At 62.5% G+C, this 57093-nt stretch carries 53 protein-coding genes and 1 tRNA gene; 17 read left to right on the forward strand and 37 right to left on the reverse strand.

The features are described 5' to 3' along the window. On the forward strand, positions 1-98 hold a 98-nt coding region (locus tag IB235_RS13455; RefSeq protein WP_192337168.1), incomplete at its 5' end, for a transposase domain-containing protein. Here IB235_RS13455 and IB235_RS13460 read toward each other — a convergent pair. The 5 genes from IB235_RS13460 to IB235_RS13480 all read right to left on the reverse strand — a co-directional run bounded on the left by IB235_RS13460 (position 90) and on the right by IB235_RS13480 (position 6944). Then, entirely contained in the window at positions 90-1607 is a 1518-nt protein-coding gene (locus IB235_RS13460; protein ID WP_225612307.1) for a restriction endonuclease, read from the reverse strand. The genes IB235_RS13455 and IB235_RS13460 overlap by 9 nt on opposite strands. Next, positions 1604-3652 (reverse strand): AAA family ATPase, encoded by a 2049-nt coding sequence (locus tag IB235_RS13465; protein WP_192337169.1) that lies wholly within the window; start codon positions 3650-3652, stop codon positions 1604-1606. Before IB235_RS13465 ends, IB235_RS13460 begins: the two co-directional genes overlap by 4 nt. Further along, positions 3649-4179 carry a hypothetical protein gene (locus IB235_RS13470; protein WP_192337170.1) on the reverse strand — a complete coding sequence of 177 codons (531 nt, stop codon included), beginning with the start codon at positions 4177-4179 and terminating at the stop codon, positions 3649-3651. Before IB235_RS13470 ends, IB235_RS13465 begins: the two co-directional genes overlap by 4 nt. Next, entirely contained in the window at positions 4179-5498 is a 1320-nt protein-coding gene (locus IB235_RS13475) for a hypothetical protein (protein WP_225612308.1), read from the reverse strand. The genes IB235_RS13470 and IB235_RS13475 overlap by 1 nt, the downstream gene beginning before the upstream one ends. A 546-nt stretch (positions 5499-6044) precedes the next feature. After that, complete coding sequence (locus tag IB235_RS13480) at positions 6045-6944, reverse strand: AraC family transcriptional regulator (RefSeq protein ID WP_192337171.1); 900 nt, start codon at positions 6942-6944, stop codon at positions 6045-6047. A gap of 174 nt (positions 6945-7118) precedes the next feature. Here IB235_RS13480 and IB235_RS13485 point away from each other — a divergent pair, with 174 nt between their 5' ends. Then, positions 7119-8147 carry an aldo/keto reductase gene (locus tag IB235_RS13485; RefSeq protein WP_192337172.1) on the forward strand — a complete coding sequence of 343 codons (1029 nt, stop codon included), beginning with the start codon at positions 7119-7121 and terminating at the stop codon, positions 8145-8147. Positions 8148-9262: 1115 nt separating this feature from the next. Beyond that, positions 9263-9586: a helix-turn-helix transcriptional regulator gene (locus IB235_RS13490; protein ID WP_192337173.1), complete on the forward strand. Its 324-nt coding sequence runs from the start codon at positions 9263-9265 to the stop codon at positions 9584-9586. Positions 9587-9784: 198 nt separating this feature from the next. Here IB235_RS13490 and IB235_RS13495 read toward each other — a convergent pair whose 3' ends face one another. The 8 genes from IB235_RS13495 to IB235_RS13530 form a co-directional block, all read right to left on the reverse strand. Further along, positions 9785-10951, reverse strand: a complete 1167-nt coding sequence (locus IB235_RS13495; RefSeq protein WP_192337174.1) for a serine hydrolase — start codon at positions 10949-10951, stop codon at positions 9785-9787. Between the two features lie 82 nt (positions 10952-11033). Further along, positions 11034-11288, reverse strand: a complete 255-nt coding sequence (locus IB235_RS13500) for a hypothetical protein (RefSeq protein WP_192337175.1) — start codon at positions 11286-11288, stop codon at positions 11034-11036. A 29-nt stretch (positions 11289-11317) separates the two neighbouring features. Beyond that, a complete protein-coding gene (locus tag IB235_RS13505) occupies positions 11318-11653 on the reverse strand; it encodes a hypothetical protein (protein WP_192337176.1) in 336 nt (111 codons plus the stop codon). Then, on the reverse strand, positions 11650-12195 hold the full coding sequence (locus tag IB235_RS13510) for a hypothetical protein (RefSeq protein WP_192337177.1): 546 nt from the start codon (positions 12193-12195) through the stop codon (positions 11650-11652). The genes IB235_RS13505 and IB235_RS13510 overlap by 4 nt, the downstream gene beginning before the upstream one ends. Continuing rightward, positions 12192-12581: a hypothetical protein gene (locus tag IB235_RS13515; RefSeq protein WP_192337178.1), complete on the reverse strand. Its 390-nt coding sequence runs from the start codon at positions 12579-12581 to the stop codon at positions 12192-12194. The genes IB235_RS13510 and IB235_RS13515 overlap by 4 nt, the downstream gene beginning before the upstream one ends. After that, positions 12578-13303: a hypothetical protein gene (locus IB235_RS13520; protein ID WP_192337179.1), complete on the reverse strand. Its 726-nt coding sequence runs from the start codon at positions 13301-13303 to the stop codon at positions 12578-12580. Before IB235_RS13520 ends, IB235_RS13515 begins: the two co-directional genes overlap by 4 nt. A gap of 306 nt (positions 13304-13609) precedes the next feature. Beyond that, positions 13610-14092 (reverse strand): hypothetical protein, encoded by a 483-nt coding sequence (locus IB235_RS13525; protein WP_192337180.1) that lies wholly within the window; start codon positions 14090-14092, stop codon positions 13610-13612. Then, positions 14089-14529, reverse strand: a complete 441-nt coding sequence (locus tag IB235_RS13530; protein WP_192337181.1) for a hypothetical protein — start codon at positions 14527-14529, stop codon at positions 14089-14091. The genes IB235_RS13525 and IB235_RS13530 overlap by 4 nt, the downstream gene beginning before the upstream one ends. 653 nt (positions 14530-15182) lie before the next feature. On the opposite strand from IB235_RS13530, the gene IB235_RS13535 reads away from it, so the two are divergent. Then, positions 15183-16322: a Hint domain-containing protein gene (locus IB235_RS13535; protein ID WP_192337182.1), complete on the forward strand. Its 1140-nt coding sequence runs from the start codon at positions 15183-15185 to the stop codon at positions 16320-16322. A 264-nt stretch (positions 16323-16586) separates the two neighbouring features. Here the strand turns inward: IB235_RS13535 and IB235_RS13540 are convergent, their stop codons facing one another. The 9 genes from IB235_RS13540 to IB235_RS13580 all read right to left on the reverse strand — a co-directional run bounded on the left by IB235_RS13540 (position 16587) and on the right by IB235_RS13580 (position 24562). Beyond that, entirely contained in the window at positions 16587-17225 is a 639-nt protein-coding gene (locus IB235_RS13540) for a Hint domain-containing protein (protein WP_225612310.1), read from the reverse strand. A 100-nt stretch (positions 17226-17325) separates the two neighbouring features. After that, positions 17326-17694: a hypothetical protein gene (locus IB235_RS13545; protein ID WP_192337184.1), complete on the reverse strand. Its 369-nt coding sequence runs from the start codon at positions 17692-17694 to the stop codon at positions 17326-17328. 94 nt (positions 17695-17788) lie between these two features. Next, positions 17789-18154 (reverse strand): hypothetical protein, encoded by a 366-nt coding sequence (locus IB235_RS13550; RefSeq protein WP_192337185.1) that lies wholly within the window; start codon positions 18152-18154, stop codon positions 17789-17791. Between the two features lie 342 nt (positions 18155-18496). Continuing rightward, positions 18497-21265 carry a DUF3987 domain-containing protein gene (locus IB235_RS13555; RefSeq protein ID WP_192337186.1) on the reverse strand — a complete coding sequence of 923 codons (2769 nt, stop codon included), beginning with the start codon at positions 21263-21265 and terminating at the stop codon, positions 18497-18499. Positions 21266-21443: 178 nt separating this feature from the next. After that, entirely contained in the window at positions 21444-21734 is a 291-nt protein-coding gene (locus IB235_RS13560) for a hypothetical protein (RefSeq protein WP_192337187.1), read from the reverse strand. Further along, positions 21731-22087: a hypothetical protein gene (locus IB235_RS13565; protein WP_192337188.1), complete on the reverse strand. Its 357-nt coding sequence runs from the start codon at positions 22085-22087 to the stop codon at positions 21731-21733. Before IB235_RS13565 ends, IB235_RS13560 begins: the two co-directional genes overlap by 4 nt. 377 nt (positions 22088-22464) lie before the next feature. Next, positions 22465-23451 (reverse strand): hypothetical protein, encoded by a 987-nt coding sequence (locus tag IB235_RS13570; protein WP_192337189.1) that lies wholly within the window; start codon positions 23449-23451, stop codon positions 22465-22467. Positions 23452-23453: 2 nt separating this feature from the next. Next, on the reverse strand, positions 23454-23594 hold the full coding sequence (locus IB235_RS13575; protein ID WP_192337190.1) for a hypothetical protein: 141 nt from the start codon (positions 23592-23594) through the stop codon (positions 23454-23456). Positions 23595-23923: 329 nt separating this feature from the next. Further along, positions 23924-24562, reverse strand: coding sequence for a helix-turn-helix domain-containing protein (locus IB235_RS13580; protein ID WP_225612312.1), 639 nt, complete (start codon positions 24560-24562; stop codon positions 23924-23926). 143 nt (positions 24563-24705) lie between these two features. On the opposite strand from IB235_RS13580, the gene IB235_RS13585 reads away from it, so the two are divergent. After that, positions 24706-24855 (forward strand): hypothetical protein, encoded by a 150-nt coding sequence (locus IB235_RS13585; protein ID WP_192337192.1) that lies wholly within the window; start codon positions 24706-24708, stop codon positions 24853-24855. A 38-nt stretch (positions 24856-24893) separates the two neighbouring features. On the opposite strand, the gene IB235_RS13590 is transcribed toward IB235_RS13585, so the two are convergent. From IB235_RS13590 to IB235_RS13625, 8 genes are all read right to left on the reverse strand, one after another. Next, positions 24894-25112, reverse strand: a complete 219-nt coding sequence (locus tag IB235_RS13590; RefSeq protein WP_192337193.1) for an AlpA family transcriptional regulator — start codon at positions 25110-25112, stop codon at positions 24894-24896. Positions 25113-25273: 161 nt separating this feature from the next. Then, positions 25274-26635: a tyrosine-type recombinase/integrase gene (locus IB235_RS13595; RefSeq protein ID WP_370576895.1), complete on the reverse strand. Its 1362-nt coding sequence runs from the start codon at positions 26633-26635 to the stop codon at positions 25274-25276. Further along, a tRNA-Ser gene (locus IB235_RS13600) sits at positions 26591-26680 on the reverse strand. The genes IB235_RS13595 and IB235_RS13600 overlap by 45 nt, the downstream gene beginning before the upstream one ends. Positions 26681-26744: 64 nt before the next feature. Beyond that, a complete protein-coding gene (preA, locus tag IB235_RS13605) occupies positions 26745-28043 on the reverse strand; it encodes an NAD-dependent dihydropyrimidine dehydrogenase subunit PreA (RefSeq protein WP_192337195.1) in 1299 nt (432 codons plus the stop codon). Next, the gene (locus IB235_RS13610; RefSeq protein WP_192337196.1) at positions 28036-29382 is read right to left on the reverse strand and encodes an NAD(P)-dependent oxidoreductase; all 1347 of its coding nucleotides are present in this window, start codon (positions 29380-29382) and stop codon (positions 28036-28038) included. Before IB235_RS13610 ends, preA begins: the two co-directional genes overlap by 8 nt. 113 nt (positions 29383-29495) lie before the next feature. Then, on the reverse strand, positions 29496-30809 hold the full coding sequence (locus IB235_RS13615; protein WP_225612313.1) for a sensor histidine kinase: 1314 nt from the start codon (positions 30807-30809) through the stop codon (positions 29496-29498). Beyond that, positions 30806-31468, reverse strand: a complete 663-nt coding sequence (locus tag IB235_RS13620; protein ID WP_155039918.1) for a response regulator transcription factor — start codon at positions 31466-31468, stop codon at positions 30806-30808. Before IB235_RS13620 ends, IB235_RS13615 begins: the two co-directional genes overlap by 4 nt. Beyond that, positions 31465-31893 (reverse strand): PepSY domain-containing protein, encoded by a 429-nt coding sequence (locus IB235_RS13625; RefSeq protein WP_155039917.1) that lies wholly within the window; start codon positions 31891-31893, stop codon positions 31465-31467. Before IB235_RS13625 ends, IB235_RS13620 begins: the two co-directional genes overlap by 4 nt. 134 nt (positions 31894-32027) lie before the next feature. Here IB235_RS13625 and IB235_RS13630 point away from each other — a divergent pair, with 134 nt between their 5' ends. The 7 genes from IB235_RS13630 to dacB all read left to right on the forward strand — a co-directional run bounded on the left by IB235_RS13630 (position 32028) and on the right by dacB (position 41702). Beyond that, positions 32028-32852 carry a hypothetical protein gene (locus tag IB235_RS13630; protein ID WP_192337197.1) on the forward strand — a complete coding sequence of 275 codons (825 nt, stop codon included), beginning with the start codon at positions 32028-32030 and terminating at the stop codon, positions 32850-32852. Between the two features lie 223 nt (positions 32853-33075). Then, entirely contained in the window at positions 33076-34650 is a 1575-nt protein-coding gene (locus IB235_RS13635) for a glucan biosynthesis protein (RefSeq protein WP_192337198.1), read from the forward strand. 4 nt (positions 34651-34654) lie between these two features. After that, positions 34655-36826, forward strand: coding sequence for a glucans biosynthesis glucosyltransferase MdoH (gene mdoH / locus IB235_RS13640; RefSeq protein WP_370576892.1), 2172 nt, complete (start codon positions 34655-34657; stop codon positions 36824-36826). After that, positions 36823-37953, forward strand: coding sequence for an OpgC domain-containing protein (locus IB235_RS13645; protein WP_155039914.1), 1131 nt, complete (start codon positions 36823-36825; stop codon positions 37951-37953). The genes mdoH and IB235_RS13645 overlap by 4 nt, the downstream gene beginning before the upstream one ends. 15 nt (positions 37954-37968) lie before the next feature. Next, complete coding sequence (locus IB235_RS13650; RefSeq protein ID WP_155039913.1) at positions 37969-39639, forward strand: formate--tetrahydrofolate ligase; 1671 nt, start codon at positions 37969-37971, stop codon at positions 39637-39639. 3 nt (positions 39640-39642) lie between these two features. Next, positions 39643-40248, forward strand: a complete 606-nt coding sequence (locus IB235_RS13655; RefSeq protein WP_155039912.1) for a nicotinate-nucleotide adenylyltransferase — start codon at positions 39643-39645, stop codon at positions 40246-40248. Next, positions 40245-41702 (forward strand): D-alanyl-D-alanine carboxypeptidase/D-alanyl-D-alanine-endopeptidase, encoded by a 1458-nt coding sequence (gene dacB / locus IB235_RS13660; protein ID WP_192337199.1) that lies wholly within the window; start codon positions 40245-40247, stop codon positions 41700-41702. Before IB235_RS13655 ends, dacB begins: the two co-directional genes overlap by 4 nt. 3 nt (positions 41703-41705) lie before the next feature. Here dacB and IB235_RS13665 read toward each other — a convergent pair whose 3' ends face one another. Beyond that, a complete protein-coding gene (locus IB235_RS13665; RefSeq protein ID WP_155039910.1) occupies positions 41706-42128 on the reverse strand; it encodes a tellurite resistance TerB family protein in 423 nt (140 codons plus the stop codon). Between the two features lie 86 nt (positions 42129-42214). Between IB235_RS13665 and IB235_RS13670 the strand changes: the two genes are divergently transcribed. Next, on the forward strand, positions 42215-43807 hold the full coding sequence (locus tag IB235_RS13670; protein ID WP_192337200.1) for a lysine--tRNA ligase: 1593 nt from the start codon (positions 42215-42217) through the stop codon (positions 43805-43807). Positions 43808-43946: 139 nt separating this feature from the next. After that, a complete protein-coding gene (locus tag IB235_RS13675) occupies positions 43947-46238 on the forward strand; it encodes a glycosyl hydrolase family 28-related protein (RefSeq protein WP_192337201.1) in 2292 nt (763 codons plus the stop codon). Positions 46239-46274: 36 nt separating this feature from the next. Here the strand turns inward: IB235_RS13675 and IB235_RS13680 are convergent, their stop codons facing one another. After that, positions 46275-46763 (reverse strand): HugZ family protein, encoded by a 489-nt coding sequence (locus tag IB235_RS13680; protein WP_192337202.1) that lies wholly within the window; start codon positions 46761-46763, stop codon positions 46275-46277. Between the two features lie 235 nt (positions 46764-46998). Here IB235_RS13680 and acs point away from each other — a divergent pair, with 235 nt between their 5' ends. From acs to IB235_RS13695, 3 genes are all read left to right on the forward strand, one after another. Further along, positions 46999-48954, forward strand: coding sequence for an acetate--CoA ligase (gene acs, locus IB235_RS13685; protein WP_155039906.1), 1956 nt, complete (start codon positions 46999-47001; stop codon positions 48952-48954). 272 nt (positions 48955-49226) lie between these two features. Continuing rightward, entirely contained in the window at positions 49227-51014 is a 1788-nt protein-coding gene (locus tag IB235_RS13690) for an MFS transporter (protein ID WP_211595045.1), read from the forward strand. A 59-nt stretch (positions 51015-51073) separates the two neighbouring features. Then, the gene (locus IB235_RS13695) at positions 51074-51436 is read left to right on the forward strand and encodes a response regulator transcription factor (protein WP_155039905.1); all 363 of its coding nucleotides are present in this window, start codon (positions 51074-51076) and stop codon (positions 51434-51436) included. A gap of 52 nt (positions 51437-51488) precedes the next feature. Here IB235_RS13695 and IB235_RS13700 read toward each other — a convergent pair whose 3' ends face one another. The 5 genes from IB235_RS13700 to IB235_RS13720 form a co-directional block, all read right to left on the reverse strand. Beyond that, the gene (locus tag IB235_RS13700) at positions 51489-52499 is read right to left on the reverse strand and encodes an oligopeptide/dipeptide ABC transporter ATP-binding protein (protein WP_192337203.1); all 1011 of its coding nucleotides are present in this window, start codon (positions 52497-52499) and stop codon (positions 51489-51491) included. Continuing rightward, complete coding sequence (locus IB235_RS13705; RefSeq protein ID WP_192337204.1) at positions 52489-53538, reverse strand: oligopeptide/dipeptide ABC transporter ATP-binding protein; 1050 nt, start codon at positions 53536-53538, stop codon at positions 52489-52491. The genes IB235_RS13700 and IB235_RS13705 overlap by 11 nt, the downstream gene beginning before the upstream one ends. Position 53539: 1 nt before the next feature. After that, the gene (locus IB235_RS13710; protein WP_192337205.1) at positions 53540-54463 is read right to left on the reverse strand and encodes an ABC transporter permease subunit; all 924 of its coding nucleotides are present in this window, start codon (positions 54461-54463) and stop codon (positions 53540-53542) included. 3 nt (positions 54464-54466) lie between these two features. Then, the gene (gene oppB / locus IB235_RS13715; protein WP_155039901.1) at positions 54467-55384 is read right to left on the reverse strand and encodes an oligopeptide ABC transporter permease OppB; all 918 of its coding nucleotides are present in this window, start codon (positions 55382-55384) and stop codon (positions 54467-54469) included. A gap of 72 nt (positions 55385-55456) precedes the next feature. Next, the gene (locus IB235_RS13720; protein WP_192337206.1) at positions 55457-57061 is read right to left on the reverse strand and encodes a peptide ABC transporter substrate-binding protein; all 1605 of its coding nucleotides are present in this window, start codon (positions 57059-57061) and stop codon (positions 55457-55459) included. Between the last annotated feature and the right edge of the window lie 32 nt (positions 57062-57093).

Here is a 57093-nt window from a genome sequence, read left to right on the forward strand (position 1 = left end):
TCGCCTACCTTAAGGCCACGCTCACCGCCATCGCCAACGGTCATCCGCAAAGCCGCCTCGACGACCTGCTGCCATGGAGCTTCAAGCCGTCAAGCTAAGACGACCGTGATGACCTGCGAACGCTTACGGATCTCCGTCAAGGCGTCGGAGATTGTCGGATGAGCGAATGTCCATTTGCTCCCGGAGAGCTTCAGGAACGAACCCTTCAGTTCGGCGAAACAATCCTGGATGCGCGTCAGGGTGAAGCCCGTCAGCTCGGCGACGGCTTGCGCGGCTGATGGATCATGATCGTTCGGGACAAAGCCCGCTTGATGCACATAGACGAGGATGAGAGCAGCCTGGAGGTGGTCGTCCAACGCGTTGACGGTGTCGACGAGATGCTCGCGCGGTTCCTTCATGAACTGGACGAGCGCGCTTTCGCGGGGCGCCAGGCTTTTCGTGAAGTTTGGATCCCCCATGCGTTCGGCGATGCCCGGAAGGAACCCGGGTACGGCGGCGACCGCCTCGAGATGAGGCTTCACGCTCGACCGCCAACTCTGGGTCTGGGTGCCGAAGTTCACGTGATTATAAAGGATTTGCGTCTTCTCATCGATCGTCAGTTCACCGACATCGACCACCGCGCTTTCGTCGGCAAACTGCGGAAGGTTTCGCTGTCCTAACCGCCGCCGCGCCGCTTCGTAGATGTGCTTGCGCGAGGTGAGAAGAAAGCGGTTTCCGTGCGCGACGGCCGCGCGGAGCTTTGAAAAGGCGGATGCCCAGTCTTGGACATAATCGTCGCGCAAGACGTTCGAGCCGAACGCGTCGTCTATCCAGAAGAAGCGACCAGGATCGTTGGGATTCCATCCGGCTTCGAAGTCACGGGGGCTGGTCAGAGCAAGGACGGTATTGTCAGCATTTTCCGAGGCGATCGTTGAAACGATAGCGCCTATTGCCGACTTTCCGCTCGATGGATTTCCAAGCAGCAGCACCACGCCATGTTTCGATATGGCATGCACAGCGTCGCGATGGGCTTTGGTCGGGACATAGGTGCGTAGTTTTGGAATCCAGCTATCCAGCAGCGCACGGGACTGTTCACTGAGGCGTTCATCAACGATCGCCGTGAGATCCCCCAGGCCATACACCTGTGGAACCAATGCACGGAGGCGCGCGCTGCTCCTGATGACCCGAACGATATGCTGCCGGCCAAAAATATGCGCTTTGCGCACGCCGAGCGTCCGCAGCTTGGCACGCGCGGCGACCGCCACTGGCGCATCCACGCTCATGTTGGTCATGAAGATGTATGTGTCGGCCTGACCCGCTTTGACCAATTCCTCGACGTTTTCCAGCTCAGCGGTCAGATCCGAAACTTTCAGCGCCTTGCCGGCGTCCGACGTATGTTTGCATTGGACCGTGCCGATCGGCGAGGCCGTGGGCTCGGAGGGGATGAGAAACACGGCGTCCTGTCCGCCATCATTGGCTTCCCGGAAGATCTCAACAGGCCGGCCAAGCACGACCTCGCAAACTTGCGAGCAGAGATCCTGGAATGCGCGCCATCCGATTGTGTGGAGCGCCAGATCGCTCCAGGGACCATGTGCCCGACGCCCGTTCAACTCGGTCTCAGCGCTCATGCAGAATTCACGCCTCGCAGAACACCGACAGGCATCGGGTAGATCTCTCGCTCCATGACGACGCTCGTCGCCCCCAAAGGTCCGAGCTCGATATCCACACGGCGGCCGCCTTGCGTGGCGGTGCTGATCAAGCGTCGGCTCAGAAGATCGGCAAGAGCGGGATCCTCGACGGCACAAATGATCTGGCGCCCATCGGAACGCAGGGCAGCAAGCACCTCGACGAGATGAAGCGCCCTGAAATCATCGATGTGTTGAACGGGATCGTCCAGCAGGAGCGATCGCAGCGGCGTCCATGCGCGAGCCAAGTGGACAGACAGCAGAAACGCAAGACCGGCCGCGCGGCGCTGGCCACTGCTGAAAACAAACTGGGGATTCAGGCCGTCACCCACCTTCAGGCTTAGAAACCGGCGAACATCACCGCGAATGCTGTAGTCGATCGTGCGCCAGTCGGCGTGCGGACGCAGGCGCTGATACAGTTCGTTGAGCAAGGGGCTGATCTGAGCAAGCCGCTCATCAATGATCTCTGCGCTCACACGCCTGACTGACCGCTCGATTTCCCGGGCCGCAGTGACGGCACTCTGCGACTGGCCAACCGCCCGCGCCAGTTTCTCGATGTCATCACGCAGTACCGCGATATTGCTTTCGACCGATGACATCCGGGAAACCGCCTGCGACGCCTCCAGCACGAGCAGCGCTCGCTCAAGGTCGATCAGCCGGTCTCGTTCAGACGCTACGGCCAGCTCAAGGCCCTCGGGGTCTTGGATATAGGCGCGATCGAGCTTCCAATGGTCGTAGAACTCGACATGCGCCGCTTCCTGTGCCCGCAGACTTCGCAAATCGTCCGAATGGGCCTGAACCGTGGCGGCGGTCTTTTGCAGCATGAGCCCCGGCTCGCGTGCATTCGCCGTTGTACTCGCGAGGTTATTGCGGGCAGCCTGAACGCCCGACGAGAGCGACGCCACCCTCTTGCGTGCTATCGCGAGACCGGCCGCAAATTCCTCGGAAGTACGATTAGCCGCACACAGCGGGCAGTGATCGTCATGCAGACCCAAGCTCTCGCCGTGCTCGACCAGAAGTGCGAGCGAGGCCGCGACCGCATCCATTTCTTCTTCACGTGCGAGGCGTTGCTCGGCGTCCGAGACTGCTTTTTGTGCCGCTTCATTGTCTCGCTGCGCCGCCTCATGGGCGGCGGCCGCCGCTGCGCGGGCGGCAACGGCATCCGGATTGTTATAGACGTCCTGTGCGGCTGCCATATCCCGACCGAGTTGGACGGCCTCGCTCATGCGCCCCAACCTGGCGCGCCCGTTCGCGAGAACAGCCCGCGCGGCAGATAGTTGTGCGGTCAGCTCGGGCGGCGCACTCGGCGCTGCCGCAGCGACGACTTGCAGGGCCGAGGAAACGTCGCCAGATCGGGTCAGGGCAGTCTGTAGCTCCGACTGCTGTGTGAGCCGATCGGCAAGGCGCGCGCGAGCCGTCTCATAGGCCGTTTCATCCTTGGTGTGATTGGCTTCGGCAGCGGCGACAACCTCCTTTGCCCTGCTACCGGCTTCGGAGCCTTCCATCGCACCAAGCGCAGCACGGACGAGGTCGAAACGCTCTGTTTCGGTAAGGTCCAAACTAAGTGCAGCAATCCACTCGTCGCGGATGATTGACGTGCGGGTGAGCTGCTTGAGTGCGTCATCAGGCACTGGCCCGCTACACAGCGCAGCTTCAATATCTTCAGGAGATCGATCGCACCCGGATTCCCTAGTCCGCGTGATCGTGAATGGCTTGCCGTCGTCATCGACGAAAGAGGCTATAACGTAGTGCGCTTCGGGCACACCTTCGCCGCGCCACCACAAATAATCGCTCAGGCTTTCCTTTGCGGCTTTCTCAACAGAATATTTGTCGATGGAGCCCGTTATGGCGAACTCTACAGCGTCACAGACCGTGCTCTTGCCCACGCCGTTGCGGCCCGTGATGACCGTGAAGCCGCGACCAAAGGTTATCCGGGCGACATCCCTGAACCCGCGGAAACCACATATCTCGACGAAATCCAGCCTCATGATTTCGCTCCCAAGATGCGAGCGACGTCTGCCGGCGTAGCTTCATTGAGGAAGGCTGTAACACCATCGGGAGAGATTTCTTTGAGCCTGGTGCGCAGTCTCGTTTCAAAGTTGGCGGCGCCGAGCAGTGGTTTTGATCGAATGGATAGCAGCGGCAGCAAAGCCATCTCGATGTCATCGGCCGTCCTGATCGAGGCTCGCGCTATCTTTCGGGTCAGCGAGAAGTCTTCTTCTATGCGCTCAATCTCACGGCCCCTGCGCGCATCTGAATCGTCGGTCAGGAAGAGTGAGTAGACGTTCCAGGCCTTGGCGCCGGCGCTGCGCAGGAATGTCGCGTGTCGAGCCAGCGCGAGCTTCTGCCGTTCTTCCCAGGAACCAAGGAGCGCATCTGCCGTGGCGAAGACATGCAGAAAACCCATTAGCGCGGCGTTTTCAAAGCATGTTACCGGCCCTGACGGCCCGGTCCATGTCCAGGTGTCATATTGTGCATCGCGAAGAAGGATTTCAGATTGGATGTAGATGTCCATCATATGCCCAACGCAGCTCTTGCCCCAGCGAGGTCGTACCATTCGCCACCCGCATCTGGGCGGATGAGATCGCCCGCCCGTCCGCTACGAATGACATTGTCGGGCACACCCAAATCCGTCGCGCCGACGGCGACGACGATGTCGGCTTCCATTGCTGCCGGCGGCTCGACAAACCGACCGCGCAGTGTGCCCAGCACTGTTTGCGCTCCATTGACGACGCGAATGCTCCGGCCATTGAAGTCGTAGCCGCCCGCGCTTTGCACTGCCCCAGCCTGACGTAGCAACAAGTGGAAGAAGCCAAGCGCCTCCGGATTCGCAGGACGCAGGAGCGTCGCAGGGTCCGCCGCCGAGACGCCTTCGGCATCCCGCCGCAGCCCGTACAAAACCTCGCTATCGAAAGCCGCGACTTCGAGCCAAGCAGCGTCACATTGAACGCCGGTGGCCTGCTCGAAGACGGCCCGTCCGGCATCCAGCACCTGGCGAAGATAATTGGATGAAAATGCCCGTCGCAACTCGTCGAGCGCAGCAGCGCCGGACTCCTGAACGTGTTCGAAAGTCACGTTCTGAGCGTGGGCGATTTGCCAGAGCTGTGGCGCCTTTTGCTCAAGGGAGTCTGTGGGCGACAGGTCGATCACGGTGACGGACAGCGGCTGAACATCGATCAGGGCCTCACCTATAACCGCGTTGAGGTATTCCCAATCCGACCAGAATCCGACGACGAGGACATCCTTTTGTCGGATGTTGGCAGCCATCCAAACCTTGCTACGGGCGATGCGTGCTGAAATCGTCGGATCGTCGAGCTGTGACGGAGCCCAGACCGTGGAGGGACGATCTCGGTGGGCGCAGCCATGAAACTTCAGCAACGGTGCCTGTCGAACGGTGTCGGCATTGGCTTCGTCCCCATTGAGCGAGCCACGAAAGTCGGCACCATAGTCCCAAGCACGTCTCTCAATCAGCGTGTCGTAGTTGCTCGATATGCCGGCTACGGCGGCGCGTGTTATGAGGAAATCAGCGATAGCGGCATGCCCCGTGTTAGAAGGCCGAACAAAAGACGACCCCGGAACGAGGTGCTCGATGAAGACAGATTGCAGGGTGTTGAGGCCAGCGAAGTGCTCTGCCAGCGCCTCTAGGTTTTCGCGCAGTCCGGCGTCGCAATTGGGATCTGACTCAAGTCGGTATTTGTCGAAACAACGCTCCGCTACTGCTCGTGCGGATGGAAGGCTGCTTGGGGGAGCCATGGAAAGGCCGGCACCGCAGACCACCAACAGACGACCTGCGTTCATCGATGCCAATAGCCGAGCGACTGTTTGCGGCGTCAAGCAACCCTCCCTCTTTCATCAATTTGCCCCGTATAGGTGTTAGTTGAACGCATTGACGCCTGACAAGTGCAAGGGACGGGAAGCGATTCAAGGTATCCCGTGAGATCGTTGGTCCGTTGCAGATCAATGACAAGTATCGAGGTGGCCTCCTCGGTGTAGTTGCCGCGCTATGTGCTCAATTTATCTTATGTGATCGCGACCACCGTAAGTATCCCTCCGAACAGAGTCGGCGATTTGTCGAACATCATCGGGGCCATGTGTCGGCAATCGGCCCGCAAAATCTTTGATGCGCGCCTCATTAGGCAGGAGCTTCAAAGCTCCTGGCCGCGCAGTATCGTAGGTGGGGTGAAAACGAGTGCCCGACTTCCGAGATTGCTGCGATTGCCATGCCGCAGAGCCGAGAGGCCAAATTCTGCCCGTTACGGGTGGCACGGCAGGGTAATCGCTGCACCGTGAACGAACGACCGCTTTCCTAGGCTCGCCGCGACCGCAATACCGCGCTGCCGTCAGACCGCTCTCTGCCCAAAATGTCGATGTCGTGCCAGCTCAGACATCCACCTGCGGTGTGAGAACTCTGCGGATTTGCTGCCCGTCCCGCCCGGGAGGCGATCCGAACAGACGACGATATTCTCTGCTGAACTGTGACGGGCTTTCATAGCCGATCTCGTAGCCGATCAGCGCGACATCGGCATTGTCGGAAAGCAGCAGGCGGCGCGCCTCCTGCAATCGAAGCTGCTTCTGGTACTGCACCGGCGTCATCGCCGTTACTGCTTTGAAGTGGCGGTGGAAGGTGGCAGGGCTCATGCCTGCGACATCGGCAAGCTGCCGTACATTCAACTGATCGGCGAAGCTTTCGCGGATGCAGGCGAGGGCCCGGCCGATCCGCGCCATGTGGCTGCCTGCAAGGCCGATCTGGCGCAGCGCCGGCCCCATCGGGCCATTCAGCAGAAGCCAGGTGATTTCCCGCCGGATCAACGGCGCGAGGATCGTGATGTCGCGCGGTCGCTCGCACAGAGCCAACAACCGGCAGAGAGGATCGGCAAGCTCCGGCCCAAGGGCATGTACCGCCAGTGCCGCACCAGTGGGGGCGTCGTCAATTCCATCCAGTTCCAGCAGCAGATCGGCGATCGTCGCGGGGTCCAGAGCAAGACTGAAGGCCAGATAGGGTTGGTCAGGCGTAGCGCGCGTGATCTGTGCCCGGATCGGCACCTCCATCGAGGCGATCAGGCATTTCCCTGCGTCATAGCGATAGGCGCGATCGCCAAGCATGCTGGTCTTGGCACCCTGCGCCACGACGCAGAGCGACGGGCGGTAAACGGCATGGATAGGACCGGTCGGCGCCGTGACCGAGGTCAAAAACAGCCCATCGATCGGGGTTTCCCGGCCATGCGCCTGCCATAGGCGGGCCAACAGCTCTTTGAGCGGGGCGAGATGATCGTTTTCCATGCCTCGCAATCTAGGGTCTGTGCACGTTGTTCATAGCCCAGAATCGATGCGAATGAGAGGATCGTGCAAGGATTTGCGAGGATCGGCGTGGCGAGCCAAAGTGCGGCAACCCTATCTTTGCCCTAACCCGGCGGCATTCCGCCCTGGCGCCCACCCGGCATAAAGGAACATTCCATGCGTTACCGCACTCTCGGCCCGAGTGGCCTCCTCGTCTCCGAACTTTGCCTCGGCACGATGACCTTCGGCGGTTCGGAAGGCATGTGGAGCCAGATCGGCCAGCTGCGTCAGGAAGAAGCCGACACGCTGATCAAGACGGCCGTCGACGCCGGCATCAACTTCATCGACACCGCCAATGTCTATGCGGGAGGCGAGAGCGAGCGGATCCTCGGTCACGCCATCCGCAACCTCGGCATCCCACGCGACGACGTGGTGATCGCGACCAAGGTTCTTGGGCCGATGGGCGAGGGCCCGAACGCTCGCGGTGCCTCGCGCGCCCATGTTTTGGCGCAGGCCAAGGCCAGCTTGCAACGGCTGCAAATGGATCACATCGACCTTTACCAGATTCACGGCTTTGATCCGCTGACCCCGATCACCGAAACGCTCGAATCGCTCGATACGCTCGTGCGGCAGGGATATGTGCGCTACATCGGCCTGTCGAACTGGGCGGCCTGGCAGATCGTCAAGGCGGTCGGTATCACTGACGCAAGAAAGCTCGCGCCGATCCTTTCCCTGCAGGCCTATTACACGCTGGTCGGCCGCGATCTCGAACGCGAGATCGTGCCGATGCTGCAAGCCGAAGGCATCGGCCTGATGGTCTGGAGCCCGCTGGCGGGTGGTTTCCTCTCGGGTAAGTATAGCGACGGCAGCACCGCGGAAGACAGCCGCCGGGCAAGTTTCAACTTTCCGCCGGTCGATCTGGAGCGCGGCGATGCCGCCATTGCGGTGATGCGCGAAATCGCATCGGCCAAAGGGTGCACCGTGGCGCAGGTGGCGCTCGCCTGGCTTCTGCATCAGCCGGTGGTGACCAGCGTGATCGTCGGCGCCAAGCGGATCGATCAGCTGCAGGACAACATCCGCTCGACAGAGGTGGCCTTGTCGGCCGAGGAGTTGCTGGCGCTCGACACGGTGACGAAGCTACCCGCCGAATATCCGGGCTGGATGCTGGAACGTCAGTCGCAATATCGCGCGCCGTTCGCCTCATAGAGGGGCGGACATCCCTGCGGTGCCCCACCCAAATTTATGGGCGGGGCCGATGACGCCAGTGCTAAGCACCGACCTAGGCTTTGCTGCGCGCAGGGGTGGTGATGCCTCGGGAAGCTGGTGCGCGTATTGGGGGGCTGGCGCAGGGTGGCATTGCTACGGTGGGGCAGCTGCAAGTGTAGCGGCTCGTCATCGGTCTGCCGGTTGCAGCGACGCTGCTGCACCAGCTTTATTCGCCCGCAGATGGCTGCTGGTGACCCTTGCCGTGATCGGCTGCATACTCGGCGTGCGGCGCTTCGCACGCTAGCCTTCGTCAATAATTCTCGCGATCCCGCCGTCCACGACCAACAACGAGCTTCCGGAATGCCCAGCTCCGGGTTGGCGGCCTTCTGGCCATCGGATGGGGCAATTGCCACTATCGCCGAATAGCGGCGCGGTCGCGGCTCATTGGGTTCGACCCTTACCGAACAGCGAATGTTCGATTTCGGTACCTTCGCACTGACCGCGCCTGAAATCGAACCGGGTAAATGTCGCAATATTTTTAATAATAATAACAATTAAATAACGTCGTTTCACCGAAATCAGCAGAGTCAACAGCTTCGGAGAAAATGGCGCCTAGAGAACGCTTTTGGGGTTCGTGACGGCAAAACAGGTGTAACGCCGCACACGCATAACCCTCGAAAACAACGATAAAATATCGCCGTCTCTAGCCCTGGAGAATTGTTTTGCTAAGCCAAGTGGCGGAGGAGGTGTCTTACACTGGCATTGATAATACTAGGTAAATCGTCAGAGCCACGTCCCGGCCCACGCTGGCAGGGCATTCGGGCGGGGTCAAGTGGCCCCATGCCACGGCTTTCGGTTCGATTCCTAATCAATCCGCCATGCCCGTAAACTGACCCGCCCCGTGTTGACCCTTGGCTCTTAATGCGTTGCGGGTGGCGTCCTGCGGCACCGTCAAACGGTGGAACAATTATCAGAATGCGCGGCAGTCAGTTGAGGCAACAGAACCGGATGCGGCAGAAACCTGCTCATGCCCCGGCCCTGCCACTTTCGGCACATTGACCCTGCACCGATCCACTTAGATCATTTAGAGGAATTCGTTCTCATAAGGCGCGCGCATGACATATTCCGAATCCGAAGATGGACGACCCCTCGGTATTTCGGAATGTCTCGGGATATTGGCGCGCATCTGGTCAGGTGAGGATGGAGTCGCCCCCAGCCCCTTGGCAGAGCGGCTGCTGAATGGGGAGTCGCCGCTGCTGGCCTTTCGTGACCATTGCGGCCTGACACGCGAGGAAGTGGCAACGCGGGCCGGTATCGGTCACGATCAGGTCGCGGCAATCGAAACCGGCGTTGATTACGTCCCCGCCGATGTACTGCGCAGGATGGCCGTCGCTTTGGGCCTGCTGCCAAGTGATCACGAGGCCATGCCCCGAACTTAACGCGATAGCTGCCCCGCTGCCTGCCCCTCGCCCCTTCCCTGCCACTACCTAGTGTTCCACACCTGACGTAAGGTTCCCGCCCTTCCTAAGGTGCGCCCTTGGCTGCCGAGGCGAAGGTCCGGGGTCAGCTATGCGGCCCTTCCGGCTGCCAGGTTGTCAGCGGAAACCTATGCTTCCACAAACTCCTTCGTCCCTTTGTTAGGCGTCGACCGACGCGAGCGCGAGGTCGTTGATGCGTTGCACACGTTCGATATGGCGCAGCCCTTCAATGAAGCCGGCAGACAGGAAGATGACCGTGAGATCACGCTCGGGGTCGATCATCCATGCCGTGGAGGCACCACCGACCGCCGCGATACTTTGCGGTGATGCCGTGTGCCCGGTCGCGTTCAGGATGTGCCCCCTCCCGCGGACATAACCACCGAGCAAGGTGAAGTGCGCCGGGAAATCGTCGAGGCCGCGCTCTTCGACCTCGAAGACGGTCGCATCGTTAATCAAGCCCGTTGCGTGGTCTTGCCGGGCGTAGTCGAAGAGCGCGGGCGAGAGAACGCGCTGACCGTGCGCCGTCCCGCGACCGCGGAAGACTTCTGTGAATCGAAAGACATCATTGATCGTAGAATACGCATTTCCGCTCGGCATTTCCGCTTCGCCGTCAAGGAATTCGTTAAAAAAACGCAGAAGCATCGGTGTGGTAGGTCCCACATTCGCTTCAGTAAACGACACTGGAACTCGCCGAGGATCGTCGATCGCGCACGCGAAGCTGCTGTCCGCCATGCCCAACGGTGCAAACAAATCCTCTTGGGCAATGTGATTGAAGCCGCGCTTTTTCGGATCGGTATTGACGAGGATCTGGCCCAGCAGATCGTAGCCCAAGCCGGAGGTATAGAGGCATCTGGTGCCGGGACTGTAGACCGCAGGCAATGCGCACATCGCGGCGGCTTTGACGGCGAGGTTGCCGACCTTGTCTAGGCCCAACGGAGGGGGGACGAGACCGAACGGCAGCCCCGCGGTGTGCGCCAGCAACTGTCGCAGGGTCGCCCGCTGCTTGCCCAGTGCGCCAAAGCCGGGAACGAGGTCCGCGATGCGTGTATCGAGGCCGAAACGGCCTTCATCAATTGCTTTGAGGACGAGCGTTGCGGTGTATGCCTTCGACATCGACATGAGCAGGTATCGGTCGTCACCTGATGGAGCGCGACCCGGGGCCACCTTTCCGAAGCTCGCTTGATAAGCCACATGACCGTGACGAGCGACAAGGATCGAAGCACCAAAGTGCTTCCCGCTGTCGATGTCGGCCTGAATAGAGGCACCAAGCCGGGCGAGCGCATCCTTATTCAAACCAACCGAGGATGGAGTGGGATCGGGGTTCATTAAGGTGCCTACCTTTGATTATTGCAGGCCATAACTGTTGATTTCACCCAGAACTGAGCCACCTCTGATCATAAATTTTGTCTCATGTTGAGGTCAAGGCTGGGTTTGTCTCCTTCTTTTTCTTGGCTGCGGATGCCACCCCAGAACTTGCCTTGAAGCGGAAGCACGCGGCTTCAATCTGTGTAGGGGTCGCGTTCTCTGCCCGCAGGCCGGGCAATCGCTCCTGACGAAAGGCGCGGGCCACACGCAGGTAATCGGTCTTGGTGGCTCGAAACCTGCCGCTGGTCGGGTCACGGGTTTCGTGGGTGGCCCGTTGCGGGCTTCGGTCGTCCAGCATGGGCGGGCTCCCAGATCGGCTCGCGTCGGTCAGCGCGCCAGTTGCGACCGCACGTCGGCCAAGATCGGCAATACCTGCGCTAGATCATATTCTGTGATTTCAATCCGTCCGTGGCCTTCCATCGCCGCAATGATGCCTTCCAGCGCCTGCGCGACAGAATCCTCAAGGTGCTCATGCAGGTCGGCGGCGGTGGGTGCCTTGCCTGCGGTCAGGTCGCGGGCCATGCGGGCCAAGGCCCCGGACGGGTGCCCGTAATGGGCCTGCAATGCGGCCCGAATGAACGGCTCGGGGGGCACACGGCGCAGGATCGCGACTGCACGCCCGATCAGGGCGCGGTCACTGATGGGGATGTTGATTTGCGTCATGCTGATTTCCTCGCGTGTAGGTTCAAGCGGGCCTTGGTCAGAGCCTGCGATGCGGCGTCAAAGGGAACGAAAAACTTCAGGCGCGGCAACTGGTCGAGGTCTGCGGCGTCGATCTTCCGGACCAGTTGGCAAAGCCGCGCGACACGCGCCAGCCCGATCCCGGATTCGAGGCACTGCACGGCCCGGACAATGACAGCAGGGGTCGCAGGGGGCCCGTTCCAGCGGGCCGCTAGGTCGAGGTCTTCGGCGCTTAAGGCCGCGTCCCGGAAGACGGCGGAGCGTGCGTGCGCATTGTCCGACAGCAAGACCGGCACGGCCCGCTCTAATGCAGCGCAGGGGCCAACGGCCATCAATTCCGAAGCCTGCGCCCTGACGTGCTCGGGCAGGCCATCCGGGGATAAACCAAATTCGCCGTAGGCCGATGCAACGTGAAAATGGCACTTCACCTGATCGTAGGTCTGGCGGTCGATCCCCAATGCGACCAGCGCGACCCCGCAGGCCAGCCCGTGGCGTAGTTCGTGCAGCGCGACATCACGGGTCATGACTTCGCGTCCCCCAATGCAGCCGCGATCAGCGGGCTAGCCGTGCCGCTGACCAGTGTCGCCCGTCGCAATTCGATGTGGTCGCTAACGGCCCGCAATGCGGTCAGATTTGCGCTGAGTAGCTGACCGAAAACACCTCGCATCAAGCCTGCGGAATCTTTGCCCTCGGCCAGTTCCTTCAATTCCGCAAGGCGAGCTTCGACCCAGCGGCGTTCTTCAGCCAGCGCATCGCCCGTCGCGAGCAAATTGATTTCGCTCGTGGCAGCGACCCGCGCCTTGATCAAAGTTTCGATATCCGGCAGGTTTCCCCCAGACAAATTCAGATTGGCGTTTGCACGATAATGCGCGCGGATCGTTTTCGCCCGCGCTTGCAGTTCGGCGGTCATGACGCGGCCCCTTCCCAAATCTGTGCTGCGGCGGTCGTCACTTCGGCCAATGCGCGGGCTTGCCGAGCGCGTTTTGCCCGCTTGTCGTCGCCTGCCTGCCCTCGAAGCCAATCGTCGGCAGCGTGTCGCGCCGGGGCGTCGCCCCTCGCCAATGCCGCATCTAAGGCGGCTCGCAGATCGGCTGGCACCTTGAAGCGATCCGCGATCGCGATTGGATCACTGGCCGGGCAGGCAATGGCTTTGGCCGTGCAGCGTTGATGCAAGTCGGTCAGGCTATCGGCCTTGCGACGGGCTGCTGTGGCATCTTCGCGCAGTAATTTCGCCGTCGAACGCAGGACCCGAGCGGTCTCGGCCACGTCGGCCAGTTCGAGGCCCGGATCGGTCAGCAAGGCGGCATCGGCCTGCGCACGTGCGGCCAGTGCAACATCGACGAGGGGGCCGGTCTCGGTCGCAATGCCCGTGTCTAAGACGCGGGCGGCATCTTCGAGTTCGCCTGCGATCCGCTCGACCTGCGGAACGAGTTCGGCCAACTCGCGCGCGTGCCTGTGCAGCATGTTGAGCCCGGCCACTAGCTGCCCCGAGGTCATGGCCTCGCAGCTTTTCTGGAAACCGTATGCGGCTTCGGTGGCGACCCCTGCGACCCGCGAGGTGAATTTCGCGGAAATGCTGACGGTCGCGCCTTCGAGGCGGATGGTCGGCGGGCTCAATTTTCGGGCGATCATCGGGCGGGCTCCGGGCTGGTCGCCATGCCTTGGCGGGCTTCGAACAAGCCTATGCGGCCCCGCACGGAAACGATTTCCGACAGTGCATCGCAGTTGACAGGGGAAGGCCGATCAGAGCGCAGGGTCACCGTGATGGTGACAGGTGCGGCTTTGGGGGGCGATGCGTGCCACATGGCGACGATCCTCAGACGGTTGACCTGTGGATAAGTTACCCTGCCAAGAGTGATTCTACAACGAATTTATATTATTTATCAAAAGTGTATTACTGTTAGCTAATGTAAATTGGACAATCCGTAATACACTTTGTCATGCGACGCGCGACTTTTGCCCATAAGGGCGGATCGTGTGTAGGCAGCTTTCGAGTTCAGCCGGATCGGCTTCGCGGCCCAGCAGGATCGCGGTCAAGCGGCCCAACGCCTCGCGGTCGCTGGGGCCGATGCGCCCGGACTGGCGCAAATTGTCGGCGGCAGATTGCCCGGCGGCGAATGCGACCGATGCCCACAAGGCACGGCAGGCAGACAAGTCGAGGTCGCGAGGCGGGACAAGCCAACAATTCAAGCAAGCAAGCAAGTCATGCAGCAGGGGCGCGGCCATGTGCCGGGCCTCGGTCAGGTCGTGCAGCAGTCGCCATGCCCATTCGAGGCTGCTCGGCTGAATACAGCCTGCGGGACAGGCCGCATGGGGTCGGGTCGTCAGAGGCGGGCGTGCGGCAAGCTCGCCTTCGACCAGTGCGACCAATCGCTCGATCTGCCGGGGGCTGGGCAGGGCCGCAGGTCGGTCATCTCTCATATGACACCGGCCCAACGTGATTTGCCGACATGGGCAATCGTCTCGCCATCCAGGGCAGCGGCTCCCGCCCTTCGGACGGCTCCGACGCCTCGACGATCACCGCTGAGGCCCAGATTGGCGAGGGCGGATCGGGCGGCGCGGCCTTCGCTCTGTGCCAGCCTCGTGAGTGCCAGAAAGACATCGCCATCAGCGCTGCCAGCGGCCCGGTCAGCCAGATCGCGCGCACGCTGCTCTCCCGCGAGGGCACGGACAGCGGAAATGATAAGGCTGCGATCCACAGAAGTGGCGCGGGTCCGCAATGCGATCACCTCGGCCAGAAAACTCTGATGCGTGCGGTGCCAACGCGCGTCGAGGCCGCGTAGCTCCTCAGGAACCGGATCGGGCAGGGTTTCGACGGGCTCGGGCTTGGGTGCCTTCGGGGTGACGCGGGGTGCCATCGGATTTTCTCCGGTTGGGTTTGGGTTTTTACCCGTCAAATTAAATGAAAATTGGCGAAATCCGGGGCGGTTTTGCGGTCCGGTTTTTCGTGCTGAAAGTCCCCCGGCACGGCGGGGGCACCCCCACCCCTTTCGTGCGGAATGTGCCCCCCTGAGGGTTGACACCGCCACAAGACGGCGCATGACGCGAATCGGTAAGGCGATTGCGTTCCGATTGATCGAGGTGTTGGGGGCTAGGGCGCTGGCACTGGCGGCGCAGGTCGGGGCAGATGATCGCGCGAATATCCCGCAAGATCAAGGTTTATGTCGGGCGGGCTGGAATAGCCAAAGGGGTATGTTCCAAGCATTCTCGGCTATCTGCCGCATCGACCCGAGACTTGAAGTCCGAGACGCTTCGCGGCACAAGTGTCATCGGCACGGAATCACTCGTCCGTCGCTGCCGATCCGCCCGAACGTCCTTTGCTCGATCCCGGAGAATGTGATCTTGCGGCTTGCCTATCAATACTTCGAACGGGCGGCTTGTGATATTGTGTTGATGCCGGGCAAAAAGTGCGCTGGACAGAAGCCTTGTGCATCGTGCTGGCATTCTGCCCGCCACAGATATGGTAGTGTGGCAACGACTGTGGCGAGCAAACTGAAGAAAGGAATCGAAGATGCCCATCTTCAGCTTCACTCTTCTTCCACCAGATCAATTTACAATTGTGGACAAAGACGGGTTCGACCGGGAATGGGCGCTCGATTCCGTCTCGGGCGAGTTCCTTCCGGGCAGCACGCTGACCGTTGCTGGTGATGCCACGACAACCCCCCTCTCGGTTACGGATGATGATGATCAGTTTGAGGATGACGACACCGGAGACGGCTACAACGACAACGGTGCTCCGCAGCTTCTGACGAGCGCTTTGACCGTCAATGGGACAACCTGGCCCGTGGGATCGTTGGTCGAAGCCGAGTACACGATCACTGCCCTGGACCCCGCCACAGGCGACACTTATGAGCTGTTTGCCATCAGACTTCGTCTTTCGACGGAGTCGCGGATCGAGGGCCAGATCGTGGGCTTCTCCTTTGGCGGTGACATCCCCCTGGATGTTCCCCTCACAATTGTTTCCAACACTGACAGTCAATTATTTCCGCCCGTGGCGATCGAAGTTCCCTATGAGGAGCTTGTCGTCTGCTTTGCCTCTGGAACGTTTATTGAAACCGCCAACGGCCCGGTCCCGGTAAACAATCTTGTCGTTGGTGACCGCGTCCTGACGGCCGACAACGAATTCCAAGAAATTCGCTGGATCGGCTTCCGCCAACTGGACCGCGCGACGCTTGAACGGAATCCCAATCTGTGTCCCGTGCGAATCAGAGCGGGTGCCCTGGCCCCGGGTCTGCCGGAAACCGATTTGATCGTGTCGCCCCAGCACAGGGTTCTGGTCACGTCCGAAATCAGCCGCCGCATGTTCGGTACCAAGGACGTGTTGGTCGCCGCCAAACACCTGCTTGCGGTGAACGGCATCGATATCTTGACGGATATAGATAGCGTCACCTATTGGCATTTCCTGCTGAACGCACATCAGATCGTAATGGCGAATGGGGTCGCCACAGAGAGCCTGTACACCGGACCACAGGCATTGAAATCGATCGATCCGGCAGCGGTGAGCGAGATTTTCGCGATTTTTCCAGAACTCGCTGATCCATCTTATGTTGCGGTCCCGGCGCGTCAGATAATTGGCGGAAGAGGTGCACGTCGGCTGGCAGACCGCAGCGTTGCAAATCGCAAGCCACTCGCGGCGAGACAGTCATTTTGATCTGAATGGCCGCTTCAAAGAAACGTCGCTGCGCCGTTAACTGCACTGAACGACGGCGTTGTCCGTAGAGCGGACATTGGAGTCATGCCGCTCGACCACAGGGGCAGGAATGCGCCTCGCTCAGATCACGCGCGGTGCCGATCCGAAGATCACCCGGGACTGTGGCATGCCGTCAGGATGCGAAGAGGCGAAGCGCGCGAAGGCTGACCTTGGCGCGCGTCACCGTTCTTCATGACGCTCCCGGGTTGCCCGGAACGATCCGGGTCAGTTCACGGCGACCAGAAGCTGATGGTTGGTTTCGTGCCGATGGGCCAGGCGGCGGCCTTGGCGGCCGGATGTCAACAGCCGGGCGGGCTCAGGCGCAGCCTCAAGATCTCGTAGCTGCGGGAACAGCGTAAAGATCTCCTCCACCGCCGCCTTGCCCACCGATTTCAGCGCTTCCGGACCGGGATAAAGCGACTCTGTTTCGGCGCCGTTCGACAACACCACCTCGTGGCGGTCGAACAGCATGTGGAAATACTCGACCTCAGCGACATCCGTCGCGATGTCTATCCCGTCGAGCAGCACCAGTTGCTTGGCGGCAACCAGGACTTCCTGCGCCCCAAACATCTTTTGCGCGATGCGCGAGCGGACCAGAATGCGGTGTTGCGGAGATACCAGCAGGTCGGCAACGGGAAGCCCATGACCCAAAGCGCCCTTAGCGATACGGATCGGGCGCATGTTCGGGTTGGCCGCCAATGCTTTTCTGTCCAGCTTGGCCGAACCAATCCAGCGGATCGCCTGCGCGCCATGGTCCCGTGTGATGGCCAGATCGCCTGCCCTCAGGTCTTCGATCGCCAGCGGGCCACGCGATGTCTCGATGCTCGTCCCGCGGGCAAAGCACGGCGCCCGGGGATCGGTCAACGATTGGTTGTCCGAATCTGCGATACTGACAAAGGCGCCGGTGAGTTCCACATGACGCCGGGCGAGGCGACCGACATTGTGGCCCCGCTTTCGCAGGCGGTCATCCTGCGATGTTCTGCCAAGCCGCATATGCCTTGGCGAGTGTATCCTTGCTCGGATTGCTGTTCGGGTGCAGCGCCTTCACGATGGCCTTGCGGTCGGACTCGGTGATCTTGGAAGTGGTTGTGGAATGGCGCAGCTGTTCCAACTCCAGCAAATATTGCCCGGCGCGTAACTCCCATTTCCGGGCCTCGTCCTGCGCGGCGATCATCTGATCGACATATTCCTTTACCGCAGCGATCATGTTCGAGGGGATTTCGTCCTTGCGCTTGCGGTGCGCCATCACCCGGCAGGACGGGGAACAGTATTCCGCGCGGGTGTTCTTGGTCAGGATCGGCTTGCCGCAATGGGCACAGGGGCGGTCGGGCATGTTCGGCCTCACGAGCGTTAATTAACGCTAGAATGCTGGACGCCGTGGCGGCGCACAATGGTTAAGTGTTAATTAACGCTTCTTGCTTGGCAGGTTATGCGGTGGCAGCGTGGCGGGCCACGAGGGCGGCAGGGATGAGGCGCAACCGGACGGAACGGCGGAAGGGGCGAGGGATGCCGCCGACATCCATCAAGCCAAGTTGCGCGAGGCAACAGGCGGCGAGGTCTTGGGCGGTGATGTCCAGCCGGTGCCGCAGGGTCTCGGAAAAGGTGACGCGGTGAAAGATGAGTTGGCCGGGTTCGACCGAATGAACCAAGCCCGCGATGCCGCAATCGGCCTCGCCCCATTGCAGGACGTGGGCGCAAGGCAGGTGCCCGACGTGGCGGATGGGCTGGCCGGTCGTGCGTTCCACGGCGGCGGCGAAAGGATCGATGATCTGCGGCACGGCGGTGTGGATCATGGGGCTATCCTCCCTGTCCGGGAATCTTCGCAGGCGGGGAGTCTGCGCGTCAAGCGCGGGGGCCGAAAACCGCAAGCTGGGCCTGAAAACAGTCTAACCAACGTGGTTTTTGCAAGTGCGGACAGTGCGGCTTGCGCGCGCGCGCGATGAGCGTGTGCGGCCAGCGGGGGCTTTAATAGAAAAAAGAGTGTTATTTACACAGATACGCGCGCAATCGGCACTGTCCGCACTTTCTGGCACTCGTTCTGCAACTATCCCTACCCAAAAGGGAATTCACCCTCCCCACGATGGTTGAAGTGCGGACAGTGCGGAAACGGGCATCCGCACTGTCCGCGCTTATCCTCACTTTTGACGGGCAAAGGCGACTTGCATCCCTTCCTTGGCGCGCTCGATCCTCTCAGCCTCGATCCGGGCGCGATCTTCGTAAAGCTCATGGACAGCAGGATTCACCGTCCATTCCCTTGAATCCCGTCGCGGCCCGTCAACAGGAACCAGCCAGCCGAACTGCACCAGCGTTGCCATCACGTCCTCAGCTTCCTTTGGGGTCTTAAGGTTCTTCAAGGCCCGAACATTGCTGCGGGCTTCCCGCAAGGTGATCCGGGGCAGCTTCTTGGTCAGAATATAGGATGCGACCGCCTGCGGTCCTTCAAAGCCCTGCCCGAGGTCGAGTGTGCTGCCATAGAACGCGATGGCCTGCGGCAGGATGAAGCGCGCCATGAAATCGCCCACACGGCGGGCGGTATCCTCGGTGACCTGTGCCGCGAGGGGCGTCTTCATCGGATGCTCGACCCGCAGATGTTCGAGGCAATGCCAGATGATGCAGAGCCGCGCGAACATGCCGTCATACTTGCCAATATGCTCTGCCAGCTTGTTTGAAAGCTGATCCAGCGCCTTTAGCTTGTGGTGCCGCAACGCCAGTTCTTGCCGGATAGCCTGCGCGTCTGCGTCAAAGCTCAGGAATGCCAGATCGGGCGGCATCCTCAGCAGGTATAGGCCGCCGACAGCATTGTCATAGGCTTCCGTCTCGGGACCGCTGGGGATGTCCTGATCCACGCCCGACGACCCCATGACGACGGGAATCATGCGCTGGACGAGGCCATTGTCTTCCGTGTTCATGGCGACATGGCGGATGACCTCGGGCTGCACGGCACCCAGCATCGACATGGACAGCTTCGGCACCACGATATGCCCGCGACCGACCCGGTTCGCGCTGAACTTCTTGCCGTCGTAAGCCTTCGTCCAATATCCCCGGTCTGCACCCTTGCCGCCCTTGAACTGGTTCATGGAGCCGAAGAAGCGCGACATCTCGTCCTCGACCATGAACAGGCCCTTGGGCGCATTCATGAATAGTTCCTGACTGGCCTCGGGGGTGGCATCCTTGAGGATCAGCCATTGCAGCGGTGGTTTCGGCGTCGTCGCCCTTTCGTCCTTCGGCAGGGCGTTCCATTGCGCCAAGTTCGTCGCATTGTTCCCCATCAGCCGGTCGTGTTCTTCCTCGGCACGCCATGTCGCCGCATCCAAGACGGGCGACTTCCTCGCACTCGGATCACCGACCAGCATCACCCAGAGCCGCGCGCTTTCCTGCCACTTGGCGTCATGAACCTTGGGCCGCAGGATAATCTTGTCGTCCAGCACGGCACCGCAGCAGGCCAGTGCCGCCATGGCGAAGGCTCCCGGCTCGATACCCTTCAACCTGCCCTGTGACAGGGCGAAATCCTCGATCACCTTGGGCAGCAGTCCAAGGGGCAGGTCCGGGGCCTCGAAGCTGCCCCACAGGTCCAGCGGCGGCGCGATTTCGTTGTCCATTGCCTCGCGCATCACCGCTTCCTCGATGCCGCCTGACATTTCGCCCGGTTCAAATCCGTGCCGCCTGCAAAACTCGGCATATTGCGGATCGTCCCGGTCCAGCCGGGCAGTCTCGCGCTGCTGCAAGGTGCGGTCCTCGGCCCCGGATTCGATCACCCTGGACTCGGCCTCGTCCGGCTCCGCTTTTTTCGCCTGCATCCGTTCCTTGACCTCACGGCGCTGGCCCTCGGTGACCTCTGGCGGTTTCTTTGGTCCCAGCCCGATGGCCTCGGCATAGCCCCGCACCGCAGCCTTGAAATCGCCGCCATGCTCGTAATGGACGAACAGGTCGAAGGCATCGCCGTGGCAGGCCCCGCCCTGCTTGGTCGCGGGTCCGACTCCGGCCTTGCGGTCGGATTCCGACTGGCTGATCCAGTATTGCGAGGTCATGCCTTCGTAGACGCGCGTGGCGTAACTGCCGCTCGTCTGGTGCGGGGACCGCCAATGTTCCGAGGTCGGGCTTTTCCGCTGGTATCCGAACCGGGCCAGCAGGTCTTCGACCTCGTGCGCTTCGTTGTAGGCCCCGATCACGTCCTTGCCCGCGCCGCGCTTGCTGGCCTGCTTCATCCGCGCGACGGCCCGCTTGGACAAGCTCAGCTTCACCTCGTCCTCGATCAGCCGCAACTGCTCGCGGCGGATGCTGATCGGGTGGTCCTCGGTCAGGTTCAAACCGACGATGGTTCCTGCCGGGTCGATCCGATATTCGTAATGTTCGCCCCGGTTCGGCAGGAACATCACCTGCCCGGTGCTGTGCAGCTTCTCATCGGGGATCAGCAGCCCGCTAGAGACCGTTTCCAGCAGGTCGTTGTAGGCTTCCACCGTCAGCCGCCAACTGGCCCCCGCGACCGGCTCAGCCAGCGGCACCAGCACGCGGGATTTCGGCACCTCGGGGCTGCTGCCGTGGGTGCTGTAACCGACCAGTGTAGGGCCTTCCCCGATCACTGTCCGAACAAGCTTCATGGCCACGTCCAGCGGCGGGTTGCCTGCGTCCAGATCAAGGGGCAGCAGCCAGAGCTTGCCACGCTCAGCCTGCACCGCGTGGGCGCGGGCGTCGGCTTCCCGGTAATCCGAGGGGATCACCCACAGGGCACTTTCCTTGGGCACCTCTTGCGGGTTCTCTGCCAGTTCCACGATCTCGTGGAAGGTGACGCCCGAATAGACCGCGCCCTCGCGGTCCTTGAGCGTGTCGGAAATCCCGAGGCCGCAGCACAGCGGAACGTCACCAAAGTTGACCGCCACGGGGGCGGGATGTAATGCTTTGTTCATCACGAACAGTCCAACTTGGGGATGGCGCTTCTCGTCGGGCGTCATCCCTGTTTCGTGCCTCTTTCCTTTGGGTAGTGCGCTAAACGCCGGGGGGCATTTCCCGACAGGACCCGTTCGGATGTTCGCCATCGTTGGTATCGCGGGGCCTCCGCGTCCGGGGCGCTACCCCGGATTGCGCTCAGTAGTCGTAGCCGCCTTCGGCGTGCAGATACGCCTCGACCTGTTCGACACTAGGCACTCCGTTCCTCAGCAGAAGGTCGCGGGGATAGAATGTGATTTGACGCCAGATGCCGCTGAGGTCGTCCAACCTGACTATGGTCAGCGCTACCGCCTTCTCCCTCGCGAGCGCGCGTGCCATCAAGTCGTTCGGCGCGGCAGGCAGATGGAGGCGGACATACGGCTGCCCGCCTGAAGCCTTTAAGGTAGCATGGTCGAGTTTATCCAGCATCTCGCGGTGCAGGTCTCTCATGCCACCACCCGTTCGATTGCGATCTGCTGCTTTTCCAGTTCCGACAGGCGGTCGGCCCGCGCCAGCATGTCCCCCGGCACCGTCACGAGCCTGCGGCGCGGCGGCCCGTTCGGCTGCTTCTGGACAAGGATGGCGATCCGGTCCCCCGTCTGGGCGCTGCGCCGTGCTGCCTCGGCCAGTTCGTCCTGCGGCCAGTCGTCCAATTCGCTCCAATCGACCGCGCGCAGCAGGTAATGCGACTGCCGCGCGGCCATGCGGGCGAAATCCCCCTGTCCCGGCAGCAGGGGCTTGCGGGGCCGTTTGGACGGTTCACCCATTCCGCCCCAATTGGTGCGCACTATGGATTTCGGCATTGGCTCACTCCCTCGTTTCAGTTTCTGCTGGACGCGGGGGTTTTGACTGGACTAGATTCCAATCTGACCGCCCCGCCCGGCAGTCTAAGAAGCCGTCGCCTAACCGCGACGGCTTTCGACATTTTCAGCCTAGCTCAACCTGCGAATGGGAGTCACCTAGATTCCGTTATATCTCGACAGACATAACGGTAGGCTAACCTGCTGTTCTGGACTCATAAATCCGTAATACGATAGAGCCAGATTTCCCCGGACCATTTCTGGTAACCCCGCGTCCCTTATCCTGCGGAAAACCGCGCTCCATTCTCGGAATAGACATTATCCGTAATACGTTTTGATGAGGGGATATAATCGTATTACGGAAATAAAAAGGGCGGGAATTAATCCCGCCCTTTCTTCTCCTTGAAATATGCGGTCCTGAAACTGTTCCACGCCATTGACGCGGCTGCCTTCCTTTCCTTGCTGACCTCGCCTTCGGGAAACAGCACTGCCGCGATGTTCTTCGCCTCTGCCTCGGTCAGCAGGGCCGCGCCTGCTTGCTGCATGCGGGCGATGACCCGGTTCAGTTCGTTGATCTTGGTCTGCCTGCCCTTGGCGAGTTTTTCCCATTTTGTCGCCTCGAACACTTTCGCTTCGTCGGCCTGCGCGACGGTGATCGGGACAGCCTTGAAGGCTTTCAACTCCTTCTTGAACATGTCCAGCAGGTCGTTGGCTGCGTTCCTCTCCCCCAGCATGTCCCGGTAACCTTCGCGGAGTTTCTTCTGAACAAGCCGCAGCCCCTCGTTCTCGGCTTCCAGTTCCGCGACCTTGGCCCGCAGCGCCTCTAGCTCGCCCGCTGGGGCCGTCTCGACCTGTGGGGGTGGTGCCGGGCTGGCTTCGACCACCTGCGCGGCTCGGGCAGCCTGTGCCGGGATCGTCCTCGGCGGGGAAAACCACCTGTCCATGTCGTCGGGCGTGATGGGCCTGCCTGCCTCGGCCTGTGCGACGGCTGCCGCCTTCACGTCCTCGGCTGCGTGGGCCAGCTTGTAACCGTGCTTGCGCCCGATCCGCGCGGCTGTGGACAGGGGCAGGTGCCCAAACTCCCGCGCAAATGCCATGTAGTTGCTGGCCGTGCGCGTGTTCAGGTCGGCCAGCGGGGTTTCGGAAACCGTTTCCGAAACCCATTTCCCAAACCGTTGGTTCGGGTTGCTGCCCGGAACGCCGCAATCCGGGTTCTCGCAATGCGCGCGGCCTGCATTCAGGGCCGTGCCGATTTCCAAGGTAAAGATCAGTTCTTCGTCGGCACGTCGCGAGATGGACGCGCGGATGACCTCGCGCAGTTCGGCCAAGGACATGCCGGACAGTTGCGGGGTGATGATGTCGGTCATGGTCAGAACCCCCGCTCCGGCACGCCGATCTTAACCGCGCAGCACTCGCGGTCGTAGCTCGGGCCGTAGCTGCCGACGGTGGCCACCAGCAGGCCCATGCTGACCACCGCGCAGACGGTGATCAGGGCCAGCAGGGCGGTCACGTGCCACGGCAGCCTGATCACGGCCACAGGGGCTGCCACAGCCCCGCTGGGGGCCTGTGCGGGGGTATCGGCAGGCCTGCGCGGCTTCCGGGCATATTCGGCGTTCAGGGACTTGAGAAAGGCGCTGTTCAGGTCCTCGCGGGTTTTCCGGTCGGGTTCGGTGCCGGTGGCCAGCGCGTGAAAGTCCAGTCGGGTGCCATTGGCCGAATGGGCATAGGCGTTGCGCCCGGTGTGATACTACCAGTCCCCGGCGGCAGGTCGGCCATGACGGGTGGCATAGGCGGATTGCACCACGTCGGGCACGTCGGAGTTCGGAGTCAGGATCGGGTTCATTGCAGGTATTCCGTTTCGTGGTTCAGGGGTTCGTCGGTCAGCGTGGCGCTGATCCGGGGTTCGGGGATCGGGGCCGGGTTCTCGGCCTTCCGGCCTAGAAGCTCCTCGGAAAGCCTCTGTCGTTTCTCGATGCTCAAAGTCTGCTTGGGAATAGGCTGGGGGTTATCCACAGCCTCGCGTTCGCCCACGCCTTTTTTGTTCTTTGACTGTTCAAGGACAGTTAGGGGGTCACCGTGAACCCGGTGGGGGTTCACCCTGACCCCGGTGGGGGTTCGTCCTGAACCCGGTTCACCCTGAACCCGGTTCACTGTGCCCCCCGTTGTGGATAACTCGCGCTGCGGTTTCCATGCGGTCAAGGCGGCAATGGCTGGCAGGTCGAGGGCGTAAACGACCGTATGCCCATGGCTGCAAGCGCGCATTCCGTCTTCGCGGATCAGCCCTGCGGCGATCAGTTCCTTGATACTGCGCTTCACCGTGGCGAGGCTCAGTTCGGTGCCTGCCGCAATGCTGTACTTGCTGATGAAGGCGCTGGTCCCATTATCATGCGCAGCGTCGGCAAGCGCCATCAGGACGGCCTTCAACGCGGGGGTTCCAACCACGCGGGATCGGACAAGAGCGGATAGTTCTAGGCTCATCTTTTGTTGCCCTGCTGGTCATCGGCAAGCCGGGTCCGGTCACGAAAGGGATTCCTTTCGCGCTCGGTCTGACCTATACCGAATCCATTATTCGTTGCAGTCATAACTAGGTCTAGTTAAGACTGACGGCAAGAGGATTCATCATGGCGCGTGACCAGCTAATACGCATCACACTGACCCCTGCGGAAAAGGCAGAGGTTGAGGCAGCAGCCGAACGCGCGGGCCTGCCGCCCGCGACTTGGGTTCGGGTGATGGCCCTGCAAGCCGCCCGGTCGGGCAGGCCCAGCCAGTAAGGCGAATGATGAAAGGGCCGCGCCATAGGCGCAGCCCCTCAGCCGGTTCTCACCCGGCGCGTTCGCGTCCCGATATAGTCCCTCAGATCGGATAACCGCCAGTTGGTCCGACCGGGTGAAATTTCGACAGCGGGGAAGTGCCCGGCATTGTGCAAGCTGTAAACAGTCTGGCGGCTGACCCCGAGGTAGCGCGCGGCTTCCTGACTGGTCAGCAGGCGGTCATCGGGCAGATTGCCCGCGTCTTCGATAGTGTTCATGATGCTCTCGGCATGAATGAGCGGGTGGCTGTCCTGCCACCTTGTTTGAGGGACCGCTCGCGCCATGCCATGATTCATCGCTCGGTCATGCGATATAGTCTGGATCGGGACCGTTGGTCCCGGACTGACCAGAGAAATCTAGCGGGTCGAATCTGTCAGGGTCAAGGGCTTTGATACCCATCGCCCAGCAGGAACGACGCCCAAGCCACCATCATAGGCCGTCGGGCTTCCAGCATATCCGCATCGCGCAAATAGGCCTGTTCAACGTCGTTCAAGGCCAATGTGTGAGCCAACGCGCTTTCAGCCAGATCGCGCGACCAGCCGTTGAATGCAGCCCATTGCCGGAAGGTGGACCGCCAGCCGTGGCACGTCGCCTCGATGCCCTGCCGCTTGTGGACGGCGGCCAGCGTGGCGTCAGACAGGGGCCTGCCACCTGATCCGAAAAAGATGGTCTCGGCCAGCCGCTCGCGGTCCAGCAGGGCGCGCATCGGGTCGGTGAGCGGCACGCGGTGTCGCCGACCTACCTTCATGCGCTGCCCCGGTATCTCGATGCGGTCGTCGTGCAGGTCGGACCAGCGCAGGCCCCGGACCTCGCCCGGACGGAACGCCCCGAGGATCAGCAGGCACAGGGCGGCAGCCCCTTGGCCATCGTTGCGCCGTTCCCAGATGGAACGAAAGACCGTCGGGGCGTCCTCGACCGGGACGGCGGCGAAATGCGTCTTGGCCTGCCTTACCTTGGGCAGGCCCTGCTTGATGACCGACAGGCTGGCCGGGTTCGGCCCCGCGTCCCGGTGCCCGTGCGCTACGGCGTAGTCCAGCACCATTTCGATGCGGCCCCGGACCCTGCGCGCGGTCTCGGGCGTGCTGGTCCAGATCGGAGTCAAACAGGCCAGCACGTCGGCGGTGGTGATCGTGGCCACGGGCATCTTGATCAGCTTCTTAGCATGCGTGCCGATGGTCGATTGCCATTGCGCCCTGTGCTTTGGATTGCGCCAGCCCGGACTGTTCGCCTCGAAATACTGATCGAAGACCTGCCCGAAGGTGGTGGGCCTCCCTGCGCCGTGCATGGTGGGGGCAGGGGGCGCGCCCAAGGGGTCGATACCCTGTGCGACCAGTTCGCGCAACTCAGCCGCCTTACGGCGGGCTGCGGCCAACGGCAGGCTGTCCGCATTTCCGAGTCCCATTTCGCGCCTGCGGCCCGTTCCCGGTTCAGAATAGCGGAACGCCCATGACCGCGAACCGGGTCTGACAGACAAATACAACCCCGCGCCGTCAGGGTGAAAGCCCGGCCCGAGGGTCTTCACGGCATTGGCAGCTAGTTTGTGAATCGGCCCACGCGCCAAGAAACTGTCCTCCGAACCCACGTCCCGTCCCACGTAAATAACGCGACAGGCTGGAATTGATCCAGACAGATTCGACCGTTGTGGTTTGAATTTTCCTAGGTTTTGCAGACATTCTGGGCAGTCTCGACTGTCTGCTGGCGGAGGAGGTGGGATTCGAACCCACGGTGGAGTTACCCCCACGTCGGTTTTCAAGACCGGTGCATTAAACCGCTCTGCCACTCCTCCGACGCGCATGGGACTAGCGCGAAGCCGACATCTGGGCAAGGGGGCGCAATGAACGCCCCCCAAATTATTCTGCGGCCTGTGCCATGGGGTTGTTGGGATGCGTCGTCCAGTTTGCATAGGGGCGGACGGGTTGGCCGGTGCGGGCGTCGATCTCGCCTACGGCCAACACTCGCATGGTGATGCAGTTCTCGACCGGGCAAACGTCCAGGCACAGGTTGCAGGCGACGCATTCCTCCTCCTTGACCGAGAAGACGCGGCCCGGACCCATGGCGATGGCCTGATGCGAGGTATCCTCGCAGGCGGCATAGCAGCGGCCGCATTTGATGCAGGCGTCCTGATCAATGACGGCTTTGGTCGTGTAGTTGAGGTTCAGATATTGCCAGTCGGTGACATTCGGGACGGCGCGGCCGATCAGGTCGGTCATCGCGATGTCCTTGTCGTCCAGATATTCGCGCAAACCCGAAATCATTTCCTGCACGATCTTGAAGCCATAGGTCATGGCCGCAGTGCAGACTTGCACCGTGCCCGCGCCAAGGGCCATGAACTCGGCAGCGTCGCGCCAAGTGGTGATGCCGCCGATGCCGGAAATCGGCAGACCGTAGGTGGCGGGATTTCGGGCGATTTCGGCGACCATGTTCAGGGCGATAGGCTTCACCGCCGGACCGCAATAGCCGCCATGGCTGCCCTTGCCGTCGATGGTCGGCTGCGGCGAGAACAGGTCCAGATCGACGGAAGTAATCGAGTTCACGGTATTGATCAGGCTGACCGCATCGGCCCCGCCGCGCATCGCAGCCTCGGCGGGTTTGCGAACATCGGTGATGTTGGGCGTCAGCTTCACGATGCAGGGCATGCGGGAGTGCTGTTTGACCCAGCGCGTGACCATCTCGATATATTCGGGGACCTGACCCACGGCCGAGCCCATGCCGCGCTCGGCCATGCCATGCGGGCAGCCGAAATTCAGTTCGACCCCGTCGGCACCGGTATCCTCGACCTGTTTCAGGATCGCGCGCCAGCTTTCCTCGTCGCAGGGGACCATCAGGCTGATGATCAGAGCACGGTCGGGATAGTCGCGCTTGACCGATTTGATCTCGCGCAGGTTCACTTGCAGCGGGCGGTCGGTGATCAGCTCGATATTGTTGATGCCAAGGACGCGGCGGTCGGCGCCGTAGACGACGCCATAGCGCGGGCCATTGACGTTGACGACGGGCGGGCCCTCGCTGCCCAAGGTCTTCCAGACGACGCCACCCCAGCCGGCCTGAAAGGCGCGGCGGACGTTGACCTCCTTGTCGGTGGGCGGGGCGGATGCCAGCCAGAACGGGTTGGGGGATTTGATCCCAATGAAATTCGAGCGCAGATCAGCCATGAGCGGCCTCCATCAGTTGCGCGTGGATGTCCTCGGCCGCGTCGCGACCTTCGGCGACGGCGGTCACGGTCAGGTCGTCGCCACCTGCGGCACAATCACCCCCAGCCCAGATGCCGGGGATCGAGGTCCGGCCCGGCCCGTGGATCGCGATCTTGCCGCCCGACATGGCAAGGTCGCTTGGCACGCCATCCAGTTTCTGGCCGATCGCGCGCAGAAGCTGGTCGGCGGGCAGGCGGAAGCGTTCGCCGGTATCTTCCAGTCCGTTCGGACCTTCGCGGGTCAGCATGAATTCGACCTCGCGCACGGTGCCATTGCCGTGGACCTTCAGCGGCGCGGCATTGCAGATGATGCGGACGCCGGAGTGGGTGGCATGGTCCTGTTCATGCTGGCTGGCCGACATGCGGTTCTGGCCACGGCGATAGACGATGGTGACGTTCTGCGCGCCCAGCAGTTTGGCCTGAACGGCGGCGTCCACCGCGGTCATGCCGCCGCCAATCACCACCACATCGCGTCCGACGGGCAGGGCGGAAAGGTCGCCCGACTGGCGCAGCTCGCGGATGAAATCCACGGCATGAGTGACATGGGTGCGATCCTCGCCCTCGGTACCAAGGGCGCTGACGCCCTGCAGGCCAAGGCCAAGGAAAACGGCGTCGAAATCGGCGGAGAGACCCTCCAGCGTGATGTCGCGGCCAAGCGCCTTGCCCGAGGCCAGTCTGATCCCGCCGATCCCCAGCAGCCAATCGACCTCGCGCGCGGCAAAACCGTCCACGGCCTTGTAGCTGGCGATGCCGTATTCGTTCAGGCCGCCGGGCTTGGGGCGGGCGTCGAACAAAGTGACCTCATGGCCCTTGGCGGCCAGACGATGTGCGGCGGACAGGCCTGCCGGACCCGCGCCGACCACGGCGATACGCTTGCCGGTCGGGGGGCCGCGACGGAAGGGGTGGTAGCCCTGCGCCATCAGGTGGTCGGTGGCGTAGCGCTGCAGCGCGCCGATCTCGACCGGCTTGCCCTCGGCCTCCATCCGCACGCAGGAACCTTCGCACAGGTTCTCGGTCGGGCAGACGCGGGCGCAGATGCCGCCAAGGATATTCTGGTGAAAGATCGTCCGCGCCGCCGCATCCGGTGTCCCTGTCGAAATCTGCCGGATGAACAGCGGAATATCGATCGAGGTGGGGCAGGCCGTGACGCAGGGCGCGTCATGGCAGTAATAGCATCGGTCGGCAGCGACCTGTGCTTCGTGGCGGTCCAAAGGCGGTGCGACATCCGAGAAATTAGCGGCGTAGGAATCCGCTGGCAAACGGCCGGGCACGACTCCAGGCGTGAGCTGGCTGTTGGTCATCGACGTGACCTCCCTGCTTGCTTGTTCTTATAAGAATCAGGCTGACACAGGAGTGTTTTTTTATCAAATGGTAAAAAAACTGCGTCGATCTTTTGCGTATATTTCGGGCAGGCTCAGGCGGGCAGGATCAGGCTGGCCGCCAATCCGCCAAGTCTGGCCCGTTCCAGCCGCAAAGCACCGCCATGCAGCGCCGCCAGATCGGCGACGATGGCAAGACCCAGACCCGAGCCGGGCGGGCCGGATTCGTCCAGCCGTCCGCCGCGCGCCATGGCAAGGGCGTGGTCCTCGGCGCTCAGGCCCGGGCCGTCATCCTCGATGGCGATGAACAGGCGGTCGCGGCCCTCGGGGCGGGCGGTGATGTGGATGCGGGTATTGGCCCATTTCACCGCATTCTCGACCAGATTGCCGATCATCTCTTCAAGATCCTGCCGCTCTCCGGCAAAGGCCAGGGTCGGGGGCAAGTCCAGATCGACTTGCAGGCCGGATTCCGTGATGGGACCGCGCAGAACCAGCAGGATGTCATCGACCACTGGCGTCACCTGCGTGCGCTGTCCAAGGGCGCGTGCCGTGCCCGAACTGCGTGCGCGGCGCAGATGCCAGCCGATCTGACGGTCCATGCGGGCGACCAATGCGCGGCCGGGATCGTCCTCGGGCAGGGCATTGTCCAGCGCCGCCAGCGGGGTTTTCAGCGAATGGGCAAGGTTGCCGACATGTTCACGGGCGCGGGACAGGACCTGACGGTTCTGCTCGATCAACCCGTTGATTTCCGAGGCGAGCGGACGCAATTCCGCGACACGGGGCAGGGGCAGCGTGTCGGCCCGCCCGGCGCGGATCGCCCGCAAGTCGCGGCCCAGACGGTCAAGGCTGCCAAGTCCCGCCGCGACCTGCAGGGTGCTGGCCAGCGCCAGAACCACCCCCAGCACCGAAAGCGACACAGCCAAGGGGCGGCGCACCCGCGCAAGGCTCGCATCGATTTCCTGCCGGGGCGCGGTCACCACCACGGCAAGGGTCGAGTTGGAGTCTGGCAACGAGAATTCATGGCGCAGCACCCGCAGCGGTGCACCATCTGGCCCGGTGCCCTGACCGCCGACGAAATCGGATGCAGGAGGGGACATGACATTGTCATAAAGCGAGGCGGATTTGGCGACGACGCGCCCGTCCTGCTGAAGCTGCCAGAACCAGCCTGACAGCGGCATGTCGAAGCGCGGATCGATCGGCGCTCCGCCCGCGACCAGTCGACCGGACGCGTCGATCGAGGCCGCAGCGATCAGCGCATCGGCGGCTGCCTCGGCATCGGCGTCGAAACGGTCGGTGACAAAGCGGTCAAGGATCGCACCGATCGCCATGTAACCTGCAACCAGCGCCGCGCCGATCAGCAGGGCGGCAAGGCCGATCAGCCGGGCGCGGATGGAGTCGCGCAGGATCAAGGGCTGCTCCGCAGGACGTAGCCTTCGCCGCGACGGGTTTCGATCAGGCCTTCGCCGATCTTCTTGCGCAGGCGGCCGATGACGACCTCGATGGATTTGAAATCCCGGTCGGCGGCGGCATCATACAGATGGTCGGACAGTTCGGTCCGGCTGACGATGCGGTTCTGGTGGTGGATCAGGTAGGACAGGATGCGGGTCTCGAACGCGGTCAGCTTCAAGGCCATGCCGTTGCGGGTGATGACACCCAACTGGCTGTCCAGCCGCAGCGGTCCGGCCTTGATGATGGCCTGTGCATGACCCGCCGCCCGGCGCACCAGGGTCTGGGCGCGGATCACCACCTCATCCAGACGAAAGGGTTTCACTGCATAATCATCGGCTCCGGCGCGAAAGCCCGCAACCTTGTCGGTCCAGTCGCCGCGCGCGGTCAGGATCAGCACCGGCATCGAGATCCCCGCCTCGCGCCAGCGGGTCAGGACATCGATCCCCGGCAGGCCCGGCAGGCCCAGATCCAGCACCGACAGGTCGTAACTTTCGGTCGAGCCCAGATATTCGCCCTGCACCCCGTCATGGGCCAGATCGCAGGCAAATCCGCCTTCGGTCATTGCCTGTTCCAGTTGGGCGGCAAGGACGGGGTCATCCTCGACGATGAGGCATCTCATTTTCTGTCCTCGTGACGGCGACGGGCCTCGGTCAGACCCGAGCCCCGAACTTCAAGAAAGGCCCCGGTGCGCGCGTCCAGCCGGATCAGCAGGACATCGCGGCGCTGGGTCAGCAGGCGCAGCTCATGCACCAGTTCGACCCCGCGCGCACGTTCATCCGGGGTCGGCGGTCGCAACCTTGCGGCGATCAGGCGGCCACGGAAGCGGTCTGTCGCCAGTTCGGCGGCCTGCTGAAGCGGGATGACGCGAAAATCCGGGTGCTCCATCAGCTCGAACTCGTCCTCGAGCTGGTCGTGTTCAAAGGCGGGATGATCGTCACGCGGGGCGGCGCTGGGGTGAACATGCAGGCCAAGCACCAGCAATCCGGCCAGTCCGGGGACGGCCAGCCAACGCGACAGCAGGGATTTCAAACCGGGTTCCAGCATGCGATCAGCATATTGCCGCAAATCCAAATGAAACCCAAACGGGCTGTTGGAGATTGGTTGGTGACGGGGCGGCTAGAGATGATTCTCATGGGGCCGCTGCCCCGTTCATGAAGATGAACCAAGGAATTGAACAGATGAGCAGATATTTCACCTCGTCGGTCGCCGCGACCGCCCTGATGGCCCTTCTGGCTGTCCCGGCGCTGGCGCAGGACAATGCACCGGCCCAAGCGCCCGCCGAGCATGCCGCCGCCGAGGCCAAAGCCCCCGTCGAACTGCCGCAGGTCCTGCGTGATCTGGGCCTGACCGATGTGACCGCCAAGGGCACGCGTCACGGCCAGCGCGTTTCGGGCAAGCTGCCCGATGGCAGCTGGCTGAACGCGATGCTGGATGATGGCGGCGAACTGCGCGGCCTGCGTGCCGGCAAGGATGCCAGCCTGCCCGCGACCCTGATCGAACGGCTGGTCCCGCAGGCCGTGCGCAGCCAGCAGGTCTACGGTGAACTGGGCCAGATTGACGCCATCTTCCTTGGCGACAAGTCCGTGATGCTGTCGGGCGAGGATGCCCAGAAGAATGAAGTCCGCGCCGCCTTTGCCGAGGATGGCACGCTGCTGCGCTTTGGTCGTGGTGACGATCGCGGTCCCAAAGGCCACGGCAAGGACCATGGCCGCGACCACGGCAAGGATCGCGGCGACCGTGACGACCGTGACGGCAAGCATCGCGACAAGGACCACGGCGATCGCGAAGCCCGTGGCCCGCGTGACGACGGCCCGCGCGGCGACATGCCTGCGCCCGCCCCGGATCAGATCCGCGCCAATCTGACCGAGGCTGGCTATACCGAGATCGGCCAGATTCTGCAGCAGGGCCCGATCACCATCGCACAAGCCACCAACCCCGAGGGAGAGCCGGTTCTGGTTGAGCTGGGTCCCAAAGGTCGCGTTGTGCGCGAGTTGAACCGCTAACCTGCCGGTCACATTGCCGCAGCGGTGACCTGAGGGTCACAATTGCTTAAAATCAGCAAGAAAGGGCGTAGGGTTGATCCTGCGCCCTTTTTTATTAACCTGTTTTCGACGAAGAATTGGCAAGGGCTCGCCGCTCGGGGGGAAAGGGCTTGCCTGATCGTCGCCGCAATGCCAAATCGCACCAAATTTCCGGCCCTTCTGGGCTGAACACTGGGAACAGTCGATGCATCGTCGTGTATTTGTCAAATCTGCCGGAGCGGCCCTGACGGCCGTCAGCGCGCTCACCTCGGGTCTGGGCGCAGCTTTCGCGCAACAGACCACCGCTGAACCCGCCGCCGGTCAGCCCGTCGATGCTGCCCCGGTCAAGCCCTTCGATTTCGAGGATGTGGCGGCGATGGCCAAGGAACTGGCCTCGAAGCCATATGCCTATCGCGATTCCGATCTGGCTGGCACCTTTGCCAACCTGACCTATGACCAGTATCGCGGCATCCGCTTCCGCCGTGACCGCGATCCTTGGGCGGGCAGCCGCGATTTCGCGCTGGACCTGCTGCCTCCGGGTGCGATCTTCCATGAGCCGGTCGATATCAGTCTGGTCGATGACGGCGTCGTCATTCCGGTGAAATTCGACCCCCATATGTTCGAATTCGATCCGACCCTGTTCCCCGACGGCGTAGATTACGAAACCATCGGCAACATGGGCTTTTCCGGCTTCCGCCTGCGTGCGCCGCTGAACCGTCCGGACGTGATGGACGAATTCTGCGTCTTTCAGGGGGCAAGCTATTTCCGTGCCGTAGCGCGTGGCACGCTTTACGGCATCTCGGCCCGTGGTCTGGCCATCGGCACCGGCAGCGCCGAGGGCGAGGAATTCCCGCTGTTCCGCGGCTTCTGGATTCACAAGCCCGGCGCACAGGAGCGTTCGGTACTGATCCATGCGCTGCTGGACAGCAAATCGGTCTCGGGTGCGTTCGAATTCCGCGTGACGCCGGGGGCCGAGACGGTCTTCGACACCCGCGTCGCCCTGTTCCCTCGTCAGGACATGAGCAATGCGGGCATCGCGCCGCTGACCTCGATGTATTGGTTCGGCCCGACCGACCGCACCCGCGTCGACGACTATCGCCCGGCGGTGCATGACAGTGACGGGCTGCAGATGCTGACCGGAGGAGAGCAGCGCCTGTGGCGGGTGCTGTCGGGTCACAGCACGCTGCAGATCTCGGCCTTCCTTGATCAGGACCCGCTGGGCTTTGGTCTGGCGCAGCGCGCGCGCAGCTTTGACGCCTATCAGGATGCGGAAGCCCGCTATGAAAAGCGCCCCTCGGCATGGATCGCGCCGCAGGATGGCTGGGGCAAGGGCTCGGTCACCTTGGTCGAGATCCCGGTCCAGAACGAGTTCAACGACAATATCGTGTCGTACTGGCAGCCCGGCGACGTGCTGAAGGCCGGTGAACGTTACAACTTCAACTACATGCTGAGCTTCGCGCCCGAGCCGCCGGACAGCGCCCCGATTGCCCGCGTGGTCGAGACCATGTCCGGGGCGTCGGTGAACAATCCCACGGCCCGCAGCTATGTCATCGACTATGGTCTTGACCTGTTCGGCTCGGACGATCCGGTGCCGCAGATCAAGGCATCGGCGGGGTCGATCGGTCACAGCTACCTGCTGCGCCTGCCCGAACAGGGGCGGATGCGGCTGGCCTTTGAATATATTCCCGAGGGCGGGAAACTCGCGGACCTCTCGGCGGTTCTGAATGGGCCGGAAGGCCCCCTGAGCGAGACTTGGATCGCCCGCTGGACGCGCGAGTGACATTGTGACCAAGACCGATCCGACTGACCTGCCGCACGCTTCCGCCGACGGCGAGGTCGACCTTCCGCTGTCCGAAGAGGGCGAGTGGGCGGCGCTGGATATCGAATTGACCGGCGGTCCGGCGACTCCGGCCGAAGCGCCTTTGGTAATGCCCGAACAGGACTTTCGTGCGCGTCCGCCGCACGGGCCGGATAGCGGCTGGCCCAGCCTGCGCACCATCGCGGCGCGGCTGATCGCCTTTGGCGGGGCGGCGGCGATTGCTTGGTACGGGTTGCAGCAGATGATGCAGGTCTTTGGTGACAACGTCACCTACCTGCAATTGGTGCTGCTGGTCCTGTTCGCGATCACCTTCACCTGGGTGGGATTTTCCTTCACCTCGATGATCGCGGGCTTTCTGGCACCCCGTCTGACGACGCCGACGACCCAGAATGACGCCAAGGTCGCGGTCATCATGCCCGTCTATCACGAGGATGCGGCGGCCACGGCTGGTCTGCTGGCCGCTTTGGCGCGCGATCTTTACCGTGTCGGCATGGCCGACCGGACCGAGATTTTCGTCCTGTCCGACAGCCGTCAGCCCGGCTCAGTTTTTGAAGAAATGATTGCAATCAGCCGGTTGCGAGACATTTCTCCGGTGCCGATCTGGTACCGGCGGCGGCGCAGCAATAAGGGCCGCAAGGCCGGAAACGTGGCCGAATTCGTCATGCGCTGGGGTGGCCGTTACGATCAGATGGTCGTGCTGGACGCCGACAGCGTCATGGGGGCCAGCACCATCAAGGCCCTGTCGGCGCGGATGAATGCCGACCCGGCGGTCGGGCTGATCCAGACCATGCCGATGCTGGTCGGCGGCCAGACCATTTTCGCACGCCTGACGCAATTCGCGGGCCGCATCTATGGTCCCGCCATCGCGCGCGGCGTTGCCGCATGGTCGGGCGACAGCGGCAATTTCTGGGGCCATAACGCCATTATCCGGGTCAAGGCCTTTGCCCAGTGCTGCGGTCTGCCGGAACTGCCGGGCAAGCCGCCCTTTGGCGGCACCATCCTTAGCCATGACTTCGTCGAGGCGGCACTTCTGCGCCGCGCCGGCTGGAAGGTGCGGCTGGATCACGACCTGCGCGAAAGCTTCGAGGGTAGCCCGCCGACGCTGCTGGACATGGCGGTTCGTGAGCGCCGCTGGGCGCAGGGTAACCTGCAGCATTCGCGGCTGCTGTTCTCGCGCGGGTTTGCGTGGATCAGCCGGGCGCATTTCGTGATCGGGATGCTGGGCTTCCTGATGTCGCCGATCTGGCTGGCGATGATCCTTGTGGGTCTCGCGCTGTCCGCGAATGTGCTGCTGTCGCGGCCCGACTATTTCCCGCAGACCTATCAGTTGTTCCCGGAATGGCCGACCTTCGATCCGGTCCGGATGCTGTGGCTGTTCGTGGCGGCGATGTCCTTCCTGCTGGTGCCCAAGTTCATCGGCATCTTCCGCGCGTGGCTGCGTCCGCTGGCCAAGAATTCGGGCGGCAAGGGGCGGCTGATGGCCTCGGCCCTGTTCGAGATCACGCTGTCCGCGCTGATCGCACCGGTGCAGATGCTGATCCAAACCCGCCAGATCTATGAGATCCTGCGTGGCCGCGATTCCGGCTGGGAGGCGCAGGTCCGCGCCGGTCAGATGCCGCCATGGAAGGTGGTCCTGCGCCGTCACAAACTGCATGTCACGCTGGGTCTGGGTACGCTTCTGGTGCTGGCGGTGTTCTCGCCGGGGCAACTGGTCTGGCTGTCGCCGATCCTTGCCGGGCTGATCCTGTCACCTGTGACCTCGCGCTGGTCGGCCAGCCCGGTATTTGGCCGCTGGGCCCGGTTGCACGGTCTGCTGGTCACCCCCGAGGAACGCGACGCGCCTGAAATCCTGACCGCCGCCAATGCGCTGGACTACCGCATCGCGGGCAGCCTGCCGCGTGACGGGCTGGCGGCGATGGGTCGCGATCCGGCGATGCAGGCGCGCGTGGCCTCGCTGCTGCGGGCCGGTGCGCCGGTCGGGCCGGCGGCGGCGCGGCTGGATGCGATCTCGGCCGAGGCAAAGCTGGCCCATGCCGCGACGCAGGCCGAGGCGCTGTCCTTCCTGACCGAATCCGAAAAGCTGGCCATGCTGGAAAACCGCATGCTGGTGGATGTGTTTGCGAAGTTGCCGAAATGAAACGTATCGAGTCGCTGGACATGCTGCGCGGTTACGCGCTGGTCTGCATCATGCTGGATCACATGCCTCTGGGCGTCATGCGCAACCTGACGCTGGCGAATTTCACGGTCTTTGACGCGGCCGAGTTGTTCGTGCTGCTGTCGGGTTTTCTGGTCGGCATGGTCTGGGTCAAGGTCGAGGAACGCCAAGGCCGCCGCGCGGCACAGTGGCGCTTCCTCAAGCGTGCGTTCAAGGTCTGGCAGGCGCTGGTGATCGGGGCGGTGCTGCTGGCGCTGTTCTCGCACCTGCTTTTCGAACTGAAGATGAACCACACGGCGGTCTGGTTCCAGTATTCGCGCTGGATCGTCGAAAATCCCTTTGGCTATATCGCCACCGTCGCCCTGATGTGGATGCAGCCGAACCTGCTGGACGTGCTGGCGCTTTACGTGCTGCTGATCGCGACGGCGCCGGTGACCGTACCCTTCCTGCTGAGGATGCCGTTCACCGCGATGGCGGTCTCGGTCGCGGTCTGGTGGCTGTCCGGGCCGCTGAACACGATGATCCCGAACCAGCGCGAAGGGCAGGGGCTGCTGTTCAACCCCTTCGGCTGGCAGTTGCTGTTCTTTACCGGCGTGGCCATCGGTGCCTTCCGCGACAAGATCATGCCGGTGCTGCGTCCCAGGACCGGCGTGCTGAACGGGATCAGCGCCGCGATCATGCTGTTCGGTCTGGCGATCATCATCTGCTGGCGGATCGGTGAGCCTGCGCAGGCGGTCGCGGACATGCTCAAGCAGGTCTATGGCTCGATCGACAAATGGTCGCTGGATGGGCTGCGCTTGGTCTCGATCCTGGCCGCGACGTGGCTGGTCGCCGTCCCGCTGGCTCCGGCATTCAACTGGATGGCTCGGACCGCATTGGGCCGCGATCTGGCCGAGATCGGACGCGGCGGCCTGTGGTCCTTTGTCACCTGCGTGCTGCTGTCCATGTGGGGCGATGCGTTGGACATGACCGCGCCTGCGGGCTTCAGCGGATGGTTGCTGCGGCTGGCCATCGATGTCTGGGTAATCATGGCGCTGTGGATCTCGGCGGCGTTGTGGTTGCGCCGCGATGAATGGATCGGGCAAATTCGCGCCAGACTGCCCCGTTGAAGGACAAGGAACCCCATGAAATCCGACATCGAGATCGCCCGCGAGGCCAAGAAGCGCCCGATTGCCGAGATTGCTGCCAAGCTGGGCATGGGGCCGCGGGATTTCCTGCCCTATGGCCATGACAAGGCCAAGATCACGCATGAATTCATCGCCGGGCTGAAGAACCGCAAACAGGGACGTCTGGTGCTGGTCACAGCGATCAACCCGACCCCCGCGGGCGAGGGCAAGACCACGACCACCGTTGGTCTGGGCGATGCGCTGAACCGGATTGGGCGGCGCGCGACGATCTGCATCCGCGAGGCCAGCCTTGGCCCGAATTTCGGCATGAAGGGCGGCGCTGCTGGTGGCGGCATGGCCCAGATCGTCCCGATGGAGGAAATGAACCTGCATTTCACAGGGGATTTTCACGCCATCACCAGCGCCCATAACCTGCTGGCCGCGATGATCGACAACCACATCCACTGGGGCAATGCGCTGCGCATCGACCCGCGTCGGGTGACTTGGCGGCGGGTGTTGGACATGAACGACCGCGCCTTGCGCGAGACGGTGATCGGCCTTGGCGGCCCGGCGAACGGTCATTCGCGCGAAAGCGGCTTTGACATCACCGTGGCCTCGGAGGTCATGGCGATCCTGTGCCTTGCCTCGGATCTGCATGACCTGCAGGAGCGGCTGGGTCGGATCGTCATCGGCCAGACCTTTGACAAGACCCCGGTGACCGCCAAGGACGTGGGTGCTGATGGCGCGATGACGGTGCTGCTGCGCGATGCCTTGCAGCCGAACCTTGTTCAGACGTTGGAACATAACCCGGCGCTGGTCCATGGCGGGCCGTTTGCCAATATCGCGCATGGCTGCAACTCGGTCATGGCGACGCGCACCGCGCTGGCGCTGTCGGACTATGTCGTGACCGAGGCTGGCTTTGGCGCCGATCTGGGTGCGCAGAAGTTTCTGGATATCAAGTGCCGCCTGTCGGGGCTGGTCCCGGATGCTGTCGTGCTGGTGGCGACGGTGCGTGCGCTGAAGATGAACGGCGGCGTCGCCCGCGCCGATCTGGGGGCGGAAAACGTCGCCGCCTTGCGCGACGGCTGCGCCAATCTGGGCCGCCATATCCAGAACCTACGCCAGTATGGCCTGCCGGTGGTCGTGGCGATCAACCATTTCACCTCGGATACCGAGGCCGAGATCGAGGCCGTCCGCACCTATTGCGCGCAGCACGACACGCAGGCGATCCTGTGCCGTCACTGGGCCGAAGGTGGGGCCGGGGCCGAGGATCTGGCCCGCGCTGTCGCCCATCATGCCGAAGCGGGCCAGCACAGCTTTGCCCCGCTTTACCCCGATGACATGACCCTGTGGGAAAAGATCGAGACCATCTGCAAGCGCATCTACCGCGCCGACCATGTCGAAGCCTCGCCCGCCGTCCATGACAAGCTGGCGGAATGGCAGGCGGCCGGGCATGGGCATATGCCGGTCTGCATGGCTAAGACGCAGTATTCCTTCTCGGCCGATCCGCATCTGCGCGGTGCGCCGACGGGCTTCACCATCCCGCTGCGCGAGGTGCGCCTGTCGGCCGGGGCAGGTTTCGTCGTCGCCATTTGCGGCGAGATCATGACCATGCCCGGACTTCCGCGCGAACCCGCGGCCTTGCGGATCGGGCTGGATGAGCAAGGCCGGATCGAGGGGCTGTTCTAGCCGATGCGGGCCGGGCTGCCGCTTGCGCTGCCGGGAATGCGGATCGGGCTGCTCGGCGGCTCGTTCGATCCCGCGCATGAGGGGCATGTCCATATCACCGAACAGGCGATGCGGCGGTTTCGCCTTGATCGGGTCTGGTGGCTGGTCAGTCCCGGCAATCCGCTGAAACCACGAGGACCGGCACCGCTGGAGGAACGTCTGCGCATCGCGGCAGATGTCATGCGCAATCCCCGTGTCGAGATCACCGCGATCGAGGCCCGGTTGGGCACGCGGATGACCGCCGACACCATCGCGGGCGTCCAGTCGCTTTATCCATTCGTTCGTTTTGTCTGGTTGATGGGGGCGGACAACATGGTTCAATTCGATCGCTGGGACCGTTGGTCGCAGATTGCCGCAAGTGTTCCCATCGGTGTCATCGCCCGTCCCGGGTGGCGGATGCCCGCCAGATTTTCCCGTGCCGCGCGCGGATTATGGCGGTATCGTCTACCCGAGGGGCAGGAATTCCGGCTTGCGGATTGTGCCCCGCCCGCTTGGGCCCTAATAAACGTGCCCATGAGCAATATGTCTTCTACCGCAATCCGTGCACGCAAGGCCGGAGCCAGAACATGAGCCTTTCACGTCGACAGCTTCTGGCGGGATTTGGGGTGGCGCTGCTGCCCGGTCTGCTGCCAACCCTCCTGCGTGCCGAAGGGGCGATGCCCGCCGTATCTGGCGCGCCCGGTCCCTTCTTTGACCCCGAACCGCTGATCGCCAAGGCGAAGCTGGGCGGCGAGGTATCCTTTGTCGTGACCGATGCGTCGGGCAAAGTGTTGAGTTCGCGCCATGCCGATCAGGTGATGGCCCCGGCCAGCACGCTCAAGATTGTCACCGCGCTATATGCGCTGGAAAAGCTGGGCCCGGATCATCGCTTTGTTACCCGCGTCTGGCAGGATGGCGACACGCTGATCCTTGCCGGTGGGGGCGATCCGCTGCTGGACACGGACGGTTTGGCAAAACTGGCCACAATGGCGGCAAAGGCCTGGCAGGGTGCCGCGCCGAAGCGCTTCGTGGTCTGGGGCGGGGCGTTGCCGCAGCTAGAAAGAATTTCGTCTGAACAAGACGAATATCTTCCTTACAATCCAAGCCTTTCCGGGATGATCCTCAACTTCAACCGGGTTCATCTGAATTGGCGTCAGGGGCAGATGTCGCTGGAGGCGCGGGGACGCAGCCAGTCGCCACGGGCCTATACGATCAGCGTCGGTGCAGCGGATCGTGCCAAGCCGATCTTTACCTATGACGGAAGCGGCAAGACCGAAGCCTGGACCATTGCGCGTGGCGCGATGGGCAAGTCGGGCTCGCGCTGGCTGCCGGTGCGCCGCCCCGAGCTTTATGCCGGTGACGTGTTCCAGACCCTGTGTCGTGCCAAGGGGCTGGTTCTGCCCACGCCCGAGGTTGCTACTCTGGCCCCGACTGGTGCCGAGATTGCCCGGCTGGAGAGCGAGCCGCTGTCGGGTATCGTCAAGGGCATGCTGAAATATTCGACCAACGTCACTGCCGAGGTGATCGGGATTGCTGCCAGCGGCGCGGCCTCACCCACGGCATCGGCGGCGGCGATGGGGGATTGGCTGCGCGGTCTGCTGCCGGACCAGCAATTCACCTTCCATGATCATTCCGGGCTTTCGGCCCAGAACCGGGTCAGCGCGATGACCCTCGCGCGACTGGTTGCACAGGAAGGATCGAAGCGCGGTCTGGATGACGTGCTGAAGCACATCCCGCTGCGCGACGAGAAGGGCAAGTCCAAGGAAAGCCCGATCGAGGTTCTGGCCAAGACCGGGACGCTGAACTTCGTCTCGAACCTTGCCGGATTTGCGCGGACCTCGGACGGACGCGAGGTGGTCTTCGCCATTCTGACCGGCGACGAGGCGCGCCGTGCCGCGACCGAAGGGCAGGAACTGCCCGACGGGGTCAGCACATGGACGCGACGGTCCAAGGTGCTGCAGCAGGGGCTGATCGAGGGCTGGATCGGTGCGCTGCCGGCGCAGATTGCCGCGCCGGCCGTGACCTCGGAAACGGTGATCCGTTAAGGCTTACAGGACGCGGTGGCGAGCGCTGGTTGCCAGCTCGATCGCCGCCGCGTGCAGGCGCGAGATGTCCAGTTGATGGCGGATCTCGGCCAGCATCTCGGCCTCGACTTCGCCCAGACGGCCATCGGATGCCGCAACGTCGCAAGCCAGCAGATAGGCCGTGTCGAACATCTTTTCGGGCAGCGAGGCCCGGACAAGACCGAACAGCGCGTCAAGCCCGTCCTCTTCCTCAAACAGCGACATGACCGTCTGCGACACGGCGCGGATGCGGTCGATATCGTAATTGGCAAAGACCGGCGTGTGGTTTACGGCGCGTTCGATCGCGACCAGTTCCGCCGTCCGCAGGTTCTGGTCCGAGGCCGAGACCCCCACCATGACCGCGACAAGAGCGTCGCAGGGCGAAAACGAGGGCAAGGTTTCGGACATGTCATTTCTCCGCAGGGTTTTCGGGTAATTATTGACCATTTCGCCCGGTTTCAATACGGGGAAACCCTCAGCAATGGAGACCCGAAATGACCACTCTGCGTGACGCCGCGATGAAATCCAAGGCATGGCCCTTTGAGGAGGCCCGCCGCGTGCTGAAACGCTACGAGAAGAAGGACCCGGAAAAGGGCTTTGTCCTTTTCGAAACGGGTTACGGTCCCTCGGGTCTGCCCCATATCGGCACCTTTGGCGAGGTCGCGCGCACGACGATGATCCGCCGTGCCTTCGAGATGATCTCGGACATTCCGACGCGGCTGTTCTGCTTCTCGGACGACATGGACGGGATGCGCAAGGTTCCCGAAAACGTGCCGCAATACGACATGCTGCTTGAGCATCTGCAGGAGCCGCTGACCACCGTTCCCGACCCGTTCGGCGAATATCCGAGCTTTGGCGATCATAACAACGCCATGCTGCGCCGCTTCCTCGACACCTTCGGGTTTGAGTACGAATTCATCAGCGCGACCGAGTTCTACAAGTCCGGCCAGTTCGACCAGACCCTGCTGCTGGCCGCCGAGCGCTATGACGCCATCATGGACGTGATGCTGGCCAGCTTGCGCGAAGAGCGCCAGCAGACCTATTCCTGCTTCCTGCCGATCAGCCCCAAGACCGGCAAGGTGCTGTATGTGCCGCTGAAGCATGTCGATGCGAAAAACGGCACGATCACCTTTGACGACGAGGACGGGCAGGAGCTGACCCTGCCGGTCACCGGTGGTCAGGTGAAGCTGCAATGGAAGCCCGATTTCGGCGCTCGCTGGGCCGCGCTGGACGTTGACTTCGAGATGTATGGCAAGGACCACTCGACCAACACGCCGATCTATGACCGCATCTGCGAGATCCTGGGTGGCAAGAAGCCCGAGCATTTCACCTATGAACTGTTCCTGGATCAGGACGGGCAAAAGATCAGTAAATCCAAGGGCAACGGCCTGTCGATCGACGAGTGGCTGACCTATGCCGCGACCGAGAGCCTGTCCTATTTCATGTATCAGAAGCCGAAAACGGCCAAGCGGATGCATTTCGACGTGATCCCGAAGGCGGTCGACGAATATCACCAGCAGCTGCGCACCTATCACGACCAGACCCCGGATCAGCAATTCGCGAACCCGGTCTGGCACATCCATGGCGGCGATGTTCCGGCATCCGATATGGTGGTGCCGTTCCAGATGCTGCTGAACCTTGCCTCGGTCGCAGGGGCCAAGGACAAGGGCGGGCTGTGGGGCTTTATCAAGCGCTATGCGCCGGAAGCCAGCCCCGAGACCAACCCGACGCTGGATCAGGCCGCCGAATTCGCCGTGCGCTACTTCACCGATTTCGTCGCACCGACCCGGACCTTCCGCGCGCCGACCGATATCGAGCGTCGTGCGCTTGAGGATCTGGCCGGGCGTCTGACGGCGTGGGATCAGCCGGCCGATGCCGAGGCACTGCAGACCATGGTCTTTGCCATTGGCCGCGAGCATGGTTTCGAGCCGATGAAGGACTGGTTCCAGGCGCTGTATCAGGTGCTGCTGGGTGCCGATCAGGGCCCGCGTTTCGGCGGCTTCATCGCCCTTTACGGCGTCAACGAGACCCGCGCGCTGATCGAGCGTGCGCTGGCGGGCGAGCTGGTTTCCGAACCTGCCGTCTGATCGTCCTGACCGACATGTTGCGCGCAGCCCCGTTGCTGCGCGCGCATGGTTAACGCCCGGTTAACGCCGGATTGCCAGAGTCTGACCCGACCGCGCGGCCTGTAATGGCTCGCAAGATCCGGGAAAGGGAGTTTCTGGCATGGCAATTGCCGTAGTGGGTAGCAAGGCGCTGATGCCGCGCGAGTTTCGGCTGGGGCTGAATCTCTGGTCGCGGACCAATGGCACGGCAGGTTCGCCGTCATGGGCCGGGCAGCCCAACGCCGCCATCGTTCCGGCGGATGAGGATTTCGGCAGTTGCCTTGAAATCCTGAAGCTCGAAAACACGACTTCGTTGCGTTACATGCGCCAGACCCCGATTTCGCCGGGCTGCTATCTGCGCATCTCGACCCGCGTCAAGGCCATCGCGGGCAACATTCCGCAGGTGCGGATAGCGGGCTATGCGGGCAATTCCGCCGGCAATGTCGCGGGTGTGCTGCAGGTCGGGCCGACCACGACGATTTCGGGCTATGGCAATGTGGTCGAAGTTTCGGCCATCGTCGGAACCGGGAGGCGCGACGGCGTTGACCTGCCATGGGGCAGGGCGACGACATTCGGCTATCTGGGGCTGGACCTGCTGGGCGACAATAATGGCTCGATCCGCATCGAGAATTTGGTGATCGAAGACGTCACCTCGGCCTTTGTGCCGGGGATGCTGGACTGGGTAGATGTGCGCGATTTCGGTGCGGTGGGCGATGGCGTCACCGATGATCGCGCAGCCTTTGTCGCGGCGAACCAGGCGGCGGGCAAGAACCAGTTGGTCGTGCCCGAGGGCAGCTATTACATCGGCTCGGACCTGAACCTCAGCGCGCCGGTGCGGTTTGTCGGCACGTTGAAGATGCCCCGTTCGGCCCGTCTGTCGCTGACCGGCAAGTTCGACTACCCCACCTATGCTGCCGCTTTCGGGGATGAGACTGAGGGGATGAGGCGCGCGCTGCAGGCGATGTTCGGTTTTGTCGATCACGGCTCACTGGACCTGTGCGGGCGCAATGTCCATCTGTCCGAACCGTTGAAGGTTTCGGATTACGCGCCGGGTCTGACCACCTTCTCGAACCGGCGGGTGATCACGAATGGTCAGATCTCGATCACGCCGGGTAGTGCCTGGACGACGCGCAGCGTGACTGCGACAGGGACCTACAGTCCCAACAACCCCTTGGTCCTGACCGGGGTCAGCAATATCGCCAATATCGAGATCGGCGCGCGCATCACCGGCAATGGTGTCGGGCGCGAGGTCTATGTCGCCGCCAAGAATGCGGGTGCCGCCACGCTGACCTTGTCGCAACCGCTTCACGGCGGGGCGGCGACGCGCAACTATACCTTCCTGCGCTATCGCTATGCCTTTGACTTCTCGGACATGGAGCAGCTGAGCCGGTTGAATTTCGACGATGTCGAATTCCTGCTGGATGGTAATGCCAGCGGCGTCATGCTGGCGCAGACCGGCTCAATGACCTGCTTCCGCGACTGCTACTTCACCCGGCCCAAGGATCGCGGCATCACCTCGATCGGCTCGGCCTGTCAGGGGATGCGGGTCGACGGTTGCGAGTTCCTGTCGAACGAGATGGGCGATCTGGCGCAGAACCGCACGACCATCGCGATCAACGTCAACAACAACGACACCAAGATCCGCCACAACCGCTTCGTGCGCTTTGGCCATTTCATGGTCGCGGGCGGCGGTGGCCACATGATCGAGGGCAACCACTGGTTCCAAGGCGACTCGGCGCAGAACGGGGTACGCTTCGGCGGGTTGATCCTGACCCAGACCAACGTGCAGGCGAATATCACCGGCAACTATGTCGACAACTGCTCGATCGAATGGACGAATGAGCATGACGCCAAGCCGAATTTCGAGGGGAGCGCCTTTTCCTTCGGCGCGCTGACGATCACCGGGAATACCTTCCTGGCCTCGGATACCACGCTGGGATTCAACTGGCTCGTGGTGAAGCCCTATGGCACGGGCCATTTCATCCATGGGCTTGCGGTTCTGGGGAACGTCTTCAAATCCCTGAACAACAAGGTCACCCGGATCGAGAAGGTCGACACGACCTTTGCTGATCTGGACTACACCCGGATGCGCAATATCCAGTTCCAGGGTAACATGTTCAACGGCGTGCTGAACTATGTCGCGAACCCGGTGGACATCAACTTCAGCCAAGCCTCGGCGGCGGCGCGGTGGGCTGTTCCGATCAATGTCGAACTGCCCTTCAACGGCTGGGCAAAAAAGGTCGAATCCGTGGTTGCGACCTCGGCCATCACCAATGCGTCGAATGCGCGGGTGTCGGAAATGCCATGGATTCAGGCGCAGCAGGGCAGCAACAAGAAGCAGGTTGCCGTCAATTGGAGTACACCGGCCAAGGGCGCCATCGCCCTGCGGGTGCGGATGGACAGTCCCGACTGATCGGGGCTGTCGCGTGATCCAAGGCCCCGGTCGCCCTCAGGCGGTCGGGGTTTTCAGCATGTCATCGGGTGTCAGGCGGAAGGCGCGGCCGAAACCGCCATTCAGCAGCCCGGATTCCGGCACCAGCCGCCAGAAGCGGAAATCGGGCAGGTCGATATAGACCTTGGCCTTGGGGTCATGAGCCAACCAGCCGTCGCGCAGAGCGGGCGTGGTTTCGATCTGCTCGGCGCGGGCTAGGATCGACAGCCGGGCATGGGTCATCGCGTCGCCCTTGACGGCCTCATCGTCCAGCACCAATAGGCCAGCGCGGGTATCGGCCAGCAAAGCCCGCGTATGCGCGGCAAGGCCCGAAAGCAGCGCGACCGGCGCGCCGTTATCATCGGTCTGAACGGCGATGCGGGTGACAAGGGGGATGCCGGTCTCGGGGTCGATGGTCCCAAGGACGGCATGGCGCATTCCGGACAGCAGGCGGCGGGCAAGGGCGCGCGCCTCGTCATCGGTCGGGCGGATGGGTTCCTGTTTCATGGCGGCAAAATGGCGGAAGGGCCGCCGCTGTGCAAGATCTGCGGTGCTTGTGAATAATTTACAAATTGACGCAGGATCTAGTGAATAAATTAACAAAATTTCCTTTGATAAAAAACAGTTTACCGGAATGACGCGCTTGTATTAACCTCGCGGCAGCCTAACGATTACAACCTGCCTGGCGCGAGGGGAGATGCGCGCCCGACAGGCTTCGGTGAAGGAATGGAGGAGGTCCGCAATGTCCGTTGAAAATACAGCCAAACACCCGATTCCATCAGGTTTCGAGGATGCCCTGCTGAAGCCGGCCGATTACCAGCGCCTTTACGCCGAATCGATCTCTGATCCGGAAGGTTTCTGGGGCCGCGAGGGCAAGCGGATCGACTGGATTCACCCCTACAGCATCGTCAAGAACACCGATTTCTCGATGGGCAAGGTCTCGATCAAGTGGTTCGAGGACGGCATTCTGAACGCCTCGGTGAACTGCATCGACCGTCATCTGCCGGCCCGTGCCAGCCAGACCGCCATTATCTTTGAGCCCGACGACCCGGCGACGCCCGCGCGCCACATCACCTATGCCGAGCTGTCGGAAAAGGTGAACCGCTTCGCCAATGTGCTGTTGAGCCAGGGCGTGATGCGCGGCGACCGCGTCGTGATCTACATGCCGATGATCCCCGAGGCCGCCTATGCGATGCTGGCCTGCGCGCGGATCGGCGCGATCCATTCCATCGTTTTCGCGGGCTTCTCGCCTGATGCGCTGGCGAACCGCATCAACGATTGCGGCGCGAAACTGGTCATTACCGCCGATACCGCGCCGCGTGGCGGCCGTCGCACGGCGCTGAAATCGAATACCGATGCGGCGCTGCTGCATTGCTCGGACCGGGTGCGCTGCCTTGTCGTCAAGCATACCGGCGACCAGACCACCTGGATCGACGGCCGCGATGTCGACGTGCTGAAGCTGATGTCCGAGGTCAGCCCCGACTGCCCGCCGCGCCCGATGAATGCCGAGGACCCGCTGTTCATTCTGTACACCTCGGGTTCGACCGGAAAGCCCAAGGGGGTCGTGCATACGACCGGCGGCTACATGGTCTATGCCTCTATGACGCATCAATACGTCTTCGACTACAAGGAAGGCGACATCTTCTGGTGCACCGCGGATGTGGGCTGGGTCACGGGTCACAGCTACATCGTCTATGGCCCGCTGGCCAATGGCGCGACCACGCTGATGTTTGAGGGCGTGCCGAACTTCCCCGATGCCGGGCGTTTCTGGGATGTCTGCGACCGCCACAAGGTCACGCAATTCTATACCGCGCCGACGGCCATCCGTTCGCTGATGGGGCAGGGGCCGGAATGGGTGGACAAGCACGACCTGTCCAGCCTGCGCGTCCTTGGCACCGTGGGTGAGCCGATCAACCCGGAGGCATGGGTCTGGTACGACAAGCATGTCGGCAAGGGCCGCTGCCCGATCGTCGATACCTGGTGGCAGACCGAGACCGGCGGCCACATGATCACCTCGATCCCCGGCGCGATCGAGACCAAGCCGGGCTCGGCGACGCTGCCTTTCTTTGGCGTAAAACCCGAGATTCTGGATGCCGCGTCTGGCGCCATCCAGACCGGCAATGGCGTCGAAGGTGTTCTGGCGATTGCCGACAGCTGGCCGGGCCAGATGCGGACGCTATGGGGCGATCATGAACGCTTCATGGAGGCCTATTTCCAGCAATATCCCGGCTATTACTTCACCGGCGATGGCTGCCGCCGCGATGAGGATGGCTATTACTGGATCACCGGGCGCGTCGATGACGTGATCAACGTTTCCGGCCACCGCATGGGCACGGCCGAGGTCGAATCCGCCCTCGTCGCCCATGAGAAGGTCGCCGAGGCTGCCGTCGTCGGCTATCCGCATCATCTGAAGGGGCAGGGCATCTACGCCTATGTCACGTTGATGAACGGCGTCGATCCCAGCGACGATCTGAAGCGCGAGCTGGAAAGCTGGGTCCGCACCGAAATCGGCCCCATCGCCAAGCCCGACCTGATCCAATGGGCCCCCGGCCTGCCCAAGACCCGTTCGGGCAAGATCATGCGCCGCATCCTGCGCAAGATCGCCGAGAACGACTATGGCAGCCTTGGCGACATCTCGACGCTGGCCGAACCCGCCGTCGTCGACGAACTGATCGAGAACCGGATGAACCGGGCTTGATGACTGCGGCGCAGCGGAGGCCATAACCCGCTGCGCCCCGCCGGTTAACAGACCGGCCGACGCGCCAGAACGGCGCGTCACCACCAGAAGGCCCGGCCCGGATGGGAGGTTTCCGGACAGGGAAATTTGGAAGGCCGCCCGGATAAGGGCGGATTTCAAGCATCGGGGAAGGCTGGACCTTTCGCTGAACCTGCAAACTTGCGTTTGCGGGCGCGGGACCCGGCTTGCCCCGACAACCGCCAGCTTCAAGCTGGCTACAGGGGAGGAGCCTTATGGCATATAACCAGACGGAAGTGGCGGGGACGCGTTCCCGCCCGATGACCGCGGAAGAGAAGAAGGTCATTCTTGCTTCTTCGGCGGGGACCATCTTTGAATGGTATGATTTCTACCTTTACGGTTCGCTCGCGGCGATCATCGGCGCGCAGTTCTTCACCTCGTTCCCGGAAGCCACGCGCAACGTCTTTGCGCTGCTGGCCTTTGCTGCGGGGTTCATCGTTCGCCCCTTCGGTGCGCTGGTCTTTGGCGCGATGGGCGACCTGATCGGGCGGAAATACACCTTCCTTGCCACCATCCTGATCATGGGCTTCTCGACCTTCCTGGTCGGCCTGCTGCCCGGATATAGCAGCTGGGGCGTTGCTGCGCCGATCATCCTGATCGCACTGCGAATGGCTCAGGGTCTGGCGCTTGGCGGTGAATATGGCGGTGCCGCGGTCTATGTGGCCGAACACGCCCCCGCGAACCAACGCGGCTATTTCACCTCGTTCATCCAGACCACGGCCACGCTGGGCCTGCTGCTGTCGCTGATCGTGATCCTGCTGGTGCAGGGCTATGTCAACGGCAACTGGGAACCGACCCCGGTTCTGGACGCGGCGGGTGCTGCGGTGATGAATGCCGATGGCACGCCCAAGATGATCAAGGCCTTTGATCTTTGGGGCTGGCGGATTCCGTTCCTTGGCTCGATCTTCCTGCTGGCGATTTCGCTGTATATCCGCCTGCAGATGAACGAAAGCCCGGCCTTCAAGAAGATGAAGGAAGAGGGTGCCCAGTCGAAAGCCCCGCTGAAAGAGGCCTTCGGTACCTGGAAAAACGGCAAGATCGCCCTGATCGCCCTGCTGGGCCTGACCGCCGGTCAAGCCGTGGTCTGGTATTCGGGTCAGTTCTACGCGCTGTTCTTCATCCAGAACGTGATCAAGGTGGACAGCTTCTCGGCCAACGTCTTTGTGGCCTGGTCGCTGATCCTCGGCACCGGCGGCTTCCTGTTCTTCGGCTCGCTCTCGGACCGGATCGGGCGTAAGCCGATCATTCTGGGCGGCTGCCTTCTAGCCGCGATCACCTACTTCCCGGTCTTCCACGCCCTGACCCAGACTGCCAACCCGGCGCTTTATGCCGCGCAGCAGACCCCGGTCACGGTCACGACCGATCTGTCGACCTGCTCGTTCCAGTTCAACCCGACCGGAACCGCCAAGTTCACCTCGCCCTGCGATATCGCCAAGGCGACGCTGGCGAAGTCCTCGGTGAATTACACGACCGTCGCGGGCACGCCCGCCGCGGGTGCCGAGATCAAAATCGGCGACACGGTGATCCCGTCCTATGACGCAAGCGCGTTGGCCGGCCCGGAACTGGCCGCCGCGAAAACGGCCTTCGAGAAAGCCGTGAATGAGGCACTGAAGGCCGCGGGCTATCCGCTGGTCGCCGATGCCAATACGACCGTCGCCAAGGCCAACAACTTCTTCGACATCTTCACCGCGCAGAAGCTGAAGATCGTGGCGATCCTGACCTATCTGATCATCCTCGTGACGATGGTTTATGGCCCGATTGCGGCCATGCTGGTCGAACTGTTCCCGACCCGCATCCGCTACTCCGGCCTGTCGCTGCCCTACCATATCGGCAACGGCTGGTTCGGGGGCCTGCTTCCCGCGACCGCCTTCGCGATCTCGGCGCAGTCTGGCAACATCTATGCCGGTCTTTGGTACGCGATCGTCGTCGCGGTGATGACCGTGGTGATCGGGACGATCTTCGTGCCGAACAACACGCATAAGAAAGACATCTTCGCGGATTGATCCGTGCATCGTCGGGCCCGGTTCATCCGGGCCCGGCATCCCTGCCCAAAGGTGAGACGATGGCGAATATCCTGATTGTCGAGGACGAGGACAATATCGCCGTCGCGTTGGAATTTTTGCTGGGCCGCGCGGGCCATGCCCATAAGCGGCTGGCCAGCGGTTCGGGCGCGGTCGAGGAAATCCGCCGCAACCGTCCCGACCTTGTCCTGCTGGACATCATGCTGCCCGACATTTCCGGCTATCAGATCGTCGAGGAAGTCCGCGCCGATCCCGGCTTGCGTGACGTGCGCGTGCTGATGATGACGGCGCGCGGCTCGGTGGTCGAGCGCAAGCGCGGGCTGGAACTGGGCGCCGATGGGTTTATCGCCAAGCCGTTCGAGCTGGCCGAGCTGCGGGCCGAGATGGCGCGGCTTCTGGCCTGATCACTGCGCAGATGTGAAAACGCCCCCATCTGGGGGCGTTTCGCATTTCATATCAGGCGCTTTTAGCCAACTCCTCAGGCATCAGCTTGCCGGGGAAGTGGCAGGCGCACAGATGCGCGCCGCCTTCCAGCACGGGCCGCTCGCGGGCACACAATTCCTGCGCGCGGGGGCAGCGGGTGCGGAAAACGCAGCCCGAGGGCGGGTTCATCGGCGAGGGTAGCTCGCCCTTCAGCGGGATCATCCGCTTTTGACGCTCAAGCTGCGGATCAGGGATTGGAACCGCTGACAGCAAAGCCTGCGTATAGGGGTGGCGCGGATCGGCATAAAGCGATTCCGCCTGTGCCAGTTCCATCACCCGGCCCAGATACATGACCAGCACGCGGTCGCTGATATGCTTCACCACCGACAGGTCATGCGCGATGAAGATCAGCGCCAGCCCCAGATCGCGCTGCAATTCGGCCAGCAGGTTGATGACCTGCGCCTGAATCGAAACGTCCAAAGCCGAGACCGGCTCATCGCAGATCACCAGCTTCGGCTGCACGATCAGCGCGCGGGCGATGCCGATACGCTGGCACTGCCCGCCGCTGAACTCATGGGGGTAACGGTTGATCTGGTTCGGCAGCAGGCCGACGCGATCCATCATGTCCTTGACGCGGCGCTTGACCTCATCGCGGCTGAGGCCCTTGTGATGGGTGGTCAGCGGTTCCGCGATGATCTGGCCCACGGTCATGCGCGGGTTCAGGCTCGCCAGCGGGTCCTGGAAGACCATCTGGATCTCGCTGCGGTATTTCAGCATCTTGCGAGGGCTAAGGCCGATCAGGTTGGTGCCGTCCTGCCATGTCGCCTGACCGGTGGCCGGAACCAGCCCGATCAGCGCCCGGGCCAGCGTCGATTTCCCGGAACCGGATTCCCCGACGATGCCCAAGGTCTCGCCCGGCATCAGGTCGAAATCGACCCCACCCACCGCATGCAGATGGCGCGGCGGCGTCCACGGCATCCCGCCCGAGGGCAGCTCAAAGGTCACGCGCAGATCGCGCGCCGAGATCAGGGGCTTAGTGGTCATGGGCGCTCTCCTGCATCTCGTCCAGATCGGCGGCGGCGGGTTCGGGCAGGTCGGGCTGCGGCGCATGGCCCTTGCGGACCACATCCAGCGAGGCATAGCAGGCCCGCTCGCGCCCCGGCGCGAAGGCATCCAGTGGTGGCATCGTCTGACCGCAGACCGGCATGACATAGGCACAACGCGGGGCGAAGGGGCAGCCCGCTGGCGGATGGGTCATGTTGGGCGGGCTGCCGGGAATGGCCGACAGCTGATCGCCCTTCTGGTCCACGCGCGGGATCGCCGCCAGCAACCCTTGGGTATAGGGATGGGCCGGATCGGCAAAGATCGGATCGACCGGAGCGCGCTCCATGATGCGCCCGCCATACATGACCATGACGCGTTCGCAGGAACCGGCGACAACGCCCAGATCATGGGTGATCAGGATCATCGCCATGCCGAACTCGCGTTGCAGATCGGCCATCAGCTCCATGATCTGGGCCTGAACGGTCACGTCCAAAGCGGTCGTCGGCTCATCGGCAATCAGCAGATCGGGGCGGCACAGCAGCGCCATGGCGATAATCACCCGCTGCCGCATCCCGCCCGAAAACTCATGCGGATACAGCCGGATACGGCCCTTGGCATCGGGGATTTTCACCGCGTCCAGCATCCGGGCGGATTCCGCCACGGCCTGCGCCTTGCCCATGCCCTTATGCAGCATCAGGACCTCGGCCATCTGGTCCGAGACCCGCATATAGGGGTTCAGGCTGGTCATCGGGTCCTGGAAGACCATGGCGATACGCTCGGCCCGGATCTTGTTCAGAAGGGGTGCCGGGGCGTTCAGGATCTCGGCCCCGTCGAAACGGACCGAGCCATTGGCCCGGCCATTCCGCGCAAGCAGTCCCATGATCGAGAAGGCCAGCTGCGATTTGCCCGAGCCGGATTCGCCGACGATGCCCAACGTCTCACCACGGGCCACGTCCAGATTGATCCCATTGACCGCCGAGACTTCGCCATCGGTGGTGGCAAAGCGCACGTTCAGGTCGCGGATTTGCAAAAGGCTCATCTCAGCGATCCTTCGGGTCAAGGGCGTCACGCAAGCCGTCGCCGACGAAGAAGAAGGCGAAAAGCGTGATGCAGAAGAAGAACAGCGGGAAGATCAGCTGCCAAAGCGTGCCGTAATTCATCGTGCCCGCACCTTCGGAAATCAGCGCGCCCCAAGAGGTCAGGGGCTCCTGCACGCCAAGACCGAGGAAGCTGATGAAGCTTTCCGAAAGGATCATCAGCGGCACCAGCAGCGTCGCATAGACCGCGACGACGCCCAGAAGGTTCGGGACGATATGGCGGATGATGATCTTCCAGCCCGGGACGCCGGTGGCGCGCGCGGCCTCGATGAATTCTCGGTTCTTGAGGCTAAGGGTTTGACCTCGAACGATTCTGGACATTTCCAGCCATGAGATCAGCCCAATGCCCAGAAACAGCATGGACATCGAGCGGCCAAAGATCACCAGCAGCAGGATCAGCACAAACATATAGGGAATGGCCAGCAGGATATCGACGACGCGCATCATGATCGCATCCGTCCGGCCGCCGACATAACCGGCAGTCGCGCCGTAAAGCGTGCCGACGATCACCGCGATGCCCGCGCCGATCAGCCCGACCATCAGGCTGACCTGCGTGCCCTGCACGGTGCGCGAGAACAGGTCGCGCCCCAGATCGTCGGTTCCGAAATAGTGGCCATTGGCAAAGCTGGGCATGCCCATCGTGGCGGCATTGCCCATGACCTCGAAATCCATTTCCTCGTTGGACCATCCGGCCAGCGAATTGCCGAAGATCGCGAACAGCGCGACAAGGATCAGGATGACAAGGCTGACCATCGCCGCCTTGTTCCTGCGGAAGCGGCGGCGGGCATCGGCCCAGGGGCTGCGGCCCTTGACCTCGGCCTCGGTCATGCGCGCGGCAAGGGATTGCATTTGTTGAGTGTCGATCATGGCTCAGTACCTGATCTTGGGGTCGATCCATGCGTAAAGCACGTCCACCACGAGGCTGAAGAGGATGGTCAGCGCACCGACAAGGATGGTGATCCCCATCATCACCGCATAGTCGCGGTTCAGCGCTGAATCGACGAAGCTGCGCCCGATGCCGCCGGTCGAGAAATACATGTCGACCACGACCGAGCCGGTGATCATCGTCACAAATGCCGGGCCAAGATAGCTGATCACCGGCAGCAGCGCCGGTTTCAGCGCGTGGCGCAGGATGACCTTGCTTTCCGACAGGCCCTTGGCGCGGGCGGTACGGATATGGTTCGACCCCAGCACCTCAAGCATCGATGAGCGCGTGATCCGCGCGATCGAGGCCATGAAGCTGGTCGAAAGCGCCACGACCGGCATGATCCAGTAAATCGGCCCGCCCCAGCCGCCACCGGGCAACCAGCCCAGCCACAGCGTGAAGACCAGCACAAGGATCGGGGCCATGACGAAGTTCGGCAGCACCTGCGCGCCGATCGAGGTGCCGACGGCCAGATAATCGACCCAGCTGTTCTGCCGGATGGCAGCCGAGACGCCCAGTGAAACGCCGACCAGCACTGCCGCGACAAAGGCGATGCCGCCATAGGTCAGCGTGACCGGGAAACCGGCTGCGATGATCTGGTTCACCGTGCGGTCGGGATAGACGAAGCTAGGCCCGAAATCGAAATGCGCGACGATGCCCCAGACGTAATTGATGATCTGGCGCCACAAGGGCTCATCCAGACCGTATTTCGCATTGAGGTTCGCGATGATCTGCGGGGGCAGGGCGCGTTCCTGCGTGAAGGGGCCGCCGGGGGCCGCATGCATCAGCAGGAAGGAAAGGACGATGAGCAATAGCAACGTCGGAATGGCGACAGCGAGCCGCCGAAGGATGAATCCGAACATGTTCAGGTTCCCGCGTAAGGTGCCGGACAGTTTCGGCAGGGCGGCCCCGCAACGGGGGCCGCCGCCAAAAGGTTACTTTTCGATCCGGTAGATGTCTTTGGCGAGCCAGTCGTTCATGACGTTCTCGGTCGGCAGGCCCTTGATCGCGTCGCTGATCATGTCGACCTTGGCGTACTGATAGATCGGGACCAGCGGCATTTCCTCGGCGATGATCTTTTCAGCCGCGGTGTACTGAACATTCGGATCGGCCGAGGTTTTCGACTCGTCCAGCAGCTTGTCGAACTCGGCATTGTTGAACTTACCGTAGTTCATGCCGGTCGAGCGGAAATAATCGAGGAAGGTCGACGCCTCGTTATAGTCCGCGCACCATGCGTAGCGGGCCATTTCGAAATCCTGCGATTGCAGGCGGTCGGTATGGACCTTCCATTCGACGTTGTTCAGCTCGATCTGGACGCCAAGCTGCTTGTAGAACTGCTGGGCTGCCACGGCGATCTTCTTGTGGTTTTCGTCGGTATTGTATTGCAGCGTCAGCTTCAGCGGCTTGTCGGGGCCGTAGCCAGCCTCGGCCAGCAGGGCCTTGGCTTTTTCCATGCGCTCTGCCTGGGTCCATGCGGCATAGTCGATTTCCGGCATCTGGAAGCCTTCGATCGCCCAATGGGTCCAGTTGTAGGACGGTTTCTGGCCACCTTGCAGGATCTTGTCGACGACCACGTCGCGCTGCATCGCATAGGACAGCGCCTTGCGGACGCGGACATCCTTCAGCGCTTCGGGGCCCTTGTCAGACAGGTTGAACAGATAGCCATACGAGCAGGAATAGGGAATCGAGATCGCCTGATCGGGGAATTCCTTTTCCAGGCTCGGATACTGGCCGGCCGGGATCTGCACGCGATCAAGCTCGCCGGCCTTGTAGCGGGTCAGGGCGACGTTGTTGTCGTTCACCGTCAGGCCCTTGATGTGCTCCATGACGACATTCGCCGCGTCCCAGTAGTTCGGGTTCTTGTCCATGCTGATCTGGACGCCCAGATCGTGGCTGGTCAGGGTGAAGGCACCGTTGCCGACCAGCTTGCCAGCTTGGGTCCAGTTGTCGCCCTCGGCCTCGACGACCTTCTGCGGCACCGGGAAGGTCGAGCTATGCGTGACCATTTTCGGGAAATAGGGGGTCGGCGCGGTCAGTTTGACTTCCAGCGTGTGGTCGTCGATGGCCTTGATGCCCAGTTCTTCGGGCTTCTTCTCGCCCTTGACCACGGCAGGTGCGTTTTCGACGTTCATCAGCTCCATGAACCACGCATATTCCGAGGCGGTAGCCGGATCGGCCAGACGACGCCAGCTGTAGACGAAGTCATTCGCGGTGACCGGATCGCCATTCGACCATTTTGCCTCGGGGCGCAGGTGGAAGGTATAGGTCAGCTTGTCGTCGGACAGATCGAACTTGGTCGCGACGCCCGGAATCGGGGCGCCCTTGGCGTCCTCGTTCAACAGGCCTTCGAACAGCTGGCGGATCACGTCCGAGCCTTCGACATCCGAGTTCTTGTGCGGGTCGGTGGTCTTGATCGCGTCGAGCAGCCAGAAAGTGTAGGTCTGGTTGGCGGCAAGCTTTTCGCCGGGGGCGGGCGTGACGGCCAGCGCGGGCACAGCCAGACCCAGTGTCAGGGCCGTGGTCAGAAGCAGACGATTCATGGATTTCACCTCTCTGAGTATGTTCTTGGCGC

Origin of the sequence: Paracoccus sp. PAR01 (genome assembly GCF_014851995.1) — a bacterium.
Taxonomy (GTDB): Bacteria; Pseudomonadota; Alphaproteobacteria; order Rhodobacterales; family Rhodobacteraceae; genus Paracoccus; species Paracoccus litorisediminis.

Bases quoted from the DNA above. Each gene is read 5' to 3' on its own strand.
- IB235_RS13460 (WP_225612307.1), bottom strand. From the start codon at position 1,607: ATGAGCGCTGAGACCGAGTTGAACGGGCGTCGGGCACATGGTCCCTGG.
- IB235_RS13465 (WP_192337169.1), bottom strand. From the start codon at position 3,652: ATGAGGCTGGATTTCGTCGAGATATGTGGTTTCCGCGGGTTCAGGGAT.
- IB235_RS13470 (WP_192337170.1), bottom strand. From the start codon at position 4,179: ATGGACATCTACATCCAATCTGAAATCCTTCTTCGCGATGCACAATAT.
- IB235_RS13480 (WP_192337171.1), bottom strand. From the start codon at position 6,944: ATGGAAAACGATCATCTCGCCCCGCTCAAAGAGCTGTTGGCCCGCCTA.
- IB235_RS13485 (WP_192337172.1), top strand. From the start codon at position 7,119: ATGCGTTACCGCACTCTCGGCCCGAGTGGCCTCCTCGTCTCCGAACTT.
- IB235_RS13490 (WP_192337173.1), top strand. From the start codon at position 9,263: ATGACATATTCCGAATCCGAAGATGGACGACCCCTCGGTATTTCGGAA.
- IB235_RS13495 (WP_192337174.1), bottom strand. From the start codon at position 10,951: ATGAACCCCGATCCCACTCCATCCTCGGTTGGTTTGAATAAGGATGCG.
- IB235_RS13500 (WP_192337175.1), bottom strand. From the start codon at position 11,288: ATGCTGGACGACCGAAGCCCGCAACGGGCCACCCACGAAACCCGTGAC.
- IB235_RS13505 (WP_192337176.1), bottom strand. From the start codon at position 11,653: ATGACGCAAATCAACATCCCCATCAGTGACCGCGCCCTGATCGGGCGT.
- IB235_RS13510 (WP_192337177.1), bottom strand. From the start codon at position 12,195: ATGACCCGTGATGTCGCGCTGCACGAACTACGCCACGGGCTGGCCTGC.
- IB235_RS13515 (WP_192337178.1), bottom strand. From the start codon at position 12,581: ATGACCGCCGAACTGCAAGCGCGGGCGAAAACGATCCGCGCGCATTAT.
- IB235_RS13520 (WP_192337179.1), bottom strand. From the start codon at position 13,303: ATGATCGCCCGAAAATTGAGCCCGCCGACCATCCGCCTCGAAGGCGCG.
- IB235_RS13525 (WP_192337180.1), bottom strand. From the start codon at position 14,092: ATGAGAGATGACCGACCTGCGGCCCTGCCCAGCCCCCGGCAGATCGAG.
- IB235_RS13530 (WP_192337181.1), bottom strand. From the start codon at position 14,529: ATGGCACCCCGCGTCACCCCGAAGGCACCCAAGCCCGAGCCCGTCGAA.
- IB235_RS13535 (WP_192337182.1), top strand. From the start codon at position 15,183: ATGCCCATCTTCAGCTTCACTCTTCTTCCACCAGATCAATTTACAATT.
- IB235_RS13545 (WP_192337184.1), bottom strand. From the start codon at position 17,694: ATGCCCGACCGCCCCTGTGCCCATTGCGGCAAGCCGATCCTGACCAAG.
- IB235_RS13550 (WP_192337185.1), bottom strand. From the start codon at position 18,154: ATGATCCACACCGCCGTGCCGCAGATCATCGATCCTTTCGCCGCCGCC.
- IB235_RS13555 (WP_192337186.1), bottom strand. From the start codon at position 21,265: ATGAACAAAGCATTACATCCCGCCCCCGTGGCGGTCAACTTTGGTGAC.
- IB235_RS13560 (WP_192337187.1), bottom strand. From the start codon at position 21,734: ATGAGAGACCTGCACCGCGAGATGCTGGATAAACTCGACCATGCTACC.
- IB235_RS13565 (WP_192337188.1), bottom strand. From the start codon at position 22,087: ATGCCGAAATCCATAGTGCGCACCAATTGGGGCGGAATGGGTGAACCG.
- IB235_RS13570 (WP_192337189.1), bottom strand. From the start codon at position 23,451: ATGACCGACATCATCACCCCGCAACTGTCCGGCATGTCCTTGGCCGAA.
- IB235_RS13580 (WP_225612312.1), bottom strand. From the start codon at position 24,562: ATGAGCCTAGAACTATCCGCTCTTGTCCGATCCCGCGTGGTTGGAACC.
- IB235_RS13585 (WP_192337192.1), top strand. From the start codon at position 24,706: ATGGCGCGTGACCAGCTAATACGCATCACACTGACCCCTGCGGAAAAG.
- IB235_RS13590 (WP_192337193.1), bottom strand. From the start codon at position 25,112: ATGAACACTATCGAAGACGCGGGCAATCTGCCCGATGACCGCCTGCTG.
- preA (WP_192337195.1), bottom strand. From the start codon at position 28,043: ATGGCTGATCTGCGCTCGAATTTCATTGGGATCAAATCCCCCAACCCG.
- IB235_RS13610 (WP_192337196.1), bottom strand. From the start codon at position 29,382: ATGACCAACAGCCAGCTCACGCCTGGAGTCGTGCCCGGCCGTTTGCCA.
- IB235_RS13620 (WP_155039918.1), bottom strand. From the start codon at position 31,468: ATGAGATGCCTCATCGTCGAGGATGACCCCGTCCTTGCCGCCCAACTG.
- IB235_RS13625 (WP_155039917.1), bottom strand. From the start codon at position 31,893: ATGCTGGAACCCGGTTTGAAATCCCTGCTGTCGCGTTGGCTGGCCGTC.
- IB235_RS13630 (WP_192337197.1), top strand. From the start codon at position 32,028: ATGAGCAGATATTTCACCTCGTCGGTCGCCGCGACCGCCCTGATGGCC.
- IB235_RS13635 (WP_192337198.1), top strand. From the start codon at position 33,076: ATGCATCGTCGTGTATTTGTCAAATCTGCCGGAGCGGCCCTGACGGCC.
- IB235_RS13645 (WP_155039914.1), top strand. From the start codon at position 36,823: ATGAAACGTATCGAGTCGCTGGACATGCTGCGCGGTTACGCGCTGGTC.
- IB235_RS13650 (WP_155039913.1), top strand. From the start codon at position 37,969: ATGAAATCCGACATCGAGATCGCCCGCGAGGCCAAGAAGCGCCCGATT.
- IB235_RS13655 (WP_155039912.1), top strand. From the start codon at position 39,643: ATGCGGGCCGGGCTGCCGCTTGCGCTGCCGGGAATGCGGATCGGGCTG.
- dacB (WP_192337199.1), top strand. From the start codon at position 40,245: ATGAGCCTTTCACGTCGACAGCTTCTGGCGGGATTTGGGGTGGCGCTG.
- IB235_RS13665 (WP_155039910.1), bottom strand. From the start codon at position 42,128: ATGTCCGAAACCTTGCCCTCGTTTTCGCCCTGCGACGCTCTTGTCGCG.
- IB235_RS13670 (WP_192337200.1), top strand. From the start codon at position 42,215: ATGACCACTCTGCGTGACGCCGCGATGAAATCCAAGGCATGGCCCTTT.
- IB235_RS13675 (WP_192337201.1), top strand. From the start codon at position 43,947: ATGGCAATTGCCGTAGTGGGTAGCAAGGCGCTGATGCCGCGCGAGTTT.
- IB235_RS13680 (WP_192337202.1), bottom strand. From the start codon at position 46,763: ATGAAACAGGAACCCATCCGCCCGACCGATGACGAGGCGCGCGCCCTT.
- acs (WP_155039906.1), top strand. From the start codon at position 46,999: ATGTCCGTTGAAAATACAGCCAAACACCCGATTCCATCAGGTTTCGAG.
- IB235_RS13690 (WP_211595045.1), top strand. From the start codon at position 49,227: ATGGCATATAACCAGACGGAAGTGGCGGGGACGCGTTCCCGCCCGATG.
- IB235_RS13695 (WP_155039905.1), top strand. From the start codon at position 51,074: ATGGCGAATATCCTGATTGTCGAGGACGAGGACAATATCGCCGTCGCG.
- IB235_RS13700 (WP_192337203.1), bottom strand. From the start codon at position 52,499: ATGACCACTAAGCCCCTGATCTCGGCGCGCGATCTGCGCGTGACCTTT.
- IB235_RS13705 (WP_192337204.1), bottom strand. From the start codon at position 53,538: ATGAGCCTTTTGCAAATCCGCGACCTGAACGTGCGCTTTGCCACCACC.
- IB235_RS13710 (WP_192337205.1), bottom strand. From the start codon at position 54,463: ATGATCGACACTCAACAAATGCAATCCCTTGCCGCGCGCATGACCGAG.
- oppB (WP_155039901.1), bottom strand. From the start codon at position 55,384: ATGTTCGGATTCATCCTTCGGCGGCTCGCTGTCGCCATTCCGACGTTG.
- IB235_RS13720 (WP_192337206.1), bottom strand. From the start codon at position 57,061: ATGAATCGTCTGCTTCTGACCACGGCCCTGACACTGGGTCTGGCTGTG.